At 47.2% G+C, this 57,671-nt stretch carries 54 protein-coding genes (1 of these 54 only partly in view); 23 read left to right on the forward strand and 31 right to left on the reverse strand.

What is annotated here, in order from left to right; genetic code table 11:
- Nucleotides 1–123: 123 nt before the first annotated feature.
- The 4 genes from B0181_RS03665 to B0181_RS03680 are packed head-to-tail and all read left to right on the forward strand — an operon-like array spanning nt 124 to nt 5,452.
- Nucleotides 124–765: a DNA methyltransferase gene (locus B0181_RS03665; protein WP_078276135.1), complete on the forward strand. Its 642-nt coding sequence runs from the start codon at nt 124–126 to the stop codon at nt 763–765.
- Nucleotides 746–2,293 (forward strand): Eco57I restriction-modification methylase domain-containing protein, encoded by a 1,548-nt coding sequence (locus tag B0181_RS03670; protein WP_207384372.1) that lies wholly within the window; start codon nt 746–748, stop codon nt 2,291–2,293. The genes B0181_RS03665 and B0181_RS03670 overlap by 20 nt, the downstream gene beginning before the upstream one ends.
- A 1-nt stretch (nt 2,294) precedes the next feature.
- Complete coding sequence (locus tag B0181_RS03675) at nt 2,295–2,957, forward strand: hypothetical protein (RefSeq protein ID WP_078276137.1); 663 nt, start codon at nt 2,295–2,297, stop codon at nt 2,955–2,957.
- Nucleotides 2,954–5,452 (forward strand): GIY-YIG nuclease family protein, encoded by a 2,499-nt coding sequence (locus tag B0181_RS03680; RefSeq protein ID WP_078276138.1) that lies wholly within the window; start codon nt 2,954–2,956, stop codon nt 5,450–5,452. Before B0181_RS03675 ends, B0181_RS03680 begins: the two co-directional genes overlap by 4 nt.
- A gap of 463 nt (nt 5,453–5,915) precedes the next feature.
- Here the strand turns inward: B0181_RS03680 and scpC are convergent, their stop codons facing one another.
- From scpC to tsaA, 5 genes are all read right to left on the reverse strand, one after another.
- Nucleotides 5,916–7,442, reverse strand: coding sequence for a succinyl-CoA:acetate CoA-transferase ScpC (scpC, locus tag B0181_RS03685; RefSeq protein ID WP_078276139.1), 1,527 nt, complete (start codon nt 7,440–7,442; stop codon nt 5,916–5,918).
- Nucleotides 7,443–7,645: 203 nt separating this feature from the next.
- On the reverse strand, nt 7,646–8,446 hold the full coding sequence (locus B0181_RS03690) for a putative hydro-lyase (protein WP_078276140.1): 801 nt from the start codon (nt 8,444–8,446) through the stop codon (nt 7,646–7,648).
- Between the two features lie 96 nt (nt 8,447–8,542).
- Nucleotides 8,543–9,638 (reverse strand): peptide chain release factor 2 gene (gene prfB, locus B0181_RS03695; RefSeq protein WP_207384373.1). Its coding sequence is split into 2 segments (ribosomal slippage): nt 8,543–9,565 and nt 9,567–9,638, totalling 1,095 coding nucleotides; the frame shifts between segments, so codons are not numbered across the junction.
- A gap of 181 nt (nt 9,639–9,819) precedes the next feature.
- A complete protein-coding gene (locus tag B0181_RS03700; RefSeq protein WP_078276142.1) occupies nt 9,820–10,656 on the reverse strand; it encodes a WG repeat-containing protein in 837 nt (278 codons plus the stop codon).
- 69 nt (nt 10,657–10,725) lie between these two features.
- Nucleotides 10,726–11,508 (reverse strand): tRNA (N6-threonylcarbamoyladenosine(37)-N6)-methyltransferase TrmO, encoded by a 783-nt coding sequence (gene tsaA / locus B0181_RS03705; protein WP_078276143.1) that lies wholly within the window; start codon nt 11,506–11,508, stop codon nt 10,726–10,728.
- Between the two features lie 172 nt (nt 11,509–11,680).
- Here tsaA and B0181_RS03710 point away from each other — a divergent pair, with 172 nt between their 5' ends.
- Nucleotides 11,681–12,454 (forward strand): ferredoxin--NADP reductase, encoded by a 774-nt coding sequence (locus B0181_RS03710; protein ID WP_078276144.1) that lies wholly within the window; start codon nt 11,681–11,683, stop codon nt 12,452–12,454.
- Between the two features lie 207 nt (nt 12,455–12,661).
- Here the strand turns inward: B0181_RS03710 and B0181_RS03715 are convergent, their stop codons facing one another.
- Nucleotides 12,662–13,084: an HIT family protein gene (locus B0181_RS03715; RefSeq protein WP_242620160.1), complete on the reverse strand. Its 423-nt coding sequence runs from the start codon at nt 13,082–13,084 to the stop codon at nt 12,662–12,664.
- A 297-nt stretch (nt 13,085–13,381) separates the two neighbouring features.
- On the opposite strand from B0181_RS03715, the gene B0181_RS03720 reads away from it, so the two are divergent.
- Nucleotides 13,382–14,029: a hypothetical protein gene (locus tag B0181_RS03720; protein WP_078276146.1), complete on the forward strand. Its 648-nt coding sequence runs from the start codon at nt 13,382–13,384 to the stop codon at nt 14,027–14,029.
- Between the two features lie 537 nt (nt 14,030–14,566).
- Here B0181_RS03720 and truC read toward each other — a convergent pair.
- The 9 genes from truC to rsmG form a co-directional block, all read right to left on the reverse strand.
- Nucleotides 14,567–15,331 (reverse strand): tRNA pseudouridine(65) synthase TruC, encoded by a 765-nt coding sequence (truC, locus tag B0181_RS03730; protein ID WP_078276148.1) that lies wholly within the window; start codon nt 15,329–15,331, stop codon nt 14,567–14,569.
- Between the two features lie 179 nt (nt 15,332–15,510).
- Nucleotides 15,511–16,644, reverse strand: coding sequence for a hypothetical protein (locus tag B0181_RS03735; protein WP_078276149.1), 1,134 nt, complete (start codon nt 16,642–16,644; stop codon nt 15,511–15,513).
- Nucleotides 16,645–16,717: 73 nt separating this feature from the next.
- Complete coding sequence (kdsB, locus tag B0181_RS03740; RefSeq protein WP_078276150.1) at nt 16,718–17,473, reverse strand: 3-deoxy-manno-octulosonate cytidylyltransferase; 756 nt, start codon at nt 17,471–17,473, stop codon at nt 16,718–16,720.
- 65 nt (nt 17,474–17,538) lie between these two features.
- Nucleotides 17,539–18,522: a bile acid:sodium symporter family protein gene (locus tag B0181_RS03745; RefSeq protein ID WP_207384380.1), complete on the reverse strand. Its 984-nt coding sequence runs from the start codon at nt 18,520–18,522 to the stop codon at nt 17,539–17,541.
- 83 nt (nt 18,523–18,605) lie between these two features.
- A complete protein-coding gene (gene lpxK / locus B0181_RS03750) occupies nt 18,606–19,640 on the reverse strand; it encodes a tetraacyldisaccharide 4'-kinase (protein WP_078276151.1) in 1,035 nt (344 codons plus the stop codon).
- 92 nt (nt 19,641–19,732) lie between these two features.
- Nucleotides 19,733–21,424, reverse strand: a complete 1,692-nt coding sequence (msbA, locus tag B0181_RS03755; RefSeq protein ID WP_242620161.1) for a lipid A export permease/ATP-binding protein MsbA — start codon at nt 21,422–21,424, stop codon at nt 19,733–19,735.
- A gap of 171 nt (nt 21,425–21,595) precedes the next feature.
- On the reverse strand, nt 21,596–22,678 hold the full coding sequence (locus B0181_RS03760; protein WP_078276153.1) for a ParB/RepB/Spo0J family partition protein: 1,083 nt from the start codon (nt 22,676–22,678) through the stop codon (nt 21,596–21,598).
- Between the two features lie 128 nt (nt 22,679–22,806).
- Complete coding sequence (locus tag B0181_RS03765) at nt 22,807–23,622, reverse strand: ParA family protein (protein ID WP_078276154.1); 816 nt, start codon at nt 23,620–23,622, stop codon at nt 22,807–22,809.
- An 87-nt stretch (nt 23,623–23,709) separates the two neighbouring features.
- Nucleotides 23,710–24,405 (reverse strand): 16S rRNA (guanine(527)-N(7))-methyltransferase RsmG, encoded by a 696-nt coding sequence (rsmG, locus tag B0181_RS03770; RefSeq protein ID WP_078276155.1) that lies wholly within the window; start codon nt 24,403–24,405, stop codon nt 23,710–23,712.
- 319 nt (nt 24,406–24,724) lie between these two features.
- Between rsmG and B0181_RS03775 the strand changes: the two genes are divergently transcribed.
- From B0181_RS03775 to B0181_RS03790, 4 genes are all read left to right on the forward strand, one after another.
- Nucleotides 24,725–27,127, forward strand: a complete 2,403-nt coding sequence (locus tag B0181_RS03775; RefSeq protein WP_078276156.1) for a Lon protease family protein — start codon at nt 24,725–24,727, stop codon at nt 27,125–27,127.
- A gap of 193 nt (nt 27,128–27,320) precedes the next feature.
- Complete coding sequence (nth, locus tag B0181_RS03780; protein ID WP_078276203.1) at nt 27,321–27,965, forward strand: endonuclease III; 645 nt, start codon at nt 27,321–27,323, stop codon at nt 27,963–27,965.
- Between the two features lie 181 nt (nt 27,966–28,146).
- On the forward strand, nt 28,147–29,340 hold the full coding sequence (locus tag B0181_RS03785) for an MFS transporter (protein WP_078276157.1): 1,194 nt from the start codon (nt 28,147–28,149) through the stop codon (nt 29,338–29,340).
- Nucleotides 29,337–30,563 carry an ATP-grasp domain-containing protein gene (locus tag B0181_RS03790; protein ID WP_078276158.1) on the forward strand — a complete coding sequence of 409 codons (1,227 nt, stop codon included), beginning with the start codon at nt 29,337–29,339 and terminating at the stop codon, nt 30,561–30,563. Before B0181_RS03785 ends, B0181_RS03790 begins: the two co-directional genes overlap by 4 nt.
- Before the next feature lie 166 nt (nt 30,564–30,729).
- Here the strand turns inward: B0181_RS03790 and adk are convergent, their stop codons facing one another.
- The 6 genes from adk to B0181_RS03825 all read right to left on the reverse strand — a co-directional run bounded on the left by adk (nt 30,730) and on the right by B0181_RS03825 (nt 37,954).
- Nucleotides 30,730–31,383, reverse strand: coding sequence for an adenylate kinase (gene adk, locus B0181_RS03795; protein WP_078276204.1), 654 nt, complete (start codon nt 31,381–31,383; stop codon nt 30,730–30,732).
- 339 nt (nt 31,384–31,722) lie between these two features.
- Entirely contained in the window at nt 31,723–32,985 is a 1,263-nt protein-coding gene (gene ccmI / locus B0181_RS03805; RefSeq protein ID WP_078276160.1) for a c-type cytochrome biogenesis protein CcmI, read from the reverse strand.
- The gene (locus B0181_RS03810; RefSeq protein ID WP_115338226.1) at nt 32,982–33,443 is read right to left on the reverse strand and encodes a cytochrome c-type biogenesis protein; all 462 of its coding nucleotides are present in this window, start codon (nt 33,441–33,443) and stop codon (nt 32,982–32,984) included. Before B0181_RS03810 ends, ccmI begins: the two co-directional genes overlap by 4 nt.
- Before the next feature lie 159 nt (nt 33,444–33,602).
- The gene (locus B0181_RS03815; protein ID WP_172462132.1) at nt 33,603–34,184 is read right to left on the reverse strand and encodes a DsbE family thiol:disulfide interchange protein; all 582 of its coding nucleotides are present in this window, start codon (nt 34,182–34,184) and stop codon (nt 33,603–33,605) included.
- Nucleotides 34,185–34,300: 116 nt separating this feature from the next.
- Nucleotides 34,301–36,283: a heme lyase CcmF/NrfE family subunit gene (locus tag B0181_RS03820; protein WP_078276163.1), complete on the reverse strand. Its 1,983-nt coding sequence runs from the start codon at nt 36,281–36,283 to the stop codon at nt 34,301–34,303.
- A 357-nt stretch (nt 36,284–36,640) separates the two neighbouring features.
- Nucleotides 36,641–37,954 (reverse strand): DUF445 domain-containing protein, encoded by a 1,314-nt coding sequence (locus B0181_RS03825; protein WP_078276164.1) that lies wholly within the window; start codon nt 37,952–37,954, stop codon nt 36,641–36,643.
- Nucleotides 37,955–38,146: 192 nt separating this feature from the next.
- Here B0181_RS03825 and rsmD point away from each other — a divergent pair, with 192 nt between their 5' ends.
- From rsmD to B0181_RS03895, 13 genes are all read left to right on the forward strand, one after another.
- A complete protein-coding gene (rsmD, locus tag B0181_RS03830) occupies nt 38,147–38,800 on the forward strand; it encodes a 16S rRNA (guanine(966)-N(2))-methyltransferase RsmD (protein WP_078276165.1) in 654 nt (217 codons plus the stop codon).
- A gap of 305 nt (nt 38,801–39,105) precedes the next feature.
- Nucleotides 39,106–39,537, forward strand: a complete 432-nt coding sequence (gene rplM / locus B0181_RS03835; protein ID WP_078276166.1) for a 50S ribosomal protein L13 — start codon at nt 39,106–39,108, stop codon at nt 39,535–39,537.
- A gap of 10 nt (nt 39,538–39,547) precedes the next feature.
- A complete protein-coding gene (rpsI, locus tag B0181_RS03840; protein ID WP_078276167.1) occupies nt 39,548–39,934 on the forward strand; it encodes a 30S ribosomal protein S9 in 387 nt (128 codons plus the stop codon).
- A 493-nt stretch (nt 39,935–40,427) separates the two neighbouring features.
- Nucleotides 40,428–41,012, forward strand: a complete 585-nt coding sequence (petA, locus tag B0181_RS03845) for a ubiquinol-cytochrome c reductase iron-sulfur subunit (RefSeq protein ID WP_078276168.1) — start codon at nt 40,428–40,430, stop codon at nt 41,010–41,012.
- A gap of 23 nt (nt 41,013–41,035) precedes the next feature.
- The gene (locus B0181_RS03850) at nt 41,036–42,253 is read left to right on the forward strand and encodes a cytochrome b (RefSeq protein WP_172462145.1); all 1,218 of its coding nucleotides are present in this window, start codon (nt 41,036–41,038) and stop codon (nt 42,251–42,253) included.
- A complete protein-coding gene (locus tag B0181_RS03855; RefSeq protein WP_078276170.1) occupies nt 42,253–42,987 on the forward strand; it encodes a cytochrome c1 in 735 nt (244 codons plus the stop codon). Before B0181_RS03850 ends, B0181_RS03855 begins: the two co-directional genes overlap by 1 nt.
- A 250-nt stretch (nt 42,988–43,237) precedes the next feature.
- Complete coding sequence (locus B0181_RS03865) at nt 43,238–43,879, forward strand: glutathione S-transferase N-terminal domain-containing protein (RefSeq protein WP_078276172.1); 642 nt, start codon at nt 43,238–43,240, stop codon at nt 43,877–43,879.
- Between the two features lie 84 nt (nt 43,880–43,963).
- Entirely contained in the window at nt 43,964–44,380 is a 417-nt protein-coding gene (locus B0181_RS03870; RefSeq protein WP_078276173.1) for a ClpXP protease specificity-enhancing factor, read from the forward strand.
- Nucleotides 44,381–44,737: 357 nt separating this feature from the next.
- Nucleotides 44,738–46,792 (forward strand): methionine--tRNA ligase, encoded by a 2,055-nt coding sequence (gene metG / locus B0181_RS03875; RefSeq protein WP_078276174.1) that lies wholly within the window; start codon nt 44,738–44,740, stop codon nt 46,790–46,792.
- Between the two features lie 18 nt (nt 46,793–46,810).
- Complete coding sequence (locus B0181_RS03880; RefSeq protein WP_078276175.1) at nt 46,811–47,695, forward strand: DMT family transporter; 885 nt, start codon at nt 46,811–46,813, stop codon at nt 47,693–47,695.
- A gap of 99 nt (nt 47,696–47,794) precedes the next feature.
- Nucleotides 47,795–48,562: a molybdate ABC transporter substrate-binding protein gene (modA, locus tag B0181_RS03885; protein WP_078276176.1), complete on the forward strand. Its 768-nt coding sequence runs from the start codon at nt 47,795–47,797 to the stop codon at nt 48,560–48,562.
- 59 nt (nt 48,563–48,621) lie between these two features.
- On the forward strand, nt 48,622–49,311 hold the full coding sequence (gene modB, locus B0181_RS03890) for a molybdate ABC transporter permease subunit (RefSeq protein ID WP_078276177.1): 690 nt from the start codon (nt 48,622–48,624) through the stop codon (nt 49,309–49,311).
- 30 nt (nt 49,312–49,341) lie between these two features.
- Nucleotides 49,342–49,965 (forward strand): ATP-binding cassette domain-containing protein, encoded by a 624-nt coding sequence (locus B0181_RS03895; RefSeq protein WP_078276205.1) that lies wholly within the window; start codon nt 49,342–49,344, stop codon nt 49,963–49,965.
- Nucleotides 49,966–50,047: 82 nt separating this feature from the next.
- On the opposite strand, the gene B0181_RS03900 is transcribed toward B0181_RS03895, so the two are convergent.
- The 10 genes from B0181_RS03900 to B0181_RS03945 all read right to left on the reverse strand — a co-directional run.
- Nucleotides 50,048–51,022, reverse strand: coding sequence for a porin (locus B0181_RS03900; protein WP_078276178.1), 975 nt, complete (start codon nt 51,020–51,022; stop codon nt 50,048–50,050).
- 285 nt (nt 51,023–51,307) lie between these two features.
- Nucleotides 51,308–51,805: a molybdenum cofactor biosynthesis protein MoaE gene (locus B0181_RS03905; RefSeq protein ID WP_078276179.1), complete on the reverse strand. Its 498-nt coding sequence runs from the start codon at nt 51,803–51,805 to the stop codon at nt 51,308–51,310.
- A gap of 9 nt (nt 51,806–51,814) precedes the next feature.
- Nucleotides 51,815–52,081 carry a molybdopterin converting factor subunit 1 gene (gene moaD, locus B0181_RS03910; RefSeq protein WP_078276180.1) on the reverse strand — a complete coding sequence of 89 codons (267 nt, stop codon included), beginning with the start codon at nt 52,079–52,081 and terminating at the stop codon, nt 51,815–51,817.
- Complete coding sequence (gene moaC / locus B0181_RS03915; RefSeq protein ID WP_078276181.1) at nt 52,071–52,544, reverse strand: cyclic pyranopterin monophosphate synthase MoaC; 474 nt, start codon at nt 52,542–52,544, stop codon at nt 52,071–52,073. The genes moaD and moaC overlap by 11 nt, the downstream gene beginning before the upstream one ends.
- Before the next feature lie 19 nt (nt 52,545–52,563).
- A complete protein-coding gene (gene mobA / locus B0181_RS03920; protein WP_078276182.1) occupies nt 52,564–53,232 on the reverse strand; it encodes a molybdenum cofactor guanylyltransferase in 669 nt (222 codons plus the stop codon).
- A gap of 5 nt (nt 53,233–53,237) precedes the next feature.
- Nucleotides 53,238–53,807, reverse strand: a complete 570-nt coding sequence (gene moaB, locus B0181_RS03925; protein ID WP_078276183.1) for a molybdenum cofactor biosynthesis protein B — start codon at nt 53,805–53,807, stop codon at nt 53,238–53,240.
- A 165-nt stretch (nt 53,808–53,972) separates the two neighbouring features.
- Nucleotides 53,973–54,734, reverse strand: a complete 762-nt coding sequence (locus tag B0181_RS03930) for an MOSC domain-containing protein (RefSeq protein WP_078276184.1) — start codon at nt 54,732–54,734, stop codon at nt 53,973–53,975.
- A 130-nt stretch (nt 54,735–54,864) separates the two neighbouring features.
- Entirely contained in the window at nt 54,865–55,905 is a 1,041-nt protein-coding gene (gene moaA, locus B0181_RS03935) for a GTP 3',8-cyclase MoaA (RefSeq protein ID WP_078276185.1), read from the reverse strand.
- Nucleotides 55,906–56,128: 223 nt separating this feature from the next.
- On the reverse strand, nt 56,129–57,406 hold the full coding sequence (locus B0181_RS03940; protein ID WP_078276186.1) for a molybdopterin molybdotransferase MoeA: 1,278 nt from the start codon (nt 57,404–57,406) through the stop codon (nt 56,129–56,131).
- A gap of 159 nt (nt 57,407–57,565) precedes the next feature.
- Nucleotides 57,566–57,671, reverse strand: the final stretch of a protein-coding gene (locus tag B0181_RS03945; protein ID WP_078276187.1) for a peptidylprolyl isomerase. It continues 959 nt past the right edge of the window; 106 of the gene's 1,065 nt are visible here — the last part of the coding sequence; the start codon falls outside the window, past its right edge; its stop codon occupies nt 57,566–57,568.

Below are 57,671 nucleotides of genomic sequence, written 5' to 3' on the forward strand. Positions count from 1 at the left end.
GCGTGCCTGCGTGCCTGCGTAGCATAGGCGCTTTTTTCAAATCCTGTCAAGCTCTACCACTCACCTTTTCCCCACCATCTCTCTCACCAATCACACACGGCTTAGCCAGCAAGGGGTGCGCCCATGCAGGTTAAATCTCGTGCGCGCGTCGCCGATCATGGCGAAGTTTACACCAATTTACGCGAAGTCAATGCCATGCTGGACTTGGTTGCCGATCAAGTTACAGACTTTGACAAAACCTTTCTTGAGCCAGCTTGCGGTACAGGCAATTTCCTAGCGGTCATCTTAGAGCGCCGCCTGCACGCACTGACCAAAAAGCACAAAAAGCTGCAATACGACTTTGAAAAATACGCCATCATCGCTGTAGGTACGATGTACGGCATTGAGCTTTTGCCTGACAATGTCGCTGAATGTCGTGAACGGCTACTGGGCATTTTTTCTGCACATTATAAAGCCACCTTCCCTAAGACTTATAAGCAAGCCTGCATTGACAGCATAGCTTATCTGCTTTCAAAAAATATCCTGTGCGGAGACGCACTCACTCTACAGACCCACGATGGCGCGCCGATTATCTTTAGCAAATGGCAGCTTATCGGCAGTCAAATCCAAAGAGACGATTACGTCTACCGCGACCTGCTGGACAAATCCAGCGAACGAGACCTACCGCTATTTTCCGACCTAGGCGAAGAAGCTCACATTCCTGACGCCATCGCCACCCACACTTACCCACATTTTTTGGAGCTGCATGATGACGGATCTGTCTAATCTCAACTACAACCCTGACGTACTCAGCTGTCTTGCCAATCTGTCAAACGATGAAGTATTCACGCCGCCTGACGTGGTGAATGCCATGCTAGACCGCCTACCCCAAGCGCTTTTTCGCAATAAAGACGCTAAGTTCTTAGACCCTGTGTGTAAGTCAGGCGTCTTTTTGCGTGAAATCGCCAAGCGCCTAAATGCTGGACTGGCAGAACAAATCCCAGACCTACAAGAACGGCTCAACCACATATTCAGCCAGCAGCTGTATGGCATTGCCATCACACAGCTGACCGCCCTGCTGTCCAGACGCAGCGTGTACTGCACCAAAAAAGCCGCCAGCGAATATTCCATCTGCACCGTGTTTGACAATGATGATGGCAATATCTTTTTTCCGCCCAGCGAACACACATGGCACAAGGGCAAATGTACAGAATGTGGCGCAAGCCAAGATGTCTACGACCGCAATAACGCCAGCATTAGCCGTGAGCATGAATTTGAGACTCATGCGTATGCGTTTATTCACCAATCTTTTTATAACATGGAAATCAGAAAAATGAAATTTGACGTAATTATTGGCAATCCGCCGTATCAGTTGAATACTGCTGGATTTGGTGCTCAAGCTACACCCCTTTATCATAAATTTATTGAGCAAGCCAAAAAACTCAATCCACATTATCTGATTATGATTACGCCAAGTCGTTGGTTTACTGGCGGCATGGGCTTGAATAGCTTTCGTGATGAAATGCTTAATGACAAAAGAATGAAAGAAATTCACGATTTTCCCAATTCATCAGATTGCTTTAATGGCGTGGAAATCAAAGGCGGCGTGAGTTATTTTCTTTGGGACAGAGAATATCAAGGTGAAAATGATTGCGGCATTTTTACCTATGAAAACGGTCAAGTAATTTCACAAATGCAGCGCCCATTAAAAGAAAAAGGACTGGATGTATTTATTCGCTACAATAAAGCTGTTTCCATTTTAAGAAAGGTGATTGCATTCAATGAACCAAAATTTTCAGATCTAATGAGTGCCCAAAGACCTTTTGGTTTGCCAACTAATTACAAAGGAAGTTCAAGCCCCTATAAGGATTGCGATGAAAATGTAATGTTGTATAAAAACGGCGGAACAGCCTATGCTAAACGTTCAGAAATTCCTATAAATACACAATGGATAAATGGACACAAAATTTTAACGCCAAAAGCTATCGGTTCTGGCGATGGCAAAACCGACCGAGTGAAACCAATTTATGCGGGAATGAATACAGCCTGCACCGAAACCTACATTGTAACAGGTTGTTTTGATAGCAAAGAAACTTGCGAAAATGTGATGTCTTATATTGGCACAAGATTTTTCCATTTTATGCTGACACTCAAAAAGAACACACAGGACGCTTTAAGAAGAGCTTATGAATTTATCCCGCAACAAGATTTTTCAAAACCTTGGACAGATAAAGAACTGTATGAAAAATACGGCTTATCCGATGATGAAATCGCTTATATTGAAACGATGGTTTTGCCAAATAAGGAGTTGTGAGATGTCAAGAGCTATTCCGCATTTTTTAAAAACAAGAAACCTTTATTTTCATACAAAAGGTGATTTTAGAACTCATCTAGATAATATTTACCAAAAAGCAAAATCACAAGGTAATCAAGCTATTACCAAAGATGACGAAGCAGATTTAAAAGATTTTATCCAAGATTATTGTGATAAATCTGAGCATTTGTTAGAAAAGTTTGACTTGGATAATTGTCATTTTATTGTAGCAATGTCAGAGTATGGCACAAAGTGTCTATTCATCGTGGATAATGACAGTCGGAAAAAAGAACAAATCTCCCTTAAGAATTTTGGCGCAGAACAAACGCCAGAGCAAAATTTCCGCTTATTTTGCACCGAGATTATTCGCGATATTAAATTGGAATATAGGAAAATTTTAGCTGAAGATAGTGATTTGCGATATGACGAAGTGGATTTGTGGCATGAAGAACCTAGTACGAAAGAATTGGTAGATGAATTTGTGCAAAAACATGAATTAAGCGATATTTTAGATAAGGTTATTTCTCCCAATGATCTAGGCAATAGTAAGCGATTCTTAATGCCTGATTATGAATATCTAAAACAAAAATTTTTGGATTTTTATCGAGAAAAAATGACAACCAATAAATTGCAAACCTTATTAAAAGAGAGAAAACCCCAATGAACACCCAACCTTCTGTCGATCTTACCAATACCCTACACCCACCACGCATTTATGCTTATATTGACAGCAGTTTTGCAGGGTGCTATAAAGTCGGCTACACCACCAAGACCGCCAAAGAGCGTGTCAAAGAGCAGTATCCCGTTGCCACGCCGCACCAGACTTGGGAAATTAAATTTAACGAGATTGCCATTCGTGATGACGGCACGACTTTTAGCGATCACGCCGTGCATAAAGCCCTAAGAAATGCAGGCATCAGGCAGGTGAATGGCGAGTGGTTTGAGTGCAGCCTAGATGACATCAAGGCGGCATTTTTAGCGGTCAAAACAGGCAAGACAAACGTACAAAAGCGCACGGCAGATTTCCCCATGCGCCCAGAGCAGGCGGCAGCAGTGGCTAAGACGCGTGCGTATTTTGAGAGCTTTCACCGTGATGCGTTTAATAAAGGCAAGACACCGCACTTTTTATGGAATGCCAAAATGCGCTTTGGTAAGACTTTTGCGTCCTACCAGCTGGCGCGTGCGATGGGCTGGCGTAAGATTTTGGTGCTGACCTTTAAGCCTGCCGTGCAGGACGCTTGGCAGGACGATTTAAAAACACACATCGATTTTACCGATTGGCAATTCGTCAGCAAAAACGGCGGCATCACCCCAGAGATGGCAGATATGTCAAAGCCGATTGTGTGTTTTGGTTCGTTCCAAGATTATCTGGGCAAAACCAAAGCTGGCGGCATTAAGTCAAAAAACGAATGGGTGCACGCCACGAATTGGGACTGCGTGATTTTTGATGAATATCACTATGGCGCATGGCGAGAAAATGCCAAAGATTTGTTTGATGGTGAAGTGGATAAGCATGAACGCGCCTTTGCCGAAAATGAATTTTTGACAAATTTTGATGAAGAGCTGCTGCCCATCACCACCAATCATTATTTGTATTTGTCTGGCACGCCATTTCGCGCGATTTCGTCAGGGGAATTTATCGAAGAGCAGATTTTCAACTGGACGTATTCAGACGAGCAGCAAGCCAAAACCAGCTGGGACGATGCCCAAGGTAAAAACCCTTATGCGTCCTTGCCAAAAATGGTGATGATGACGTATCAGCTTCCTGACTCTATCCGTGATGTGGCACGAAAAGGCGAGTTTAATGAATTTGATTTGAACGAGTTTTTCCGTGCCACAGGCGATGGCGAACACGCGCGCTTTACTCACGAAAACGAAGTGCAGCGTTGGCTGGAATTTATCCAAAACAAGCTGCCAGAGCTGACGGTAGACACCCTAAAAATGGGCGCAAAAAAACCGCCCATGCCGTTTAGTGATGCCGAGCTGAAGGGCAATCTTTTGCACACGTTTTGGTTTTTACCCACCGTGGCAAGCTGCCATGCGATGAATAATTTACTCACCCAAAGGCAAAATCAATTTTTCCATGAGTATAAAATCATCGTGGCGGCAGGCGCAGACGCTGGCATTGGCGTGGCAGCCCTACCGCCTGTCAAAGAGGCAATGAGCGATAATCCACTCACCACCAAGACCATCACCTTATCATGCGGCAAGCTGACTACAGGCGTGTCTGTTTCGCCTTGGACGGGGATTTTGATGCTGCGCAATTCATCAAGTCCTGAGACGTATTTTCAGGCGGCATTTCGTGTGCAGACGCCTTGGGTGCTGCGCAATCACGACCCAGCCGACCCAAATGCCGATGTCATTTTAAAGCAGCAGTGCTATGTGTTTGATTTTGCGCCTGACAGAGCTTTGCGCCAAATCGCCGAATACAGCTGCCGCCTAGACACCGTCAATAGTAACCCAGAACAAAAAGTGGCAGAGTTTATCAATTTCTTGCCTGTGCTGGCTTATAATGGCAGCAGCATGGTACAAGTAGACGCTGCTGGGATTTTGGACATCGCCATGAGTGGCACGACCGCCACGCTTTTGGCACGCCGCTGGGAAAGTGCGCTCTTAGTCAATGTGGATAACGACACACTAGAAAAGCTGATGAAGAACAAAGAAGCGATGGCGGCCTTGGAGAGCATTGAAGGGTTTAGAAGCCTAAATCAAGATATTGAGACGATTATCAATAAATCCGAAGCGGTCAAAAAAGCCAAGAAAGAAAAAGGCGATGACATGACGCCAAAAGAGAAAAAAGATCTCAGCGAACAAGAAAAAGAGTATCAATCCAAGCGCAAACAAATCCAAGAAAAGCTCATCAAATTTGCCACGCGCATACCTGTGTTTATGTATCTGACCGATCATCGTGAGCGTAGCTTGCGTGATGTGATTGAGCAGCTAGAGCCCCAATTATTCCGCAAGGTAACAGGGCTGAGCCAGAAAGATTTCGCCCTGCTGGCACGGCTCAATGTGTTTAATGAAGCCTTGATGAATGATGCGGTGTATAAATTTCGCCGCTATGAAGACAGCAGCTTAGAATACACAGGACTGGTCAAGAACAAAGAAGAAAAGTTGGGGCTTTGGAACGTGTCGATTGACCCCAGTCAAGTGAAATGATTGATTGTATCCAAACCATAGCCCTTCGGCAAGTTTGGAGTGAGCAGAAAATCATATCAAAAAACCGCAAATCCTTCGTGGTTTACAAAACCGTTCGTAGTGAACACAAAAAACCGATCGTGGTGAGCGCAAAAACCGTTCGTGGTGAGCTTGTCGAACCATGAGCGGTTTTTAAGTTTAAGCCTTACGCCACGTCCACCCTTCGACAAGCTCAGGGCGAGCGGACGGGTGTCAGTCGGGTTAATGAAGTGGTTCGTAAGTTGGGTTAGCGGCAGCGTAACCCAACATTCCATGAGATAAACTACACTTCAAACGTTGGGTTTTCGTTCCACTCAACCCAACTTACATATCGCCCCTTTGTCCAATTTACATATCGTTTCTTAACCCAACCCACACACCGCCCCAAAAACCAAAACCCCAAAAGCATACACTTTCAGGGTTTTGATTTGGCTGATTTGGCGTATTATTTGATGCGCATATCGCCAGTTTCCACAAAACGCTGGTGCCATGACAAGGCTTCAAGCAGAATGTGTGGCGTGTGGATACCGCCTGCTTTTTGGCTGGCAACAAGCGCGCGGTCGTAATAATCACGCAGCATATCACGATAATCAGGGTGTGAGCAGTTCTCGATGATGAGCTTGGCACGGTCTTTTGGTGCTTTACCACGCAAATCCGCCATGCCTTGCTCAGTTACGATGAACATCACGTCATGCTCGGTGTGGTCGTGATGGCTTACCATCGGTACGATTGCCGAGATTGCGCCGCCTTTTGCGGTAGATGGGCTGACGTAGAATGAGAAAAAGCCGTTACGCGTGAAGTCGCCAGAACCACCAATACCGTTCATCATGCGTGTACCCATGACGTGCGTTGAGTTTACGTTGCCGTAAATGTCCGCTTCAATCATTGAGTTCATGCCGATGACACCCAGACGGCGGATAATCTCTGGATTGTTGCTGATTTCCATCGGACGCAGGATAATCTTGTCTTTTAGGAATTCAATGTTTTCGTTGAAACGCTGCAACGCATCTGGGCTAAATGACAATGCGGTCGCTGACGCAGTTTTCATTTTCTTGGCAAGGATAAGATCCAGCATACCGTCTTGTAGCACTTCGGTATAGCCAGTCAAATCTTCAAACGGTGCATCAAGCAAGCCTGCCATCACCGCATTGGCAACGTTACCCACGCCTGATTGTAGTGGCAATAGGCTTTTTGGTAGGCGGCCAGCTTTCACTTCATGGTCAAGAAAATCAATCACTTGCGCTGCGATACGCTTAGACACATCGTCAGGCTCGGCAAATTTAGAGTTGCGGTCGCCGCCATTTGTCAGTACGATTGCCACGACTTTATTAGGGTCAAGCGCCAGTGCTGGCGTACCAATACGGTCAAACGCACCCACGATAGGAATCGGCTTGCGATGCGGTGGCAAGCCCACGTCCGCATAGATGTCGTGCATACCTTCTAGGCCTTCGGCAAGCGCTTCGTTAATCTCAATGATGACTTTATCAGCGTTTTTCACCGCTTCTGCGCCATGACCGATACCCATCGCAAACACAAGCTCGCCATTTTCAGTGATGGCGGTGGCTTCTACGATGGCGATGTCAAATTTACCATAAAAACCTTGGCGCATTTGCTGCTCAACGTGCGATAGGTGCATGTCTTGATAAGCGATGTTACCTGCGTTAATGCCGTTACGCAGCGTTGGGTCAGATTGGAATGGCGAGCGGAAATGTACAGCATTGGCTTCAGCAAGCACACCATCACACTCAGGGGCGGTAGACGCGCCTGTTACCATGCCGATGCTGAATTTTTCGCCTTGGGCGTGTAGGGCTTTGGCTTTATTGGCGATGGCGGTTGGTAGTGCTTTTGGGTAGCCTGCGCCTGTAAAGCCTGTGATGGCAAGGTTCATGCCATTTTTTACAAACTCAGCAGCAGCTTCAGCACTCATGACTTTTTCACGCAAACCTGCGTGGCGAATACGGTCGATTGACATAATCAATTCCTATATTATTGGTGAATTTCCAGTTTTCATTGCCATAATGGCTTTTAGCAAATCTAAAAATGCTGATGTGATTTTAGCACTAGACGCATGAAAAATAAAGTGCTTAGCAAAGGGTTTTTGCAAAGAATATCAAAACGCAAGCAAACTTTAAAAGCGCAGCTGCACCACAATAAATCTTAATCCGCCAAACACCCCTAAAACTTCAAATTAGCATTTTTTACGTCTGTAATCAGCATATGCCCCGGTGCGTGCGTGATACAAAAATCAGGCTTAGAATTCATCACGATGGACTGCGGTGTTACACCACACGCCCAAAATACAGGCGTTTCATGCTCATGAATGGTTACCATCTCGCCAAAATCAGGGCGCTGAATGTCTGTGATGCCGATGTATTCAGGGTTGCCGATATGTACAGGCGTGCCGTGTACGCGCGGCATGGCAGCGGTAATATTGACCGCAGTTACGATTTGCTCGGGCGGCAGCGGTCGCATACTCACCACCATGTTACCGCTAAATATGCCAGCAGGATTGCAGGCGATGTTGGTTTGATACATCGGCACATTGCGCCCTTCTTCAATATGGCGCACGCTCACGCCACTGTCCAAAAGCTCGCTTTCAAAAGAAAAGCTGCAACCAATCAAAAACGCCACCAAATCATCACGCCAATGCGCCTGCACATCGTCAAACTCGCCCACCAATTTCCCATGCTCATAAATGCGATATTTGGGCAAATCGCTCGCCACATTGCAGTCTTTGGCGATGCTTTGCAACCACGGAGAGCCAACATCACCAACTTCCAAAATCGGACAAGGCTTAGGATTTCTTTGGGCAAAGAGCAAAAAATCATAAGCGTATTTTTGGGGCAATACCACCATATTTGCCTGCGCATAGCCCAAACTCATGCCAGAAGTTTGACAATTTAAGCAGCCTTCACGGAATAATTGGCGCAAATCTTTTGGCGGCATCGTAGCATAATTGACGGCATTTTCTTGCATAATCTTTCCTTTTATTTATGTGTTTTGTGGCTAAATTCAAAATGACCTATCTAGGTACAAAAACACCGCCAATCTTAACGATCAGCGGTGCTAAAATCACAATCCCATCTTCAAACTTGCCACAATAAACTTATCCAAATCTCCATCTAGCACGGCTTGAGTGTTGGAGTTTTCAACGCCAGTGCGCAAATCCTTAATGCGTGAATCATCAAGCACATAAGAGCGAATTTGCGAGCCCCAGCCGATGTCAGATTTACTGTCTTCTAGGGCTTGCTGTTTTTCCATGCGTTTTTGCATTTCAAGCTCGTACAGCTTGGCACGCAGCATTTTCATCGCTGTGTCTTTGTTGGCGTGCTGACTGCGCTCATTTTGGCACGCCACCACCACACCCGTAGGCGCGTGGGTGATACGCACTGCAGAATCGGTGGTATTGACGTGCTGACCGCCTGCGCCGCTTGAGCGGTAAGTATCAATGCGCAAATCGGCAGGATTGATGTCAATTTCCACATTATCATCAATCTCAGGCGACACAAAAACAGCGGCAAATGACGTGTGGCGACCATTATTACTGTCAAATGGCGACTTACGCACAAGGCGGTGTACGCCAATCTCGGTGCGCAGCCAGCCAAAGGCATAATCGCCCTTAATCTCAACGGTTGCCGACTTAATCCCCGCCACGCCGCCTTCAGACACTTCCATCACCTGCGCCTTAAAGCCCTTGCTTTCTGCCCAGCGTAGATACATTCGTAGCAGCATTTGCGACCAATCTTGGGCTTCGGTGCCGCCAGAACCCGCCTGAATGTCCAGATAGCAGTTGTTTGCGTCCATCTCGCCACCAAACATACGCTTAAATTCCAAATCTTCCACTTTGGCTTTAGCGCTGTCAAGCTCGGCTTGCACATCGGTAAGCAGACTCTCGTCATCTTCTTCAACGGCAAGTTCTAGCATCGCCTCAGCATCTGCCAAACTTACGTCCAAGCCCTCAATCACACCGATGATACCATCTAGCACTGATTTTTCTTTAGAAATTTTGGTGGCAAGCTCAGGATTATTCCAGATTTCTGGGTTTTCCAGCTCCAAATTGACTTCTTCTAGACGTTCTTTTTTGCTATCAACGTCAAAGATACCTCCGAAGTTCATCGCCACGCGTGGCTAGGTCTTTGATTTGTTCTTGATAGATGGCAATTTCCATGATGATACCCTTACATTTACAAATTACGAAAACTTCCTATTATAGCAAATTTCTTTTTCTGATACATTTGCTTTATATTAAAATTAGCAATTTTTTATGAGTATAAACCCACTTTTAGATGGTCAATAAAAATCCCACTTATTTTAAGCAGGATTTTGCTAGGTTTAAGGTACGGTTATTTTTATTGAATTCGTCGCCCTTGTTTATCAATATAAAATTCTTGTCCGTTTTGTTCAACTCTTGCCAAACCTTCTGAAAAAGGCCAAGCATCATCATACCGCAATGGAATAACTACTTTTCCTGTTTTATCAATAAGACCATATTTGTCGTTTTGTTTAACTATTGCCAAACCTTCTGAAAAATACCCAGCATCATCATACCGCAATGGAATAACTACTTTTCCTGTTTTATCAATAAAACCATCTTTGTCGTTTTGTCCAACTCTTGCCAAACCTTCTGAAAAATCATCAGCATAATCATACCGCAATGGAATAACTACTTTTCCTGTTTTATCAATAAAACCATATTTGCCGTTTTGTTTAACTCTTGCCAAACCTTCTGAAAAAGGCCAAGCAAAATCATACCGGAATGGAATAACTACTTTTCCTGTTTTATTAATAAAACCATATTTGTCGTTTTGTCTAACTTGTGCCAAACCTTCTGAAAAAGGCCAAGCATCATCATACCGCAATGGAATAACTACTTTTCCTGTTTTATCAATAAAACCATATTTATCAATAAAACCATGTTTGTCGTTTTGTCCCACTAACGCCAAACCTTCTGACAAATCATGAGCATAATCATACTGCAATAGAATAATTACTTTACCTGTTTTATCAATAAAACCACGTTTGCCGTTTTGTTCTACCCTTGCCAAACCTTCTTCTAGGCAACCTACATACTCATACCCACTAACCTGCGGTTTTACACAGTCATCAGCCCATGCAGTCTGACCGACCAAAGCTAATCCTGCCACAGCGACCGCCATACCAAGTTTTTTGATGTTAAAAATTTTCATAAAATCTCCTTACCAATTATGTGAAAAGCATCGTTATTATATCTCAAAAAATGATGATGTAACGCCCTTTTATTTAACAACCCTAATATGCTCCACCACCATCTCCCCACATTTATTCATCATAAAATCCACGTCCACCGCCTTATATCGCATGGTAGAGACGATGTCGGTTTCGTGTTGGCGATAAGCAGGACGTGGGTCTTGGGCGATTAAATCAGCGATGATTTGTTGGGTGTTTTCATCAATGCCAAGCGTCTGGCAAGCGGTTTTTGCACGCTCATCAAAGCGCACCGATTTGACGGCAGGCGTGCTTATCTCACCGCTCACTGCCGCAGGTACGCTGTCAGCATAGGGCAAATACGGCTTAATATCAATGATGGGCGTACCGTCAATAAAATCTGCGCCTGTGATATTTAAAACCACTTTATTATCAATCACTTGCACGCCTTCAAGTGCTACCACCGACAAACCCAGCGCAGACGGACGATACATACTGCGCGTGGCAAAAACGCCCAATTTCTCGTTACCGCCTAAGCGTGGCGGACGCACTTGCGGACGAAAATTCGCCTGCGCTTTATTGTGATGAAATTGCCAAAATACCCACAAATGGCTGTAATTTTCAATGCCCACAAACGCATCTTTGGTGTCAAATGGCGGCACAAATTCAATGTGGCTTGGCAATGCCACAAGATTGGGCTGGCGCGGCGCACCAAATTTTTGCCCCAGTGGCGAGCGATGATAACCGATAATTGGCACGCTGATCTGCGTTTGCAAATTTTGCGGTGGGTTTGGTTCTTGCGTTTGGCTTAGCGAATTGTGGCTGGATTTTGAGCTAAAATCAGGATTGTTCATGGCGTTTTTGTGTTGTTTATGCTAAAATTTGCGGTCGTTATTCCAAAATTTTCCTAAAAGTTTTGGCGAAATGTCGTTATTATACCCAAAATTTGTTATTATACAATTTTAAGAACCATTATCATTACCGTGTTGCACGGCTTTTCTTATCATCGTTTTTAGTGGATTTGTCATGTCAAAATTCATCACCGAAACCGTAACTTACGTTCACCACTGGACGGACAGCCTTTTCACCATCAAAACCACACGAAGCGACAGCCTGCGCTTTCGCAACGGTGAATTTGCCATGATTGGTCTGATGGTGGACGGCAAACCTTTGGTGCGCGCCTACTCCATCGCCAGCCCAAACTATGCCGAAGAGCTGGAATTTTACTCCATCAAAGTGCAAGACGGCCCTTTGACTTCTCGCTTGCAGCACATTAAAGTTGGCGATGAACTACTGGTCAGCAAAAAACCGACAGGCACGCTGGTGCTGGACGACCTACTGCCCGGCAAGCACCTGTACATGCTGGCAACTGGTACAGGTCTTGCGCCATTTTTGGCATTGAGCCGCGACCCTGAAGTGTACGAGCGCTTTGATAAGGTGATTTTGGTGCATGGCGTGCGTCATGTGGAAGATTTGGCGTATCGTGAAATGTTTGAAAACGAGCTGCCAAACGATGAAATCTTTGGCGAATGGGTGCGCGAAAAATTCATCTACTACCCAACCGTTACTCGTGACGAATTTAAAAACACCGGCCGTGTAACCGACCTGCTAAAATCTGGCAAACTCTTTGAAGACATTGGCTTGCCGCCGATGAACAAAGACGATGACCGTGTGATGATTTGCGGCTCAATGGCGATGAATGCCGACACTTGTGCGATTTTGGACGAGTTTGGCTTGACGGTATCGCCACGCATGGGCGTACCTGCCGACTATGTGGTAGAGCGTGCGTTTGTGGGTTGATTTACCGCAAAATTCTGCCAAATGGATTGAGTTACTTTTTATCAATTTATCGGCAAATATACAAAACAAAACCGCTTATTCTTTTTAAGAGTAAGCGGTTTTTTGGTTTTGGCTTGAGTTTTAGTTGCGGTTGTAAAATCTTGGGCGGTTTTTGCAATTAAAATCGCAATTTTCAATCAATTTTCCACCGCAACTTACAAAGCACAATCACGCAATCGCTGCACGCAATTTTTGCGCCAGCTGTGCCAATTCGTCAGCGTCCGCCATGCCGTCAGCGTGTTTGCCAAGCTCGTGAATGTGCGTTGGGATTAGGTGCATATGGTAGTGAAACACGCTTTGCCCTGCATCTTGGTGGTTCAGCTGCATTTGCACCACGCCTTGCACACCCAGCACCGCACGCTGCGCCGCCATCACTTTTTGCGCCGTTTTAAACACCGCGCACGCATATTCGCACGGCAAATCGCTCAGCTCCACCGCTTCGCATTTTGGAATCACCAGCACATGACCGCTCGCTTGGGGCATCACGTCCATAAAAGCAAGCGTTTTTTCGTCCTCATAAACCTTATGGCTGCCAATCTCGCCACGCAAAATCTTGGCAAAAATGTTGTTATTGTCATAAGTCATCGTGATTTCCTTTTGGTTGATGATGAGTTTGAATAAAGGTTTGTTTTTAAATGAAAGTTAAACCGCCAATCATTTGAAATTTTAGCGCTTTACGGCTTAAAATTGGCTTAATTTTTGATATTTTAAGCATTTTCACACAATTTTTCTACACAATTTGCGCAAAAAATTTGGTATAGTAAAGCAAATTTATCAGCATGGTGATTTATGAGCTGTACAATTTATATCTATGTAATTTGTACCCACGACAAATTTCGCCAATGATAAATTCACACCCTTAAACCAAACACCACTCAAGACCATTTCATGACTGCCCGTACTTTTGTTTTACAAGATTTGCTTTGCGATGACAGCCTGCCTTGGCGTGTGCATAACGTCAAATTGGAAAAAATCATCTGCGAAAAAGATTTGCCGATGATGTTTTTGGCGCATTATGACCGCCTGCCAGACGACATCAAAGCGCAAAAACCGCTGGATTTGCCCATGCTTAAAATCATGAACGAAAAAGTCAGCGCAGCGCAAGCCTGTCAGATTTTGGGCTTACCACAAGGGGCGATTGCGCCTGCTTTGCACGTCAAAATCTCTGGCACGACCGTCATCGTCTGCGACAGCCTACCTTTGGCGCTGCATTTGCAATTCACCAACACCGCCAAAGACAGCCAAGCCTGCCACCAAGACGCACAAACCGCTCTAGAAAACGAAGCGCGCAGATTTTTATTCGCAGGCAACGTGCATGTGCTGCACAAAAACCCCAAAATTCGCCTGCACAGCACGGATTTATCCGAACACAGCTTCACCGTTGAGCCACAAGCTGGCTACACACGCCTGCCAAACAGCCATGCGCTCGCCACCACGCACACGCTAAACACCCTAAAAGACACCACGCCCAACGCCTTAAAATTCCTACAAGACGCCATCGTAGATAAGGTGATGGCGAGCTTTTTTGGGGAGTGAATGAATGATGTGAGAGTGTTGTTTTTAGGGTTTGTGGGTTGGGTTGGTAGTAATTTGTCGGTTGGATTGAGTATAAAAAACTAATAAATTCAAATAGTTGCCTTGAGTTGTGTTGGGCTGTCGCTAACCCAACTTACGAATGCCATTGCCAGACCAGCCTACACCCCTGCCTGAGCTGAACATACCCTGCCGTTCGCCCTGAGCTTGTCAAAGGGTGAACGTGGTAGCGATTTAGGTTTGGTAAAGGCTTAAACTAGCAAAGATTTAAACCAAAAAACCGTCCATGGTTCGACAGGCTCACCACGAACGGTTTTTATGTTCATCACAAACAAAATTTTTGATAAAATTTTTGTTCGCCTTGAGCTTGTTAAAGGGCTGCGGCTTAGCCTGCAAGTTGGGCTAAATGAAGCAAAGTTCAACGTTTTGGACTGTGTTTGTCTTATAAAATGCTGGATTGCGCCATCACCAATCCAACTTGTGCACTTAAAACCCAAACAATGACTTGAGCCATTTGGCGGCACTCTACATAAACACCCATCAAAGCAAACGCTGCAAATCCTGCGCCCACGCCTGCCAACCAAACGCCTTCATCACCGCCATAAAATCATCGTCCAGCGGCGCAAAAACTTGCACCGCACTTCCATCAATCAGCGACTCAAACCCAAGTGCGTGCGCATGAAGCAGCAGCCGACTTACGCCCGTATGCGCCAGCACTGCCTTATTTTGCGCAGTGTCGCCATGCGTGGTGTCGCCCACGATGGGGTGAAAAATGTGCGTCATGTGCCGCCTAAGCTGATGCTTACGCCCTGTGATTGGCGTAAGGCGCATGAGCGAATAGCGCGCAGTCGAATAACGTACCGCCGCCACAAACGGCATTTCCACCGTTGCCAAGCATTCATAATCGGTCAGCGCAGGTTTGGCAGCTTTATTTGGGTCGGCAAATTTATCGGCGATTTTATCCAATTTTGGCTTGAGCGCATAATCAATCCGCCTTTTGCCAAGCTGTTTTTGCGCATCCAGCACATAGCCACGCACCACCGCCACATAAGATTTTTGCACCTTGTGCGCTTCAAATTGCATGGAAAGCGCACGTGCAGAATCACTATCTTTGGCAAATAAGAGCGCCCCAGAAGTCGGACGATCCAGCCTGTGCACAGGATAAACGTGCTGACCGAGCTGATCGCGCAGCGTCTGCATGACAAATTGCGTCTCGTGTTTATCAAGCCACGAGCGATGCACAAGCATACCTGCTGGCTTATTTACCACCACGCAAGTTTCATCTTGGTATAAAATGGATAACATTTGGTTATGAATTGGTAAAGTTGAAAAGGTGTGAGAATAGGTGTAAAAATTGGTGCGAATTTACCGAAAATTTTTCATCAATTCAAATTTTTCGCAAATTCAACGCACATTCAAAATAAATGCGATGATAAATTTGGCAAACTTACGCTTGATAATCCCAGCCGATATAATTTGGCAACTTAACCCGCCTGCCCTGCCAGCACCGACATCAGCGCATCGTAGGCGAATTTTTCTTGTACGTTTTGAGTGGTGGCGATGGCGGTGTCGTTTAGCTGATTAAGCATGGCATCAAAATCGGCTGTCGCAAGCGATGGTACGCTCGCCAAGGTGTCCGCCACTGACAAATCTGTGTGCAAACTTGGCAAACCCAACCCCATACGCCACAAATCCAGCAGCATGACACGGCTAAGCATACAAAACTGCGCAAGCGTCAGCTCGCCTTGCCAATAATCGCTTGCCGCCATCACCGAACGCCTACCCGTACGCAATGCTGCCAAAGTCTTCAGCCAAGTGCCACGATGAGCAAACCACGCCTGCTGCGGTAAATCTGCCGCCACCAAAGGTGCGCCGTCCGCCAACGCCAAAAGCATTTTAGCACGCACCTGCCAATCATTAGCATTATTCAGGCTATCATTTACCAGAATATTTTTTAAAAATTCTAAAGAATATCGCTCGTCAATCTGCTCAAGTGGCAAGGCTTGCACACGGCTTTTGATGGTAGGTAAAAGCCTGCTGACATGGTCGGTGATGAGCAGCAAATGCACGCCTGAACGCGGCTCTTCTAAAGTTTTTAAGAGCGCATTTGCCGCAGCGATGGTGAGCGTATCCGCATAATCCAGCACGATAACACGCTCGCCCTTGCCTTTGCTGTGGCTATATTCTTGTACGTTGCGAATGTCGTCAATTTTAATGCTGCGCTCAAATTTTTGGGCGCTGTCATCATCAGATTTTGGCAATACCAACACATCTGGGTGCGTGCCAGCTTTTAGCCAAGTGCAGCTCTCGCAATGCCCACAGGCGAATTGTGCAGGTAAATTTGACTGAGTATCCAGCGAATCATCAGACGAATTATCAGCCGTCCCAGCAAACTTATTTTCACACAAAAGCCACGCCACAAACCGCCACACAAACGCACGCTTGCCAATACCAGCCATGCCAGCTGCCAGCATGGCGTGCGGCAATCTGCCCTGCTGATACTGCGTGATCAGCTGCGCCCATGCGTCATCTTGCCAAGCGTATTTGGTGGCAAACGCACTGTCATCAAAGACGGTTTGCGCTTTGATTTGCTCGCTTTGTTGGTCGGAATTTGGCATAACTTAACTTGACAATACAACCTAAACAAATGGCTGAATTTCACCTACTTAAAATTTTATCATTTAGAAAAACTTAAAAAGACAGCCACTCATCAAGCGGCATGGCGTTCAGTCTTGCTAAATCTTCTGGCGTGTCCACACCCAAAGGCAGCGTTGTGCTTGCCACATCAATCGCAATGCGCTCACCGTTTTCCAGCATTCTTAGCTGCTCTAGGCTTTCTAGTTGCTCAAGCGTGCCTTGTTGCCATGCGCTAAATGCCTTGAGCGCACGCACTCGGTAGGCGTACAGTCCCAAATGACGATAGGCATATTGATTGGGTGTGGATTGATTGTCTCGGTCGTGCGGAATGGGTGCACGGCTAAAATACAGCGCCTGCTGTCCTGCCTTGACGACTTTTACTACCGATGTTTTATGAAAATCTTCTGTATTATCAATGGCTTCGCACAAAGTTGCCATCGCACAGTCAGGGTTTGCCACCAGCAAATCACGCACTTGCAATAAAAGCTCAGGCGGTACAAGCGGCTCATCACCTTGCATATTTACCACGATGTCATCGTCCGCCAATGCTAAAATGTCTGCCGCCTGCGCCAATCTGTCCGTGCCAGATGGCTGCTCATCCGTCATCACGGTACGCACGCCTGCTTGCTCGCACACCTGTGCAATGCGTGCATCGTCTGTCGCCACGCACACGCTGTCGGCAAAAGTTGCGCGCGCCGCCTTCTCCGCCGTCCACAAAATCATCGGCTTGCCATGAATCTCAAGCAGCGGCTTGGCTGGCAAGCGAGTGGATTTATAGCGCGCTGGGATAATGATGTGGGTTTTGCTCATGGTGAATTCCTAAGTTAAGATAATTTTGTAAGATTTTGCTGATTTTTATCAAAATTACGATGAATTTATGACAGCTTTTTAGCAGCGTTTGACTCGCCCTTGCCTTGCTTGACATCCCACCAAGCAAAACCATTGCCCAAAATCGTCCCTGAAACAGAATGCCACACCACCGCCACAGCAGTAGCAATAGCAGATTCAGCATTGGCTGGGAAAAATTTTGCGCTCAAGCCTGTTGCCAAGCCAGCATTTTGCACGCCTGTTTCAATGGCGACAGTGCGTTTTTTGGCGGTACTCATGCCAACCACTTGCGCGGCATAAAATCCCAAAACATAGCCGCCAGCATTATGTAAAGCAATGGCAATCACCATGACAAGCGCCGATTCAGCAAAGCGATGTCCGTGTACAGCCGCCACACCGCCAACGATACAGGCAAAGGCAAGCACCGCCACCGCAGGCATGATGTCTTTGATTTTTTCAAACCAGCCTTTGCTGCCAAACGCCATATTTGAAAATGAACCTAATAGCACAGGAAATAAAGTCACCAGCAGCATGAATTTAAACATACCCCAAGCGTCCATATCTACCGTCTCGCCAAGCAGCACCATCAACCACAATGGCGTCATGACAGGCGCAAGCAAGGTTGATACCGTCGTCATGCCCACCGAAAATGCCACGTCGCCACGCGCCAGATACGTCATGATGTTTGACGACACGCCACCCGGACAAGAACCTACCAGCACCAAACCCAAAATCAAACCATCCGACAAATTAAGCATTCGTCCAATGCCAATGGCAAGTAGCGGCATGACGGTGTATTGAATGGTTGCACCAGCCAAAATATCCAGTGGTCTTTGTGCTAGGATTTTATAATCTTTTGTGCCAAGCGTAATTCCTATGCCCAGCATAATGACACCCAGCACCAGCATTTGTGCCGTGCCTGCCACCCAAGAAAAAGTCATCGGATTTATCATGCCGATAATGGCGGCTAAAATGATGATTGCGGCGGTGAATTTGGTGGCTTGCTGTCCAATGGTGGCGAAAATTGACACGCAACAACTCCTTATGTAAAACCAACTTAAAATAAAATTTTCTCAAACTAAAAACAGCAAATACCAGCCCGCCAAATCCCAACTTAGCTTAAGCCAAACCGCTGCAGCAACTTATCCATCTCCCCATACACGCTTTCGCTCAATGTCGCACTCACAGGCAGCACCCAAATATTCTCAAAAATTGGCGATTTAGCACGGCTGGCAAGCGTGCGCAGCTTCACCGCATCTTTACTTGTGGTGATGATTGGATGCTGGGTCAGTGGTGTGATGTCGTCCATTTCAAATTTATGATGGTCAGCAAACGGCTTTTTAATCACCCCAAAACCCAGCGTTTGCAAAGTGTCAAAAAACCGCTCAGGATAGCCAATACCACTTAGCGCATAGACGCTGGCAGGTGGTTTTGGCGCAGGATTTGTACTGGTGAACAGCGGCTCAAGCGGCGCAGGGTCAAGCTGCATTCTTAGCGCCTTTGCGTCATAACGCTCGCTGCGCTTATCATGATAAACCACGGTCGCACCATCAAGACGGCTGACAGGCTCACGCAAAAACCCCTGCGGCAACAGCTTACCATTGCCAAAACCACGCACGCCATCCACCACAATCCACTCAGCATCACGGTGCAGCGCATAATGCTGCAAGCCGTCATCACTAATGATAAGCTGGGTATCGCTAAACTGCGCAAGCAAAAGCTCAATCGCCTTACCACGATCAGCGCCCACCGCCATCGGCACGGCGGTACTTTGTACGATCAAGCATGGCTCATCACCCACATCGTCAGGCGTGCTGTCGGTACGCACCAGTTTTGGCGTGCTGCTACGCTCGCCTTTGGCAAGCACACGCCCATAACCACGGCTAATCACGCCCACACGCACATTTTTGGCTTGCAAATACTTCACTAAAGCGATGATGAGCGGTGTCTTACCACTGCCGCCCACGGTGATATTACCAATGACAAGTACAGGCACGGCGGCATGATATTTTTTTAAAAACGCTTTATCATACAATGACTTACGCGCGCCACTCACCGCACCATACACCGCTGACAAAGGCGCAAGCGCTTGCAAATAAGGCGACTGATTTTGCCACGCTTTGGTGATGGCAAGCTCAAATTTTTTCATAAAATCTCGGTTTGCTTAATTTGACAAATTTGACGGATTTGGCAAGTTTATATTTAATGACAAGGTTTTACATTCAAAATCACAGCCACCCATCACTCATCAAAAGTGCGCTCGTACATCGCCTTATACATGCCGCCTTTTGCCATCAACTCAGCATGGCTACCCACTTCCACAATCTCACCTTGATCCATCACCACAATGCGATCAGCATTTTCAATGGTGGATAAACGGTGCGCAATCACAAGCGTGGTGCGCCCTTGCATGACGGTTTCTAGCGCCTTTTGGATATAAAATTCTGATTCATTATCCAGCGCAGAAGTCGCTTCGTCCAGCACCAAAATCGGTGCGTCTTTAAGCAGCGCGCGGGCAATGGACAGCCGCTGACGCTGACCGCCAGACAATGACAAACCTTCTGCGCCAATCACGCTGTCGTAGCCCTTTGGCAGCTTGCTGATAAAATCGTGCGCATATGCTGCTTTTGCCGCCTGCATGATTTCATCACGGCTTTTTTGTGCCAGCGCGCCATAAGCGATGTTATGCGCCACCGTGTCTAAAAATAGCGTAACTTGTTGATTTACCATAGCAATTTGCGCACGCAGACTGGCAAGTTTAATGTCGTCAATCGCTTGATTGTCAATATAAATCTTGCCTGTACTTGGCGCAAGCTGGCGTGTGAGCAGATTGACAAGCGTGGTCTTGCCAGAACCTGAACGCCCCACCACTGCGATGGTTTCACCTGCTTTGATGTTAAGGTTGAAATTTTTAATCGCCTGTACGCCACTGTCGTAAGTCAGGCTCACGTTTTCAAAACGAATGTCGCCATGAATGTCTGGTGTCAGCGTGCCGTTGTCCTTTTCTTCGGCTTTATCCAAAAGCTCAAAAATCGACACACCAGCAGCAATGCCACGTTGTAAGCGCTGATTGACATCGGTCAAAGCCTTGACAGGACGTGCCAGCAGCCCTGCTGCCACCAAATAAGACGCAAATTCGCCTGCGCTGGTATTGCCCAAAATTTCAGGGCGCAAAGACAGCCAAATCACAAAGCACATGCCCGTCGCCATCAAAAGCTGAATCACTGGCGAGTTGATTGCCGCAAGCACGGTCATTTTCATGCCTTTGACAAGATTGTCCTTTGATGCTTTATTAAAACGTGCGGCTTCGTAGCTTTGTCCGCCGTAATTTTTCACCACGCTATAGCCAGTTATCGCTTCATTGGTGATGTGGCTGATGGCGCTCATGGTGTCTTGAATATCCATAGACAGCGCAGCAAAACGCTTTGACACACGCTTAATCAGCCAAAACACAGGCGGTACGACAATCATCAACACCAAAGTCAGCCGCCAGTTAATATAAAAAAGATAGCCAAACAGCGCAATCACCGTCAAGCCTTCTTTTAATAAAGTCATGATAGAATCGGTGGTCGCAGCGGTAACTTGCTCGACATTAAAAATCAGCTTTGATGAAATCGTGCCGGCAGGGTTATTTAGGAAAAATTCGCTCGGTAATCTGAGCAATTTTTCAAACACTTCAATGCGCAGCACATACACCAAGCTACGCGCCATCAATGCCGAATAATAACTGCCTAAAAATGCACCCACACCACGAAACACAAACAGCAAAATCACCAAAAACGGAAACCAAAATTTACGATGGCGGTCGTCTTCGTTGATGGCGTCAATGATGAATTCAAACAGCTTGGCACTGCCCACTTCTGCGCCTGCGCTGATGGCAAAGCCGATAATCACAAAGATAAACGCCCACCAATACGGCTTTAAATAGCGCATTAGGCGTAAAAAGGTCGCCAATTTATCAACGTCTTGGCTGTTTGTTTGATTATCCGCCTGACTGTCTGTTTGATTGCCTGTTTGCTCGTCTTGCAGATTGGGCTTTTGCTGCGAATCTGGCGTTTGTGGCGAAAATTGTGTCGTCATGTGCTTATCGTCATTTTGCCGCCATTACAGCGAAACATTAAGCTGCGATAACAGCTGATTAAGCTCATCATCGCCATAAAAGAAAATCTCAAGACTGCCCTTGCCAGACTTGCTTTGCTTGAGTTTGACCGTTGCGCCCAGTGCGTCTGACAGCTTTTGCGACAGCGCAGCCACTTCATGCGAATCAGCTTTGGCAGGTTTTGCTTCAGGATTTAAAATGGATTTTACCAGTTTTTCGGCATCACGCACCGTCATCTGCCCATCGATGATTTTTTTGGCGATGACTGGCTGCTGACCGTCTGATAAAGACAGCAAAGCACGCGCGTGTCCCATGTCCAAAAGCCCTTCATTCATGTAGCCTTTGACGGTGTCGTGCAGATTGTTTAGACGCAAAAGATTGGTAACCGTGGCGCGCGCCTTGCCCACCACATCAGCAATCATCGCATGGCTCATGCCAAATTCGGTATGAAAACGCTGCAACGCCGCCGCCTGCTCCAGCACATTCAAATCTTCACGCTGAATATTTTCAATGAGCGCGAGCGCAATGGCAATCTCATCAGACAGCACACGCTCAATCGCAGGAATTTGCGTTAAGCCTGCCATTTTTGCCGCACGCCAGCGGCGCTCACCTGCAATGATTTCGTGCGTAACGCCATCATTCACCTTATCTTCATTAGATAACAGCGGACGAATGACGATGGGCTGCATCACGCCATGCTGACCGATGGAGCTGGCAAGCTCGCTCAATGCTGCTTCGTCCATCACACGGCGTGGCTGGTATTTGCCAGACTGCAAGCGATTTGGGTCAATTTGCATGAGCGTTACTTGCTCGCCATCATCAGACGTGGTGGTTTCGCTCGGCTTGGCGGCATCTTTTTTGGTTTTGGCTTTTTTATCAGCCTTATCGGCTTTATCCGCCTTCACGTCCGCTTTCGACTTGGCAGACTTATCCTTGCTGCCGCCAGCAAGCTCGGCAATTTTCTCGGCACTGGCAGGCAAGCCGTCCGCTGTCGCCACCAATGCTTCCGCCGTCAGCGCTCGCTCTTTTTTGACGCCGCTAATCAGCGCACCAAGACCACGACTGTTGCCAAGCCCACGTTTTTTCATGAATGATTACCTTTATAAATGACCGCTGTGTTGCTTTTTGTACTTACTTTTATGCTACTTTTGGCTGTGTATCGCCTTTACAGTCTCGCAATGTGAAAATGTCGCAATGTGAAATTAAGGCACGCCCATCACCACTGAAACTGCTCGCTGATTTTCGCTTGCGACACCGCAGGCTCGTCCACACGATTTAAAATCTCGTTCATCAGCTGATGATACGCACGCGCGCCTTTGCTCGATTTTTCATAATCAAAAATTGAGCAGCCAAAACTTGGTGCTTCAGCAAGACGCACATTTCTAGGAATCAGCGTCTGATACATCAGCTCGCCAAAGTGATTTTCCAGCTCAGCAGACACGTCCTGCGCCAGCGTGTTACGGCTGTCAAACATCGTGCGCACCACGCCACGCACATACAGCTTGCCGTTCAGCTCACTCAGGCGTTTGATGGTATCAATCAAATCCACCACCCCTTCTAGCGCATAATATTCGCACTGCATTGGGATAATCACGCCTTGCGTGGCGCAAAAGGCATTTACCGTCAATAAAGACAAACTTGGCGCACAGTCAATGATGATGAAATCATAGTCAATTTTGCCAGATTTTTTCGCCTTTTTGATGGCTTTTTTGAGCAAAAATGGCGCATCTTCCACGTCGCTTAGCACCACGTCAATGCCCGCCAAGTCTTTATTTGCACCAATCACATCAAGCCCAGATGGCGATGTTACCACCGCCTTTTGAAACGCCAAGCCATCAATCAAAATGTCCGCCGCCGTGTATTCAAGCGCATTTTTATCAAGCCCCATGCCTGTGGTGGCGTTGCCTTGTGAGTCAAGGTCAATCAGCAGCACTTTTTTCTTGGCAATGCGATGCAACGCTGCCGCCAAATTCACCGCTGTCGTGGTTTTACCCACGCCGCCTTTTTGGTTGGCGATTGCAATAATTTCCATACACACCTATCAATTTTTCGTCACGGTTTTTGTAAAATTTTCGTCAATTTTTTGTAAATTTTCAAATACTTATTCAATTTGGCGTCATCAATCTGCCAAATCCAGCTCAACTAGGCAGCGCGTGTCGGCAAGCTCTGGCACATTAAGCGCAATCACGCTGCATTGCCAAGCCTTATCAGCAAACATCACAGGCTGCGATAAATCTTTATCGTCAAGTTCTGGCGCTTTGGCTTTCATGGCAGACAGCTTACCGCCTGCCGCCAAGTACGGCGCGCCCAACGCCACAAAATCGTCCAAAGATGCAAAAGCGCGCGAAGTAATCACATCAAACTCGCCAGTAAAATTTTCAATACGGCTGGCAACTGGCGTTAAGTTTTCAAGCGCTAATTCACCGACAATCTGGCGGATAAAGCGGATTTTCTTTTGATTGCTGTCAAGTGCGGTAATCTGCCAGTCAGGGCGCAAAATTGCCACCAACACCGCAGGCAAACCCGCCCCTGTGCCAATGTCCAGCACGCTCACGCCAGATTTATCGGCAAAAGGCAGCTTTGGCACAATCGCCATGCAATCAAAAATGTGCTTAATCAAGGCTTCGTTTGGGTCGGTGATGGCGGTCAAATTATACGCCTTGCCCCACAAAAGCAAGCCGTCCAAATAACGCAAAATCGCCACGCACTGCGCATCACTCATCGCCAAGCCAAGCGCATTTGCCGCCTGCTGTAGACGCACGGCAAACTTATCGGCATGATTACCAATTTTAAAAAATCCTGCCTGCGATACCATCGTTTGTAAATCCACTGTGCAATCCGCCCAAATTTATTTAAATTTACCCAAACTTGACCAAAACAAACCAGCATTTGTCATCTTTGCTGTGATTTGACCGCCAAGATAACAAAACACCCAAAATTGCCTATTTTATCACGGTTTAATCTGCTAAAATAGGGGCAATTTGCACAAGCGTAAAAATCTGCACTTTTATTAAGGTTTTTGCGCAGTTTTGGGCGGTTTTTTGGTTTGAAAAACCGTTTTAGCACTCTTAATCATTAAACAAAATAACTTTTAGACAATTATCAAACAAGTATCACACAATTAAAAAGCATTCATGACAACTTTAGATAAATATCGCCTGTCGCCCACCGACCTAAAACGCTACACGGACGCTGACAGCTTGCCAGACCCCAGCAATCTGACCGACATCAATGCGCTGCCAAACCAAGACGGCGTACTTGGCACGCTCGGATTTGGGCAAGAGCGTGCCATCAAAGCCATCAACACCGCACTTGACATCAAAGCGAACGGCTATCATGTGTTTGCCGTGGGCGATAACGGACTTGGCAAACGCACGCTCATCACACGCCTGCTTGCCGCACGCGCCAAGCACGAACCCACACCGCCTGATTTGGTGTATGTGCATAATTTTGACACTCCACGCAGCCCGATTGCGCTTAGCCTGCCGACCGCCACAGGTGCAGCTTTTGCCAAGGATATGCACAAATTATGGCACAGTTTATATAAGAAAATATTGGCAAAATTTGCCAGCTTAAGCTATCAAAATCAGCTCACGCACATCAAGCAAAACGCCCAAAAACAAGAACACAAACTCATCAATGCGCTCAACGCAGACGCCAAAACGCACAATCTCACGCTTTTACAAACCACTGAAAATAAAGCGATTTTTGCGCCGATTGATGAAAATTTACCGATTGACGATGCCGCCTTACAAAAACTGCAAAAACGCTTGACCAAAATTAACGTTACGCTTGATGAGCTTGAAGAGACGGTAAACAGCCAAATCAACGAGCTGCACGACACCTTGACCCAAAAAATCATCGAGCCACTCATCAAACCTTTGCTTAATAAATACAGCGACAAAGCGATTCGTCACCATCTGGCGCAATACCAAAAAGACGTGATAGAAAACGTGCTTTTTATTGTGGATAATGACGAAGAATTCATGAGCAAAACCTTTCATGGCGTGCCTAGCCGCTATGATGTCAATGTCATCGTCAGTCACGAAAAAGACAGCGGTGCGCCCATTGTCTTTGAAGATATGCCCACGCACCCAAATTTGCTTGGGCATATTGAATACGTTACGCAGCTTGGTACGATTTTGACCGATGCCAGCATGATTCGCGCTGGCGCACTGCACAAGGCAAATGGCGGCTATCTGCTGCTAGAAGCGTCATCACTGCTTGAGCATCCTTATGCGTGGCAAGGGCTTAAGCGCGCCTTACAATCCAAACAAATCAAAATCTCAAGCCTTGAGCAAATGCTGACGCTTACAGGCTCTTTATCGCTTGCGCCTGATGGCGTGCCGCTGTCGGTAAAGGTGATTTTGCTTGGCGAGCCTGATTTGTATTATGAATTGCTGGAATTTGAGCCTGAATTTAATTCGCTGTTTAAAATTCGTGCCGATTTTCATGACGATGTGCCACGCCACGCCGCCAGTGAAGCTGCCTTGATGGTAAAAATGCTGGATATGATTGCCAAGCAAAATTTGCCAGACTTTGAAAAATCCGCCTTTGCGGCGATTTTAGACGAATTATCGGTGCTGGCAGACGATCAGCACAAGCTCAACCTACACAGCGATAAGCTGCTGCAGCTTTTGGTGGAATCGGCTCGCCAAGCCACGCTAGATGGCGCATTGCCTGTCAATAAAAGCCACGTCGCCAAAGCCTTACAAGACATGCACGAACGCAAAAGCTACCTGCAAGAGCTGTACTGGCAAGAAATCAAAACAGGCACACAAATCATCAACACCAAAGGCCGTGCCACAGGGCAAATCAACGCCTTGACGGTGCTGATGTATGCCGACAGCGAATTTGGTATGCCTGCACGCCTAACCGCACTGATTGCGCCAAAATTTGGCTCAGGCGAGATTTTGGATATTGAGCGTGATGTGGATTTGGGCGGCAGTCTGCACGCCAAAGGTATGCTGATTATGACAAGCTATTTGCGCTCGCTGTTTAGTGAATTTGTGGAGCTTAATTTTAGTGCATCGCTCGCCTTTGAGCAAAGTTATGCGCACATTGATGGCGACAGTGCCACGCTTGCTGAAGCCTGCGCCCTACTGTCAGCATTGGCGGACGTGCCTGTGCGCCAAGAGCTTGCCATCACAGGCAGCATGAATCAGCTTGGGCAAGCGCAAGCGGTGGGCGGCGTGAATGCCAAAATCGCAGGATTTTTTGACGCTTGCTGTGAGCAAGGCTTAAGCGGCAGCCAAGGCGTGATTTTACCGCGCACCAACCTTAGCCAGCTGATGCTGCGTGATGACATCGTGCAAGCGGTGGCGGACGGCAAATTCCACATTTACGCCATTGACCATATTCACCAAGCGCTCGCCCTACTCACTGGCATTGCCATTGATGAGAAAACCAAGCATGGCGAATATAAAAAATCATCGCTGTTTGGCAGAATTTTAACACGTCTGGCAAGCTGGGACGAAGCCGAAGAAGACGAAAAATCTGGCAAAAAAGCCGATAAAAAATCTGGCAAGCGCCATTAACTTTATAAAAATCCATCAATAAATCAGTTACTTAACTCATTTTAAATTAAAAACCACAAAACCAATCATGAAAAGCAAAGCCATCGCCCAAGCCAAAGCCCTTGATGACGCTAATGACACCAAGAGTGCTAAAGCCGTCAAAAAACGTGCGCCAAAAGTCGCCAAAACTGCCGACACACCGCCTTCTCGCAAGATGAGCCGTGAAAAAGTGCAGCACTTTTTTGAAAAACTTGCCGCCACCATTGATGAGCCAGTAACCGAGCTGCAATATTCCACGACTTTTGAGCTTTTGATTGCCGTCATGCTGTCTGCGCAGTCCACCGACAAAGGCGTGAACATCGCCACTGCCAAGCTGTTTCCTGTGGCGAACACTCCGCAGGCGATTTTGGATTTGGGGCTTGATGGGCTAAAAAGTTACATCAACACCATCGGACTTTATAATTCTAAAGCCGCCAACGTGATGAAAACCTGCGCCGATTTAATCGCCAAGCACGGCGGCGAAGTGCCACGCACACGCAGTGAGCTTGAGGCCTTGGCTGGCGTGGGACGCAAAACCGCCAATGTCGTGCTAAATACCGCTTTTGGCGAGCCTGTGATGGCGGTGGATACGCACATTTTTCGTGTGGGCAATCGCACAGGACTTGCTACCGGTAAAAACGTGCGTGAAGTGGAAGATAAGCTGATGAAAGCCATTCCCAAAGAATTTTTGGTGGATGCGCACCATTATCTGATTTTGCACGGTCGCTACACCTGCATGGCACGCAGCCCAAAATGCGGCAAATGCCCTGTGTATGATGAGTGTATGTTTAAAGACAAAGCCAAGTGGGTAGATGTATAATCCGCCGATTTGGCTTTAAGCCAACTCAAAGCATACCACGCCAGATTGACGAATCATCGCCTTTATGCTACCTTTTAAAACGCCCAAACCAGTGCAGCCATTCACAGCCCACCAAAAGGAAAACGCTTTATTTTTATGAAATTTTCATTAAAATAAAGCTAAAAACAAGGACAGCCCCATCATGAACCTAAAGAAATTCTACGGCAGTCTCATCGTCTTTTATTTTAGCGATATGTCGTTGCTGATTATGGTCATGTGGCTGTCTTATCAACTCACCAAAAATCCGCTGATTTTAGGCACGCTGATTTTTATCAGCACCATCACGCCTTTTCTTATCAAACGACTGTCTCGGCTCAATTTACTGTCTTTGCCCATCACGCATTTGATGGTGGTTCGGATTGCGCTGTATGTGCTGGCGTTGGCATTGGCGTTTTTACCGCCCACTCTTTACACCTTTATTGGTCTTGCACTCATTTCTGGCATTTTGGGTGTCAGCATTTTAAGCAACTACGAATCTTATAATAATTATCTGGTGCTAAAGCGCCTAATCAGTGCCGACAAAGGCTCTCGGTATATGCAAACCGTCATACAAATTGGTGCTTTTGCAGGCGCGATGATTGGCGGATTTTTGCTGGAGCGTTTTGCGTTTTTTCACGCCATGACCATCATCACCGCTGTGGACGTGCTGTTTTGCGTGCTGTGTTTGTTTTGGGCGAAAAATCATCAGCTTGGACAATTAGGACAACTCACTCACGAAAACTCGCACGCACAGTCGCACACATCAAGCACGCCCACCACTCACAAAAGCCCCATTATGGATAAACGCACGCTGTACCTGCTGTGCGCTTTGCTTGGTTTTCTTGGCGTACACGTCATCAGTTTTAACATCACCACACCCATCATTTTTCAAGAAATCAAACATTGGTCAGCGCAAGATTTCGGACTTGCCAGCGCCTTTGCGGGTGCAGGTGCGTTTTTGGCGGTGTTTTTAAAAAGCGGCTTAAAACGCTGCCTTGTCATGGCTGCCCTGCTCATCATTGCTGATTTGTTATTCGTATTTTTACACATCAAAGCACTTAGCCTTGCCGCCTGCTTTTTTATTGGCATCTTCATGAACAGCGTGCGCATTTTTGCCAGAGCAAGACTGTCGCTTTTGGCAAAAGACACCGCTCAAGCCTTTAGCATCGGGCAATACAGCGCGGTCAGTTATACGCTGTTTCAGGCAGCAGCAAGTCTTGTGCTGGGTTTGTTACTCGCCAATCCTGCAAGCACAACCAACATCACCTTGCTGTTTTTGCCAGCGGTTGCCTGCGTTGTGCTGATTTTATACGTCTGCTGGCTGATTAGCCCAGCCCAAAAGGAAGTTTATTCATGACAAAAAGCGTCATCATTGTTGATCCTTTTTCCACAGGCGCACTGTACGCCAAAGCCTTTGCCGACTTGGGCTATCGCTGCCATGCGGTGATTGCCAATGACAACATCAACAAAGACTATTTTCGCTTTGATGATACGCACTTTGTCAATAAAACGCCCTACAGCATCCAAGATGCCAAAGACAAGCTGAACCCCAGCGATGTCGCAGCGGTGGTTATCGGTGCAGAAAGCGGCGTCATCGCTGGCGAGACTTTGGCGCATTATTTTGGCGTGCTGGGCAATAATCCTGCCACCAGCCAGCTGCGCCGCGATAAATTCGCCATGCAAGACGCACTAAAAGCGCGCGGATTAAACCACATCAAAAGCCAAATTATCCACAAAGACAGCCAAGAATTTTTTGACAGCGAAAGCTACATCATCAAGCCCATCAACTCGGCAGGCAGTGATGGCGTGATATTCATCAAGGATAAAACTGCGCTACTAAGCCACTTGCAAACGCTAAAATTTGATGGCGTGAACGCACTTGGCGAACCAAACACCGCCTATCTGTTACAATCATTCATCACAGGCGATGAGTTTGTGGTGGATATGGTGGTGCAAGGCGACCATGTGTTTGTTGCCAGCTTGTGCAAGTACGAAAAGGGGCTGTATAACGGCAGTCCTTTTGTGTATAAAAATATGCAAATGCTTGATATTACTGATAAAAAATACCAAGCCATCATTAAATACGCCAAGCAATGCGTCCGTGCTTTAGATGTCAGCGTTGGCGCGGTGCATATGGAGCTGTTCGCCACTTGGGGTACGGACAGCTACATCAATCCTGTGATGATTGAAATGGGCGCACGCTTGCATGGCGGTGTCGCACCCATCATTTTTCAGGCGTGCTATGAGCCAAATCTGCTCACGCTAAGCATGGCTGCGCATTTAAATCAAGACCTAAAGCACGCAAATATGTACGAGTGCGCCACCCAAACCCAGCCTGCCAAAGTGGTGTTTTTAATCAACGAAACGCCCAACGCACACCTAGATGCGGACAAATTTTTAGAACAAATTAAGCAAGTTGATGGTTTTTATCACGTCAAAATTCTTGACGATAAAACCCTGCCTTTGACGGTGGATTTATTAAGCTGCCCTGCTTTGGTGTGTTTGGTTGGCGGTGCGATTGATGACGATGAAAAGCGTGTTCGTGCGATTTTTAATTCGTGCTTATTCACTCAAACTTAATCAAAACAGCCATACAAAACCACCCAAACAAAAAGCGAGCCGAAGCCCGCTTTTTTATTTGCTGATGTTTTGTCAATTTGGTTTGTTGATCCAATCAAATTGACAATTCAGTTGAGTTTTCAATCAAACCCAACCGACAAATCCCATCAACAATTCACACGTCAAATTACGCTTTTAGCACCGCAAAGATTTCATCACGCACGGTGTTAATCTCTTTTGTGCCGTCAAAATCGTGATACGCTGGCGCATTTTCGCCCTGCTTTGCCACTTCTTGATAATGCCCCACCAAAGCAGCCGTTTGCTTGTGATACACCGCCAAACGATCACGAATGGTGTCTTCTTTGTCGTCATCACGCTGTACCAGTGGCTCGCCTGTTTCATCGTCCACGCCTTCTACTTTTGGCGGATTGTACACAATGTGATACACACGGCCAGACGCTGGGTGGCTGCGGCGACCTGACAAGCGGCTCACGATTTCATCGTCTGGCACGCTGATTTCAATCACATGATTGATGTCCACGCCTGCTGCTGCCAAGGCTTCAGCTTGTGGAATGGTGCGTGGAAAGCCATCAAAAATGCAGCCGTTGGCACAATCTGGCTGGCTGATACGCTCTTTAACAAGATTGATGATTAAGTCATCTGACACCAACTGACCTGCGTCCATCACGCTTTTGGCTTGCTTGCCAAGCTCTGTGCCAGCCTTAATCGCCGCGCGCAGCATATCGCCTGTAGAAATTTGCGGAATGCCAAATTCCTTAGAAATCAGCTGTGCTTGCGTGCCTTTGCCAGCACCCGGTGGGCCTAAAAGAATGATACGCATCATAAGAATATCCTATCGTTACTGTATGAGATGAATTTATGAGTGCGATGATTGGCTGTCAAACCAATCCATCACTACAAACAAAATACTTAGTGGGCGGCTTTGATAAGCAGATTGGATTTAATCGTCCATCGCACCCATCATAAGCAAATTTTACCGCCATCACCGCTTTGCTACTATAAACCACCGCACTTAATTGTTCAAGTGCTTTTTGTGGTTTTGGCAAGTTTTCATTTGGCTTGCGTTTGGCTTTTTGCAAAATAAAAGCAAAAGCAATCAGCACACAAGCCAAAACCTTTGTAAAAACTTACACCAAGCCAATTTCAATGCAAAGTAAAATCACGGCACAACTTGCGAAATCGTTAGGTTTGCTGACGTTTGCACATCGCCCAAAATTACAGGGTTTGCCGCCAAATCACCCGATTCGCTCATCGCCGAACCTGAATGGCTGATGCGTGCGTTCAAAGCCAGCTGCACCCCTGCCGCACGGCCGACAGACAGCGTACGCTCTGGCAGCATGGCGTCCAAATCGCTTAGGGTAAGCGTAGCGGTGCCGCCAGACATTTGCGATACAGGCAAGCGCTTGACCGCATAAGGCGCGCCGCCAGCAGTATCGCTGATGGACACAAAAAGCACGTCCGTTTCGCCAATTTGCGGCATTAAATTCGGTGCGATATTGATAGACACCGCCACGCCTTGTACCGCTTTTTTGGCTTGCTCTTCAATATTTGCCGCAAGCGTGTCTAGGCTTGCCAAGGCTTCACTGCGATCGCCAGACTTAGCGGCAATGCTTGAGCGCAATTTAGAAAGCCACGCCTTGGCAATCTCAAAACGCCCTGCACGAGTTTCGCCCATCACCATCAGCATTTGTGCGCCTTCGTGATTTGGTTCGGCTTTTAGCACGTTTGTTACCACATCGCGCGCCACGCCATCTAGCACGCCATTATTGGCAAAAAAGCTCGCCTGCGCATAAGTCATGGCGATGTCGTGATTGTCAGGCTCAAGTCGGTGCGCACGCGCCAAGGCTTCTAGCATTTGCGGCTGGGCTTGCAAGGCGGAAAACAGCTCCGATAAACGCATCCAGCGATTTGCGTCATAAGCATGGGCGTAGACGTTGGTTTGCATAGCGGTAATCAGTGCTGCACTGTCTTTGGCTGCCCATTCTGGCGGCGTATCAATCTTGCCAGTCAATAAATCGTCCGCCACTTGCCCCACGTTTGCCTGCGCTTGCCACAGTTTATAGACGCTTGTGCGATCGCCCACCAACAAATACGCCAATGCCGCAAGCAGTAAAATCCACACAATCACAATCAAGCGCGGCACTCTGCCCACGACTTGGTGCGTCTCGGCATGGGTTTGCGCCGCCAAAAGCTGGCGTTTTAGTGAAGCGGTTTGTGCTTGATAAGATTGCTCATCAATCACGCCAGCCGCTTTATCTTCATCAAGCTCAGCAATGCGCTCACGAAAAACCGCCACGTTCACCGACATCAGGCGGTTGTCCACCACCGCACGCCCTTTTAGCCAAGGAAAAATCACCACCCAAGCCAAAAGCACGCACAGCAGCACGCACAGCGTAAAAAATAACATCAAAGTCGGTGTCATGATTGATCCTTAGTTGATTGATGATGCGACAAAATTTGCTCAAGTTTCGCTTCTTCACTGCGGCTTAAGTTATCGCTGTGTGGCATGGCTGGCGCAGGTTTACGCCCACGTTTGGCTTTTAGCACCCAGCCCAAAATCAGCACCACCAGCAAAAGCGGCGGAAAAAACCACAAAATCCACGTTGATGGGCGCACAGGCGGCTTATAGCTGATGAAATCGCCATAACGGTCAAACATATATTGACGAATTTCACCGTCCGAACGCCCATCTTTAATCATCTCGTAGGTTTTTTGTTTTAAATCTTGGGCGATGGGCGCATCAGAACCTGCCAGATTTTGGTTTTGGCATTTAGGGCAGCGCAGCTCGTCAATCAGCGCACGATAGCGAGTTTCTTCTTCGTCCGTGTTAAACTGATACACATCAATGCTGCTGGCATGGGCAAGCGGTACGACACTCATCGCAATGCTTGCGCCAAGTACGCCTGCCGTCAGCACGCCCAAGGTTTGTTTTTTCATAATTACCACTCAGATTTTAAGCCGTTGATTTTAAAGCCTTGTTTTTAAATCATTTTTTAAAACAGTGATTTTAAAATTAGTGATTTATTAAAAATCCACAAATCAGCTGCACGCCAGCGTCTTATCTTCTTCGCTCAGCGCATCATCACCAAGCGCCGTCAAGCATAGCTCAATGTCATCGGCATAATTTTGTGCATTCACTTCGCCCAAAATGTGCTTATACACCACGCCTTTACCGTCCACCACAAAAGTCTCTGGCGCGCCCGTCAAGCCCAAATCCAGCGCATATTCGCCTGACAAATCTTGGATAGAATACACAAAGGGGTCTTGAAATTCGTTCAAATACGCCAAAGCGTCAGGCAGCTCATCTTTATAATTCACGCCCACCATTGGCACGCCTTTGGCATGAAGCTCCATCAAAAACGGATGCTCCACACGGCAAGTTGGACACCAAGAACCCCACACATTAAGCAAAAATGGCGTTTTTGGCAAATCAGCATTGGTCATCGTACGGCTGGTGTCAGACAGCAGCGGCAAGCTAAATTCTGGCAACGGCTTATTCATGGACGTGTTGATTTTTACGTCTGTTTCATCACCCAGACGGAAAAAGAACATCACAATAAGCAGCGCAAAAATCACCAAAGGCACGATAAAAATCAGCGCACGACGAGCAGGATTTGCCATGTTGTTCTCCATGATTTCAGTGAATGGACGACAATCCATCGGTCGGATTGTCGTTTTATAGGTTAAAATTTATGATTTGGCTTGCTGTTATTACAGCATTTGCCTGTTTTTTTGCGTTATTCTTTGTGTGTTTTGGCAAGGCGATAACGCTTATCCAGCATGGCAATCAAACCGCCCAGCGCCATGATGATAGAGCCAAGCCACAGCCAGCGCACCATCGGCTTGACATACACACGCACCGCCCAAGTGTTTTGATCCATCTTGCCTTGTTCATCAATGATTGGCTCGCCCAGTGCCACATACACTTCGTTGAGCAAACTTGCGCGAATACCCACTTCGGTCATCGGCATCATAGACACGACATAGTTGCGCTTTTCTGGATATAAAGTAGCAACCAAACGCTCATCTTTACTCACTTGTACGGTTGCGCGCGTGGCGTCATAGTTGCTGCCATGCACCAAATCAAAATCCTGCAAGACAAAATCATAACCTTGAACGTGTGTGCTGTCGCCAATGGTCATCGCCACATCACGCTCCACGCTCATCGCCGACACGCCAGCCACACCCAACGCCGTTACCAGCACGCCAATGTGCGCAAGCTGCATACCGTAGTAGCTTGGCGTGAGTTTTTTTAGTCCAGCCATCAGGCTTGGCGCATGGCGAACTTTATCTTTAATATCCAGCGCAATAAAGGCAAGCACCCACGCCGACAGCAGCGCAGTCAGTACCACACCCCAATCAAAACTTGGATTTTCCGCCAAATTACTCATGGCAAAGGCGATTGCCGCACCCAGCACCAGCGCACTGACCAAAGCCGTACCTAGCATGGCAGCCAGCGGACGGCTGTCAAATTTATAGCGCAGATTTGCACCCACACCCATAAAGGCAAGCAGCACCCAAGTCGCTGGCACAAACAGCGCATTAAAATACGGAGGGCCTACGGATACTTGACCCAGCGCAAAGGCATCAGCGATGATTGGATACAGCGTACCAAGAAACACCACCAAAGTTGCCACCAGCAAAATGATGTTATTCACCACCAGCACGGTTTCACGAGATTTAAGCTGATAACTGCTCTCCACCGTCAAACGCCAGCCACGCAGCGCAAACATCAAAAGCCCTGCGCCAATCACCAACGCCAAAATCGCCAAAATCGCAATACCGCGCGTTGGGTCGGCAGCAAAAGAATGCACCGAAGTAATCACGCCTGAGCGCACCAAAAACGTGCCTAGCAATGACAAAGCAAAAGCAAAAATCGCAAGCATGATACTCCATGCTTTAAATACGCCACGTTTTTCGGTTACAGCCAGCGAGTGCAAAAGCGCAGTCGCCGCAAGCCACGGCATCAAAGACGCATTTTCCACAGGGTCCCAGAACCACCAGCCGCCCCAGCCAAGCTCGTAATACGCCCACCAAGAACCAATGGCGATGCCCAGCGTCAAAAAGCCCCACGCCGCCACCGTCCAAGGACGAGACCAGCGTGTCCACACCGCATCCAAACGCCCTGCCCACAAAGCCGCCATGCAAAACGCAAACGGCACCGCCAGCCCCACATAGCCCATGTACAGCATTGGCGGATGGAAAATCAAACCGGGGTCTTGCAGCAGCGGGTTAAGGTCTGCACCGTCCACAGGCAAATTTGGCAAGCTGCGATCAAACGGACTGGACGTAAAAATCAACATGACAAGCATCATCACCTGAATGCCGCCCAGCACCGCCAGCACACGCGCACGCATATCCAGCGGCAAACCACGACTAAATACCGCCACCAAAAAACACCACGCCGCCAAAATCGTCAGCCAAAGCAGCAGCGAGCCCTCATGACCGCCCCACGTTGCCGACAGCTTATAATACCAAGGCAGCAGCGAATTAGAATGGCTTGCGACATACACCAAGCTAAAATCATTATACAAAAACCCGTACATCAGCGCAGCAAAAGACACCGACATCGCCAAAAACTGCGCCACTGCAAGGCTTGGGGCAAGACGCTGCCACTGCACTTGATTGCGTAGCACGCCAAGAGTTGGCAGTACCGCTTGTAAAATCGCCAGCACCAGTGCCAAAAGTAGAGCAAAATAGCCCAATTCTGTGATTAGCATAAAAATTACCTTGTTTGCGCTTGCTTTTAGGGTTTATGAATGTGATTTTCGCTATAATAAAGTATTTATTCAAAGAATGAATTGCTAAATTATTGATAAGAACGATAAGTTTTATCAATCGTTTTTATTGTTTATGACAATTTTATTATAAATTGATTTTAAAATCGGCAACTTTACTTATTTTATCGGTTTTTTATCATGGATAAGCTGGCTTTTGTCAGATTGATGAGCTTGATTGCACAGCTCAACAATCATCAAAAGCAAAATTTTCACCGCACAGCCCATCTTGATACAAACTGCATACAATCTGCCTTAAAGCAGCTCGCCTTAAAACAGTTTGCCTTAAAACAGTTTGCCTTAAAAAAACACCGCCACCAAATGCAGCCAGCCTGCCAACAGCCCTGTAATCGCCCCCAAAACCACAAGCGTCATCTCATCTTCTTTAAAGGCGGGGCGCAAAAGGTTTTGAAATTCTTTTGGCGTCAGGCTGCGAATACGGCTTTCAAACAAACCAAAAATCTTATCGGCGCGTGATGTATTCAGCTCAGGGTCGCGAATCGGTACCATCGTTGCGTCAATAGATTTATCAATAATCGCTTCTTCAAAACGATGAATCTCGCCTTCGCCGCCAAGCCCTACTTTTAGTGTGGTCGCCACCACAGGTGATTCTAGCATGGCGTGCATGTGCGATTTCATGAGCGCGCGCGTTTGCTTGGCTCTTGCGCCGTACATCATTTCGTGCATGATGTTTTCAAGTGTTACAAGTTCTTTGACGACAATCTCAGCAAACACGCTAGACACTTCGTCTTGGCGTTTCATAAAGCCGCCTTGCCAGTTGTAGCGGTGAATGTGCGGCAGCATAAAATGAATGCCGTCATCGTCTTTACGAAACACGCGCAAAAAGCGCACATAATGCGGCTCAACAGGGTTAAACACCATCCAAATGGCAATCCAGTTGGTCAGTGCGCCCCAAATCGCCGCAAAAAACGGCACCGTCCAATGCTGCGGCACAAAATAAAAAATCGCCATCTGAATGATACCAAAACCAAAGCCGATTAAGGCACTGATTTTCCAGATGAAATTGATTTCTTTTTTGCCCACGCGTAGGAACATATCTACCATCAGCTTACGGTCAGATTCCATCTTACGCACAATCATCTGGCGCATATCCACCAGCTCTTCTACATGGTAGGTCAAATCCAGCACCAGATTTTTCATCACGCTTGGCAGCTCGCTGTGGGCGTGCGCATAAATGCGGCGCTTGATGGCATAAGGCGTGTGCGTCCACAGCGTATAAGAACGCTCCAGCATGATTTCATCAATCAGCTCTTCTAGATTGCTATCCACCGCAGACGTTACAAAATCCGCCATTTCAGCAGGTTCCATCGCTTCTAGAAACTCTTTGATGTTGCCAAGTTTGGCAAGCGTCTGATCGACGATGACGCCAGAAATCTTACCTGCTTTGGCAGGCACAATCCCTTGCCAGCCCAAGCCTTTTAAGCCAAATGGCATACCTGCAACACGCACACCCCAAAACTTAATGGGGTAAAAGAGCATCTCCAAAGCCATCCAAACGTGCGCCCAAGTAACAAAAGCCGTTACAGGCGGAATGGTCAGCATGGCGATAAATTCAGGGTGTTCTTTAAGCAGTTGCCAAACAGATGAAAACATGAAATACACCAAAGGCTAAAAGACAGCCTAGCCAACACGGCAAAATAACAAGCAAATTACGACAATTCTAGCATAATTTTGGCACAAAGTGGATAAAATCACGCAAACATCGCCAAAACAAACCCATCAAAACGTGCTATAATAAGCAAATCTTTTTACCACATCATCAAAAAACAAACCCAAAGCCTTTTCATGTCTAGCAAACGCCAAAGTAAAGCAAACGCCAAACCCACCAAACTCGGCAACAAATCCACGCAGCCATCAGGGCAAGTGCGTATCATTGGCGGTGCGTTTAAAAGACGGCTGATTTCTTTTATTGATGCTGACGGTCTGCGCCCCACGCCTGACAGATTGCGTGAGACGCTGTTTAACTGGCTGACTGCCGATTTGCATGACGCTGCGGTGCTTGATGTGTGCGCAGGCAGTGGCGTGCTTGGCTTTGAAGCGATTTCTCGTGGCGCAAAATCTGCCGTGATGATTGAAGCGAATGCCGCCCAAGCACGCACACTGACACAGAGTGCCGCCACCCTAAAAATTCACGCCCCAAACCTACAAGCCTTACAAAACGGTGGTGCGCACATCATTCACAGCACCGCCCAAAACGCCCTGCCCTTACTAGATGCGCCTTTTGATGTGATTTTTCTTGACCCGCCTTATGCGCTGAATTTATGGCACGAACTCATCACGCTCATCATCACGCACGGCTTATACCACCAAGACACGCTGATTTACCTAGAAAGCGATCAGCCGCTGACAGACATCATTGCACCTTTTGATAAGCTAGAACTCATCAAATCCGCCAAAGTTGGGCAAGTATTTGCAGGTTTGGCGGTTTTTAACGATTAACTTTTTATTGTTTAGCATGCGTGCTTAAAGTTTGGGCAAATTGCCGCACTTGATTTGCTCTTTTTGCATTTGTCTTATATCAACCGCCCTACTTTATCAATCCCAAGCAAACTCAAACCATAAATTTGCCAACCCAAGCGCAAACTTTATGTTAAATTTTACTTGCAAAGACTGAATTTTTTAGGTAAAATACGAACCGTTTTTTGAGAGCCCTTCGTTTCCCCAACTCTTAAAACAAGTAAAATCAAGCCTTTGTGCTTGAGTTTTTTGTTTTTTACTCTCAAACTCAACTAAATAGGTTTTATATGACTACTACTATCAGTGCCAAACCCGCTGAAGTTGTACATGACTGGTATGTCGTGGACGCTGAAGGCAAAACGCTAGGTCGTCTAGCGAGTGAAATCGCTTCTCGTCTTCGTGGCAAGCACAAGCCATCGTACACTCCACACGTTGATACTGGCGATTACATCGTTGTTATCAATGCTGACAAAATTGCTGTAACTGGCAAGAAAGCTCAGGACAAAAAATATTATCGCCACACTGGTTATCCGGGCGGCATCAAAGAGACCAACTTCACTAAATTGCTAGCGCACAAACCTGAAGACGTGCTACACAAAGCAGTGAAAGGTATGCTACCAAAAGGTCCTTTGGGCTATGCGATGATTAAAAAACTGAAGTTGTACGCTGGTAGCGAGCATCCGCACGCAGCACAGCAGCCACAAGTACTAGACATCTAAGGAGATACACATGGAACGCAATTACGGCACTGGTCGCCGCAAGACTTCTACTGCTCGTGTCTTCTTGTCTAAAGGCACTGGCAACATCGTAATCAATGGCAAATCACTAGACGAATACTTCGGTCGTGAAACTTCACGCATGGTTGTACGTCAGCCACTTGAACTACTAGACGCAGTGAACAACTACGATCTATACATCACCGTTACTGGTGGTGGTGCAAGCGGTCAAGCAGGTGCGATTCGCCACGGCATCACTCGCGCGCTAATCGAATCTGACGAAAGCCTAAAACCTGCTCTAAAAGCAGCTGGCTTCGTTACTCGTGACGCTCGTGAAGTTGAACGTAAGAAATTGGGTCTGCGCAAAGCACGTCGCCGTCCACAATTCTCAAAACGTTAATTTTACGTTTGCCAAAAAAAACTCTCGATATTTTATCGGGAGTTTTTTACGTTTTGCCGTTTTTTCAATTTGTCAATTTGCCCTATCGGCAGCGGCAACCATCAGCGCTATTTTTATTATAAAATTACAAAACAGCCATTGCATGAAAGCTGAAAATATTCAATAAATTTTAAATAAATAATGTAAAATATTAGCGTTAATTTCCCACTGCTTCACTGGGAATTTTTGCCATTTTTTGGCAAAAATCACACTTTTTTATCAATTCATTAAAAATTTTGCGGTTTTTTTGCACAAGTTAGCACCTTAGGAATTTATTTTATTGCAAAAATAGCTTAAAATAGTTACGTTTGGTAAACCAAAATTTTTAATTTGTAATCTTACCGATTTTGTAATAGGCACAGCAACGGTGGCGAACGGAGCGAAGTTTTAAAAACCGTTTTTCGCCACGCACCCAGTATGGGGCTATCCCATTCTTTTTCTGGAGGAAGTTTTAATGAGCCATGCCGAAGGCGTGAATGTAAAACGCCGTAGAGTCCTGATTGCTTCAACCGCTGCCATCGGCGCAGTTGGTGTTGGTGCAATCGCCACCCCATTTGTGCGTTCTTGGTATCCAAGCGCCAAGGCGGAAGCTGCTGGTGCAGCGGTCGTAACTGACATCGCTGGCGTTGAAACTGGACAAATGATCACCCTAAAATATCGTGGCAAACCTATCTTTGTCGTCAAGCGTACAGAGGAAATGGTTGCAAATCTAGCAGAAGTTGCTTCTAGACTTGCCGACCCTAATTCTGACGCTTCTGTACAGCCTGAAAACTGCAAAAACGACACCCGCTCAGTACAGCCTGAAATCTTGGTTGTAGAAGGCGTGTGTACGCATTTAGGCTGCGCACCGCTATTCCGTCCAGAAGTGGGCGCAGCGGATTTGGGCGGTAGTGATTGGTTTGGTGGATTTTTCTGCCCTTGCCACGGTTCAAAATATGACCTAGCAGGTCGTGTGTACAGTGGACAGCCTGCGCCTGCAAACCTACCAGTACCTATCTACAAGATTGAAGGCTCTATCTTGACAGTTGGGGAGGCGTAATCATGAGCATTGCTAAGAAATTTATGAGCTGGGTGGACGCACGCTACCCTGCAACCGAGACGTATGAATACCATATGTCAAAGTACTATGCGCCAAAAAACTTTAACTTTTGGTATTTCTTTGGCGTACTATCTATGGTGGTGCTAGTAAACCAGCTCGTAACTGGTATCTGGCTGACCATGATGTTCAACCCAAGCGCAGAAGGTGCGTTTGCTTCACTAGAATACATCATGCGTGATGTCAAAGGCGGCTGGCTGATTCGCTATATGCACTCAACGGGTGCGTCAGCTTTCTTCGTGGTGGTGTACCTGCATATGTTCCGTGGCTTGATGTATGGCTCATACCAAAAACCGCGTGAGCTTGTGTGGATCATCGGTATGCTGATTTACCTATGCTTGATGGCAGAAGGCTTCTTTGGTTACTTGCTGCCTTGGGGTAATATGTCATTCTGGGGTGCGCAAGTTATTCTAAACCTGCCTGCAGCAATTCCATTCATTGGTGATGCTTTGGGCGAGTGGGTGAAAGGCGACTACATCATCTCAGGCATCACACTAAACCGCTTCTTTGCGCTACACGTTGTTGCCATTCCGTTGATTTTGGTTGGCTTGGTATTCATGCACCTAGTGGCATTGCACCATGTTGGCTCGAACAACCCAGACGGCGTAGACATCAAAAAACTAAAAGACAAAAACGGCGTACCGCTTGACGGCGTACCGTTCCACCCATACTACACCGTGCATGACATGGTAGGTATCGTGGTATTCTTTATCTGCTTCTTTGCGGTTGTGTTCTTCTTCCCAGAAGGCGGCGGTTATTTCCTAGAAAAACCAAACTTTGAAGCAGCGAACGCCCTAAAAACACCTGAGCATATCGCCCCTGTTTGGTATTATATGCCATTCTACGCCATGCTGCGTGCGACACCATCTATGTTCGGCTCTGCCCTACCGGGTGTTATCGTAATGTTCGGTGCAATTCTTATCATGTTTGCATTGCCTTGGCTTGACCGCTCACCTGTGAAATCTATCCGCTACAAAGGCGCTTTGTCAAAAATCGCTTTGGCAATTTTCGTGGTTAGCTTCATTATCCTAGGCTATCTTGGTGGTGTTGCATCAACACCGACAGGTACTATCGTTGGTCGTATTTGCACAATTTTGTACTTCTTGTACTTCCTATTGATGCCGTTCTACACTTCAATTGAGAAATGCAAACAACCACCTGAGCGTGTTACTGGAGGCCACTGATGAGCGCATTTAATCTAAAAAGCAGTCTGTCAAAAATCGGTGCAGGCATTCTATTGGCAGCAACCGCTGTCATCGCAAGCCCAAGCGCAATGGCAGCAGGTGGCGGTGGCTGTGGTACTTACACCAATGCCGATGGCGAAAACGTTACGCTAGAATGCAGCCACGCTCCCATTGATTTGACAAACAAAGGCTCGCTACAACGTGGCGCGGCAATGTTCATGAACTACTGCGTGGGCTGTCATAGCGCACAATATGTACGCCATTCTCGCATTGCACAAGACCTAGACATTCCGCCAGAGTTGGTTGAAAAATACCTACTGGTAACCAGCGATCAAATCGGCGATCACATTACTGCGCAAATCGATCCTGATACTCAAGCGGCTTGGTTTGGTGCTGCACCGCCTGACTTGTCGCTAGTGAACCGCTTGCGTGGCGATGACTGGGTTTATACTTACCTACTGTCATTCTACGAAGACCCAAGCCGTCCTTGGGGTGCGAACAACCTTGTCCTAGCAAACGCAGCAATGCCGCACGTTTTGCATAACTTGCAAAAAGAGCTGGGTCAAGAAGAGTACGAAGCTCGCGTGGGCGATTTGGTGAACTTCATGGCGTGGATGGCTGAGCCTGTACGTCATGAGCGCAAAATCTACGGCGCATTTGTTCTGTTGTTCTTGTTGGCACTGCTAATCCCTGTGTACCTGCTGAACAAAGAATTCTGGAAAGACGTGAAATAATTCACACACCAGCCAAAAAGCCAATCTGTCATGGATTGGCTTTTTTGGTTTGGCGGTTTGAACAAGCCATCAAATTTATTGCCGCATTTTCCAAAATCAACCCATCAATCCCCAACTCACTTCGCTATTTTAAAGATTATTTACCAATCATCTTGCCAAATGATGTACAATTTTGGTAAATTTACCAATCCAAACACACAATCACGCAAATTTCTGCTACACTATGGGCATTATTCACTGATATTGTTTTATGCTGCACTCTAGCCTACCACCGACCCAATTTGTGCTGTATGCCGATGACGGCTATGACAGCCATGTCGTGCGGCTATTGCTTGAAGAAAAGCGCCTTGCTTATCAAATGCGCCTGCTGCATGATGACAGACCCGAAGAGCTTGCCGAGCTTAATCCTTATTTGAGCTTGCCTGTGCTGGTGAATCGTGATGTGTCGCTGTACGAAACCAACATCATCTTTGAATACCTAGAAGAGCGCCACCAAGCCTACAAGCTGCTGCCCACCACCCCAAAAGAGCGTGCCAATGTGCGGCTTTTGGCGTGGCGATTACAGCGTGATTGGCTCGCACTTGGCAAGACACTGTGGACGCACCCAGACAGCTTTGATGAAAAAAAGGCAGCGCACGCCAAAAAAACACTCAGCGATTCACTTACCACGCTTGCGCCATTATTTGCACGGCATGAATATTTTATGTCCGATGAATTTGGCTGGTGCGATGTGCTGCTCTTGCCACTGCTGTGGCGTTTACCAAAACTTGGTGTAACACTGCCTGCCACGCTGTGCCGACCGCTTTTAGAATACCAAGAGCGTGGCTTTGCAAGACAAGCCTTCAAAAACAGCCTTGCGCCTGCGCCTATGCTGGACGATGATGAGATTTAACTTGCCGCTTTGGCAAGGCAAAGCCTTAAAAGCCAGCTTTATTGACAAACCATAAACACAAAACAACACACGAAAAGGAAAACTATGACGCCCACTCGCCCTTATTTTATCCGCGCCTTGCACGAATGGCTTGAAGATAACGATTTGACCGCCTATTTGATGGTGGACGCCACTCACCCTGATTTGCACGCACCCACCGAATACGCCCAAGACGGACGCTTGGTGCTGGCGGCTTCTTATCAAGCCACCAAAGACTTGCACATTGACAATGACGCCATTTCATTTGCTGCACGTTTTAATGGCGTATCGCAAGACATCTGGATTCCGATGGCTGCCGTGCTGGGCATTTATGCCAAAGAAGACCCATCGCGCGCGCTGTTTTTTGACCCAAGCGAATACGCTGACGTAGACGCAGCCAGCGAGCCACAAACTGACAGTAGCGATGAGCCACAAGACGATAAGGACGACAAACCAAAACGCAGCCATCTAAAATTTGTTTGATTGCAGCTATTTGAATTGGTGGCGATGGCTTGATAAACATAAACCACGCCAAAACAAAAACCCTTGCAATGATTTGCAAGGGTTTTTTATTGTGGGCTAGCAGGTTCTATAAGCTTGACAAAAAATCTGGTTTTTAAACAAAAAACATCAACTTTTTAGCTGGCATACAACCATCAACTCAATTCAAATCAACTCTACCAATAATTAAAATTCACATCGCTTTTAAAAAACCACCCATTGATTTTTTCGTGATTTTTGTGCGGTTTTGCGGTAAAATTAGAGCAATTTTTTATCTTAATTCACGCTTATGCGCTTGACTTGGCGTAAGCGACACCACAAATTAACACAAGGCACGTTATGACCACCGAACGCAAAATTCTTGTTACTTCCGCCCTGCCTTATGCCAACGGCCCGATTCACCTTGGGCATTTGGTAGAATATATCCAAACGGACATCTGGGTGCGCGCCATGAAAGCGCAAGGACACACCGTTACTTACGTCTGTGCGGACGATGCGCACGGCACCGCCATCATGCTAAAAGCCGAAGCCAATGGCGTAACGCCAGAAGCGCAGATTGCTGAAGTCAAGGCAAGCCATGAAGCGGATTTTGCGGGTTTTCACATCGGTTTTGACAATTACCATTCCACACACAGCCCAGAAAACGAAGCCTTTTCCACCGACATTTACCGCAAGCTCAAAGAAGGCGGCTACATCTTTACCAAAGACGTAGAGCAGCTTTTTGACACCGAAAAAGGCTTGTTTCTTGCCGACCGCTTCGTCAAAGGCGAATGCCCAGAATGCGGCGCAAAAGACCAATACGGCGACAACTGCGAAGTTTGCTCAAGTACCTACAACGCCACTGAGCTAAAAAATCCATACTCAACGCTCAGCCAATCCACGCCTATCATCAAATCAAGCAAGCATTACTTTTTTGATTTGCCAAAATTTGCCGAATTTTTGCAAAATTGGACACGCGCGGACGGACGCTTGCAATCGTCCATCGCCAACAAACTTGCCGAATGGTTTGACGCAGGACTTGCGCCGTGGGACATCAGCCGTGATGCGCCTTATTTTGGCTTTAAAATTCCTGACACGCCAGCGGGCGAGCCTGACAAATATTTTTATGTGTGGCTGGACGCACCTGTGGGCTACATGGCAAGTTTTAAAAACTTGTGCGAGCGTGCTGGGATTGATTTTGACGAATACTGGAAAAAAGATTCCACCACCGAGCTGTATCATTTTATCGGCAAGGACATCGTGTATTTTCACGCGCTGTTTTGGCCTGCCATGCTAGAAGGCGCAGGGCTGCGCACACCGACTGCCGTCAATGCGCACGGATTTTTGATGGTTAATGGCGAGAAAATGAGCAAATCGCGCGGCACTTTCATTCAAGCCAAAACCTACCTTGAGCATCTAAATCCAGAATATTTGCGCTATTATTTTGCCAGCAAACTCTCCGCAAGCGTAGAAGACATCAACCTTGACCTTGACGATTTTATGCAAAAAGTCAATTCTGACTTGGTGGGCAAAGTGGTGAACATCGCCAGTCGTTCGGCTGGATTTATCCACAAAAACAACGCTGGCAAACTGTCTGACACCTGTGCCGAACCTGCGCTTGTCCAAGAAATCATTGACGCTGGCGATGAGATTGCCGCCGCCTATGAAGCGCGCGAATTTGCCAAAGCCATGCGCCTAATCATGGCGTGCGCAGATAAAGCCAACGAATACATTGACGACAAAAAACCGTGGGCGCTTAATAAAATCGCTGGCAACGAAGCCGAAGTGCAAGCGGTATGCAGCGTGGCGCTGAATATTTTCCGCCAGCTTGTTGTGTATCTTGCGCCTGTGTTGCCAGTGCTTGCTGAACAAGCGCGCGAGTTTTTGAACATTGAGCGCATTGATTTTGCCAGCCGTAAAAACGTGCTGCTTGGACACACCATCAACCCATTTAAACCGCTACTAAGCCGTGTGGAAAAAGATAAAATTGACACCATGGTGAGTGCTTCTAAAGAAGATTTGGTAAAAACTGACGGCAAAACCGCCAAAACTGACAAAAAGTCTGACAAAGCCAGCCAAAACAATGGCGAATTTATCGGCATTGATGATTTTGCCAAAGTAGAAATGACGGTGGCACACGTCTTAGAATGCAATAAAGTAGAAGGCGCAGACAAACTTCTGCAATTCACCCTAGACGTGGGCGAAGACACCCCACGCAATGTGTTTAGCGGCATTGCTAAGTTTTATGCACCTGAAGAATTGGCTGGCAAAAAAGTGATTTGCGTTACCAATCTTGCGCCGCGCAAAATGAAATTTGGCGTGTCTAAAGGCATGATTTTGTCTGCCGAAAAAGACGGTAAATTGCAAGTGGTGATTTTGCCAGACGCCATGAGCGTGGGCGCAAAACTGGCATAAAACAAGCGCAGGGAAGCCATGTCAAACACCACAAACAAATTTTACCAACGCGCTGAATTTCTCGCCTTGGGCGCAGCCATCATCAACGGCTCCATCGGTATCATTACCCGCTTTGGCTTTGATGACGGCGCAAGCCCAAGTGCGCTGGCGTTTTGGAAATGCTTTGTGGCGTTTTTGCTGGTGAGTGCGTGTTGCGCTTGGCGTGCGCCACTACGGCAGCAGACCATCGCTCTTGGCAAACAAGCCCCCAAATTCGCTTTGCTGGCGTTTTTGGGGATTTTTTGTCTGTACTTTTTTGAAACGCAGGCGTTTTTTGCCGCGTCCATTCCTTTGGTGGCGTTTTTAGGCTATGCGGCAGGCGGTTTTACCATTTTGCTTGCGGCAATCTTTTTGGGCGAGCGGCTCAATTTATACAAAATCCTTGCCTTCATCACCATCATCATCGGCGTGGGCGTGATGTTTTTGTTTGAAAAAGACGTGTCAGGCAGCACGACAGGCATTATTTTTGCGCTGACGGCTGGGCTGGGTTATGCCTTATTCATCTTTTTGGCAAAGTGGTTTGGCATTGGCAGTGGCTTACCGCAGTTGTTATGGTTGTTTGGTTTTGGCAGTATTTATCTTGCCTTTCCCATGCTGGCAGAAGGTTTTTCATACCCAACGGGCGTATCTTTGCTCGTGGTACTGACCTTGGTGCTGCTGCCCACCATTGGCGGATTTTTACTCACCACGAAGGCACTTGCCACAGGTGAAGCCAGCAAAGTGCAAATCATTGAAACCAGCGACCCTTTATTTGCAACCTTATTCGCCTTTTTGGTTTTTGGTGATAAATTAGGCGCAGTCGGCACGCTTGGCGCAGCGCTGATTATGGCAGGTCTTTTGCTGTCTTTAAAGCGCAAGGCATAAATCCTAACAATCCAAGCACAATTACCCCTTTAGCAGTATGGCGGCGCGTGGCAGCTTCACCTACACTTAGCATTTATTCCACTTTTTGCCGCTGTTTTCATGAATAAATTCACCGTCATCGCCGCTTTTGTCATCGCCGCTTTATTTGGCTGCACTCACACCAAAACCGACAAACCCAGCGTTACCGTCTATGCCGCCGCAAGCCTGACGGATGTAATGAATGAACTTCACAGCATTTATGAAAGCAAGCATGGCACCGCCATCAAAACCAACTTTGCCGCTTCTGGCACGCTCGCCAAGCAAATCACCCAAGGCGGCAAGGCGGACGTGTTTTTATCAGCCGACACCGCTTGGGCGCAGTATCTACACACCCAAGGCAAAATCGCACAAAACCACAGTAAAGCCCTACTTGGCAACCGCCTAGTACTCATCACGCCTGCCAAAAACCCCATCAAAACACCCATCGTGATGGATAAAACTTTTGACATCAGCTCGGCATTTACTGGCAAACTCTGCACAGGCAACACCCAAAGCGTACCTGCGGGCAAATACGCCAAAGAAGCACTCACCCATTTAGGCTGGTGGTCTGTCGTCAGCGCGCACTTGGTGGAAACCGAAGATGTGCGCAGTGCGGTAAATTTTGTGTCGCGCGGCGAATGTGCGCTTGGCATCGTCTACGCCACAGACGCGCAGGCATTTGCTGGCGTGCAAATCGTGGCAACTTTCCCAAAAGACAGCCACACACCCATCGTCTATCCAATTAGCCTAATCAATCCAGACAGCCAAGACGCAGCGCACTTTTATCAGTTTTTACAATCCGCTCAAGCCCAAGCCGTATTTAGAAAATATGGCTTTGACGTGCTATAATATCGGTTTTATCCATCAAAGCCAATCAAAGCCAAACCCAGCCGCCAAACCCTTTTGCCATGTTCACCGCCACGCCAGCAGAATTAGAAATCATCGCCTTATCCATCAAGATTGCTTGCTGGTGCTTGCTCATCAATTTAATCCCAGCGACACTCACGGCATACTTTTTGGCACGCAAAGAATTTTGGGGCAAGACATTGGTTGAGACCTTAATTTATCTGCCTTTGGTGCTGCCGCCTGTGGTGCCGGGCTATGTGCTGCTCATGCTGTTTGGCAATCAAGGCGTGCTTGGGCAGCACTTGGCACGCTTTGGTGTGGAATTGGCGTTTAACTGGAAAGGCGCGGTACTGGCTTCAGCAGTGATGGGTTTTCCTTTGATGGTGCAATCTGCCAGACTCGCCTTTGAAATGGTGGATCAGCGCCTAGAATGGGTCGCCAAAAGCCTTGGCGCAAGCACGCTTGCCACCTTTTTTAAAATCACCCTACCACTGTCTGCAAGCGGAATTTTCATCGGGGCGATTTTAGGATTTTGCCGCAGCTTAGGCGAATTTGGCGCAACCATCACCTTTGTGGGTAATGTCGCTGGCGAAACACGAACCTTGCCGCTTGCCATGTACAGCCTACTCCAGCAAGCAGACAGCGACACCGCCATCATGCGCCTGATGAGCTTTTCTGTCGTGGTCGCATTCATCGCCCTATTCATTTCGCAGCGTCATCACCGCAAGCAAAAACGCAAACTTGGAGCTTAAATGTCAGCCAGCCAATCCGCCAACTCGCCGATTTTTGATTGCGTTTTTCGCCTAAAACTTGGCAAACTCATCCTATCGCCCGCCTTGTGCTTTGATGCGCCTGTGGTGGGGCTGTTTGGTGTAAGTGGCGCCGGCAAAACCAGCATTTTACACGCCATCGCAGGCATTCACCGCCCAAGCGCTGGGCGCATTTGCATCAATGGCGATGTGTGGTTTGACAAAGAAAGCGGCGTTGATTTACCCATTCAAAAAAGACGTGTGGGGCTGGTGTTTCAAGACGCACAGTTATTCAGCCACAAAACCGTGCTGCAAAATTTGCGCTTCGGCTATGACAACATCACAGCCTGTGAAAGACGCTTTGAAGTGGACGATATTATTAAGCTACTTAAACTTGAACATCTGACCGAGCGCATGCCTGCCAAGCTGTCTGGCGGTGAAAAGCAGCGTGTAGCGCTTGGTAGAGCCTTGTTGTATTCGCCCAATCTTTTGCTGCTGGACGAGCCGCTGTCCGCCTTAGACAGTGAGCATAAGGCGCAGATTTTGCCGTTTTTTGCCGAAATTAAAAAGATGGGCATTCCCATGCTGTACGTCAGCCACGACAAAAGCGAAATACAGTTTTTGACAGACAGCATTTATCATTTGCCAAAGCTGTAAATAGATTTTAAGTCGCCAAAAAACAAACACAAAAAAACAAAAGCCCACCCATTGGTGAGCTTTTTTAAAGCAACAAACACAATTAGAATTTATACTCAATGCCTGCGCCCACGCCATAGCTGTCAGCATCAGCTTTAGCCGATTCGTCTTTCATGTATGCGCCATACACATGAGCTGTGGTGTTTTTGTTAAATGCGTACTTGCCGCCAACAGTAGCACGCAAACGCTCTGCGTCTTTAACGCCTTTGCGATTATCAACATAATCCAGCTGACCGTATGCTGTCCATGGCGTTTGTGCGATTTTATGCTGGGCAGATACGGTAAATGCGTTTTCTTTTTCATCGCCACTAAAGTCTGTCAGCTGGTACAGCGCGCCCAAAGTAGTGGCGTTATTAAGCGCATAAGCACCGCTTACACGAATTGCCTGCATGTCTGTTGAGTCGGCATTATAATTGGCAGCACGCAGATAGCTGACACCCGCTTTAAATGGCTGATTTGCTGGCTCGTATTTCACGCCTACGCCAAACGCATCACCACCTAGATTATCAGTGTTATCGTTTTCATCAAGAGTGTACATACCCATGAATTGCACGCCATTGTACTCTGGCGAGAAATACGCAAAAGTGTTATTTGTGCGCGGGCCATTCACGCTGGCTTGCACTTTATCACCGCCAATCACACCGCCTTTGGTTACGTTTGCGTAGTCAATATAATCATCAATCGCTTTTAGGCGGCCAGCCAACAAAGTACCGTATTGCTTATTAGAAAGACCAAGATAAGTATCACGAGACTTAAATTGCTGGGTGTCTGCATCAACGTCAATGCCGTATTCTAGCTTGTACACCAAATCCGTATTTGTTGTCAGACTTTCTGAGCCTTTTAAGCCAATGCGTGAGCCTTTTGAGGTCAGCTGACTGCGAGAGTCTTTAAATGAGCTGTTGTCATCGCCATCTTGTAAATCCACGGTCAAAAACGCCTTACCGTACACGGTGGGCGCAGCTTGTACAGCGCTTACAGATAAAGCGGCGATGGCTGAGGCTAAAAGTAATTTTTTCATGAGTTTCTCCACATTACATTTTTGGTTTTGGCTGTGTGCGCCACTGTCCAGTGTAATGCTTGTGAGCGCACATCAAGTTTCATCACTTCATTGCCACAAGACAGTCTGCTTTACATCACAGACACAGTTTACGTCCCATTCATGACATTTGCATGACAAATTCGTAACATTTTGATGAACTCAAACCACCTAAAAATCCCACAATTGACCAAATGGTCAGACTGATAAAATTGTACATAACTTTTTGAATTTATGAAATTTTCCAGCCAAACCAAAAGCAATCAATCAGCCATTATTTGACAGCCACAAAGAACCACCTTCGTCATCGGCATAAAATTCCTGCTTCCATACAGGGATTTTTTCTTTGATGGCATCAAGCAGCCAGCGGCACGCCTCAAATGCCGCATCTCGGTGCGCCGAGCAAACGCCCACCCACACCGCCATATCGCCAATCTCAAGCGCGCCCACACGATGCACCGCCAGCGCATGAGTTACGCCAAATTTGGCTTTGGCTTCATTGGCAAGCTGCGCGCCTTGGTTCAGCGCAAGCTGTTCATAGCCATAATAAGTCAGATTTTTGACCGCGCGTTTGTTGTTGTGATTACGCACCCAACCTTCAAATACCACCATCGCACCTGCCGTCTCATCGCCCAGCATACGCTTTAGGCGTGTTTCATCAATGGCACAATCGGTCAAAGCAAAGCCATGCGTCAAGGCGTGCTGATACGCTTCGTCCGCAGGCAGGCTCACCGTCAAAGATTTGTCATGCACAGTTTTCATCATTCACCCCTTTTAGCCGCCTGCCACTGGCGGAATGAATGCCACCACATCATTAGCCTGCACCTTGGTTTGCCACGTTACAAAATGATGGTTAATCGCCACCGCAAGTTTATCTTTTGGCAAATCAAAGCCATATTTGGCGCTTAGCACATCATAAATCTCACCCAAATCATCGCTTGGCACCGTCAAAACTTCTTCATCAGTTTGCGCCGCTTGGGCAAGGCTTGCAAAATACAGCACGCTGATACGCAGCTCGTTTGCTTGCTCATTATTTGGCATAATCGGACTTCCCACCTGTTTTTTGTACCAAGCAAATATCGCCAATCGTGATGTCATGCGATAACGCCTTGGTCATGTCATAAATCGTCAAACACGCCACCGACACCGCCGTCAGCGCTTCCATTTCCACGCCTGTTTTGTGCGTAACTTTGGCGGTGGCGTGTACATGAATGGCGCACTCATCGTCCGCATAATCAAACGCCATCTTAATGGTATCCAGCGGCAACGCATGGCAAAGCGGAATCAGCTCGTGGGTTTTTTTGCCTGCCATAATGCCTGCAATGTGCGCCGTCTGCGTGATGCTGCCCTTTTTGGTCATGCCGTCTGCGTCTTTGATGGCGTGATAAATCGCACTTGGGAAAATCACCTTGCCTTGTGCGCTGGCGGTGCGCTGCGTGGCGGTTTTGTCGCCCACGTCCACCATGCTGATGTCGCCATTTTTATCCAAATGGGTTAAATTCATGCCGTTTCTCTTGGTTGTTTTATTTTTGGTTGTCTTGTTCTATTAAAGCAAAATCTTGCAACGCCTGCGCAAATTCTTGCGGTGTGTTAAAATTCGCACAGCTCACCCACGCTTTAGGCATGAGAATTTTTTGGCAGCGTTTGTCTTTTAAAAATTTCATCACCGCACGCTCGCCTTGCGCCAAATACGCCTGCAATTCGCTCATCAAAGACAAGCGATACGCACCAAGCAGCGGATAATCTTTATCAGCGATGGTATCAAACAAATAATACACGTCTTGATTGGTCTGGCTGCAAATCGCCCGCTCAAACCGCACATACAACTTGTCAATGTCTATTAAGCTATCACAGCTGACCGCCAAAATATAGCCGTCTGGCACTTGCTTTGACAACTGCGCATAATGATTCATCGCCCCAAGCAAGCACGACAACGCCCCAGCGTCTTTGATGTAATCTTTGATGAAAGCCACGTTATTAGCACAATCATCACAATTTTTATCATTTTCACGGATAAGCGCATGGGCAAATTTATCGTTATCACCCACCAAAATCGGCAGGTTTAGACGCTTGGCGCAATCCACATGGTGTGAAAGCAGCGTCTTACCGCTGGGTAAAGTCAGCAATGCCTTGGGCTGACCCATGCGCCGAGAATGCCCACCTGCGATGATTAAGATGGCGGCAATCGTCATGGCGTTTAGCCGTGCGTTGGGTTTTCACGCAGCAAATGCGGCACAAAATTACAAGGACGTGTGCGATTATCCAGCTGCTCTAGCAAAATGCCTTCCCAGCCTGTACGGCACGCACCTGTTGAACCCGGCAAGCAAAAAATCGCTGTGCTGTTCGCCATGCCAGCCACCGCACGTGATTGCAGCGTAGACATACCGATGTCGTCTTTTGATAACAGGCGGAACATCTCGCCAAAGCCGTCCACCGTCTTATCAAACAGCACGCCCACCGCTTCTGGCATATTATCACGGTGATAAAACCCTGTGCCGCCTGTCGTGATGATGGCGTTCACCGCAGGGTCGGCAATCCAGCCGCTGATGACGGCACGGATTTGGTAAATGTCATCTGTGGTGATTTTGCGGTCAATGTTCTTATGCCCTGCCTTGATTATGCTATCCACCAAATACTGCCCTGACGTGTCGTTTTCCAGCGTGCGTGTGTCTGACACCGTCAAAACGGCAATGTTCAAAGGAATGAACGGCTTGTCGCTTTTTGGTGAGCTTAGGACGTGATTAGGATTGTTACAAAGTTCGCACATGACGCACTCCAAAATAAAATTTTATATTTAAATCAATGGTTTGTTAGATGGTCTGGCTTGCCAACTTATCAAATCGTTAAATTCAATCAGCAAGCCATCAAATTGTTTAATTGCCAAATCAAACCAGCAAACTAAATTTATCAATCTGACAAACAGCAAAGCCGCTTAATTTCTGCGCTTATTGGCAATTTTTTGTTTCCAGCTCGTCTCAAGACAATCAATCGCTAGCCAACGCTCGGCAACTGCTGTGTCAATGGGCGATTTTTGATTGATAAGCGCCCACAAATCGCTCAGCTTAGCAAAAGAATAAGGGCGCGCCAGCAAATACACAGGTAAATTCGCACGCAGTCTGCCTGTGCGCACCACTTGATAATACCAGCCAGCAATGCCTTCGCGCGCCACAAAATACGACACGTTGGCATTGCCTAATCGGTCGTTGATTTTATAGCACGGACGGCGCGGCTGCACCACCCTCACCTGCACGCTGTCATCGCCATCGCCAAATTGATACACATCGCCAATGCACACATTGCGCTCGCACATCGGCTCGCCATCAGTGATGACGGTCAAATTCTCACCCAAAGAACCAATCTGTGCATTGAGCCCAAACTGCTCATTGATGGCGTGGTAAGTGGTGATGGGCATTTGGTGCAACGCCTTTAAATGGCCGCCATGAAATTTATGCTCAGCCTGCTCATCATCGGCAAGCCCCAATAAATTCACCGCCATGCTTTCTGCGATGGGAATTTTATTGATGGCACTCACGCCACGCACAAACGGCTCAACCTTGCCTGCACGCACCACGCTTAATGTGCCGATGGCTTTTGGTAAGTCGTTTTGTAATGAATTGTCTTTTAACAAGCCATCTTTTGGCAGCTCGTCTTTTGGCAAGTTGTTTTGCACTGCGTCTACTGAAAAATTTTTCATATCTTGGCACGCCTTGTGTTAGCAAACTTAAATCAAGCGATTAACTACCAACATCATAACAAAGCTGTAGGCTGCACACAAGGCGCATTAACTGGCTCATCGCTTGGCTAATCGCTTGGCTAATCACCAACTAACCGCCCACCAAAGACAAATTATTCATCAAACCGCTGTGCGCATCCAGATAGTGATGTTCAGGTTTTTTTGGCATTAACGCCTTGATTTGGCTGATGGTTTGCGCCACATCGCCTGCCATCAGTGCTGGGCGAATGTCATAATTTTCGCTGTCAAATAAGCACAAATGCACCTTGCCAAGACTGCTGACACGCAAACGATTACAACTTTCACAAAAATCCTTGGCATAAGGCTCAATGATACCAATGCTGCCCACATAATCTGGGTGCTGGTATTCAATGGCAGGCCCGCCATCGCTTTGGCGCACTTTGGCTTGCCAGCCATGTTCGCTTAGGTAGGTTTTAATCAGTCGCCCTGTTTGATTTTGGGCATAGAATAAATCGCTGTTATCGCTGGTTTGCATAAACTCAATAAAGCGATAAGTGATGGGTCGCTGCTTGACAAATTCAAGCGCGGCAAGCAAGTTGTCATAAGCGGTATCCGCCATCAAAATGCCGTTCATTTTCACGCGAATGTCCGTGGTCTCAAGCAGCGTATCCACGTCTTTTAGCAGCGTAGGCAGCATATCAAAGCCTGTCATCTTATGAAAAACTTGGCGATTAAAGCTATCCACGCTCAAATTCAGCTGATTGAGCCCTGCACTGTGCCATGCGGATAAATGCTTGCCAAGTTTGTAGCCGTTTGATGACACCGCCACCGTGCGCACGCCTGATTTTTGCTTGGCAAGGGCAATAATATCCGCCAAATCACGGCGCACCGATGGCTCACCGCCCGTCAGGCGCACTTTTTGCGTACCCAGCGCAGCAAAAGCACTCAGCAAAGTATCAATTTCAGACAAGGTAAGTTCGTTGTCAGGGCGTTTGCCTTGATAGCCATTAGGCAGGCAGTATTCGCAGCGAAAATTACAAAAATCAGTAACGGACAAACGCAGATAGGTAAGGCGGCGGTGAAATCCGTCCATCAGGACTGGCGATGAAGATGACGCACCTGATTCAAAAGGCGTCTTGGCGTGAATGCGGGGGACGGACAAGCTGTTCATGACGTACTCGATACGGTTGCCTCGGCAATAAATGTAAGCACATCATAGCAAATTTTAGCAAAGAAAACTTGCCCCAAAAGGGCGTGCAACTACTCCCTTAGTAGTAGTTGCACGGTTTGGTAGATGGGTTGAATTGATGGTCAAATTGGCGTTTAAACCGTCTAATCAAAATACCTATTTAACACGATGGCGCAATTTACCACCGCAAGTTTTACGCCAATCTTTACAATAATCCCCACACAAAAGGCTCAATACTCACCATGTCGCCTTTTTGTAAGTGGCTATCGTCTTTGTCAATGGCGATAAGACAGTTGGCATACGCCAGCTGCTTGATGCGGTGCGAATCTTGTGCGCCCAAAAACGTTACATGAAATTCGCCCTGCTCGTCTTGATGGTACACGCCGCGTGCGTATTCTTTACGCCCTGCTTTTTTACTAAAATCCGCCATCAGCTTGGCTTTTAGCACCAGACGCTTTGGCAAATCATCATCGCTCACTTTCGCCAAACGCCACAGCGCTGGCTTGATAAACTGCAAACAGCCCACCACGCACGACAAAGGATTGCCCGGCAAACCAAAATACAGCACCGTACGCGCGTCATCATACAGCTCACCAAACACAAAAGGCTTGCCCGGCTTCATGGCGACTTTATAATGCGTAATCTTACCCAAAGCGTCAATGGCGTGCGTCAAATAGTCATAATCGCCCACCGACACACCAGCACTAGAAATCAGCACATCGCACTCTTTAACCGCCTGCGCCACCGCATCGCAAGTCGCTTGTAAATCATCAGCGATGATGCCGTAATCTTTGATGACGATGGGCAAATCTTTTAATAGAGTTTTCAGCGTGGGCGTGTTTGAATTATAAATACTGGCAAGATTTGGCAACTCATGACCCAAAGCCACCAGCTCATCACCTGTGGCAATCAGCCCCACCGTCAAAGGCGCGTACACCGCCACTTGCGCCACGCCCAGATTGGCAAGCAAGCTGACATCCGCTGGATTTAGGCGCTTACCTGCCGCCAGCACACGCTCGCCTGCCGCCACTTCTTCGCCTTGTTTGCGAATGTTTGCGCCAATCTCAGCCGCTTTACTTAAGGTGATGGCGTAATTTTGCGATTTATCTACCGTGCTTGCGATGGCTTGCCAGTCGGTGTTTTCTTGCATCACCACACAATCACACGCCGCTGGTACGACCGCGCCTGTAAAAATGCGCACACCCTGCCCACAAGACAGCTCGCCTTCAAAAGGTCTGCCAGCGCAAGACTCGCCTACGATGTCAATCTGATTGCCAGCGGATAACTCACTGCCCACTGCAAAAGCAAAACCGTCCATCGCCGATAAATTCTGGCGTGGAATGTCAAAATCTGCCACGATGTTTTCTGCCAGCACATATCCCACCGCTGACAGCAGCGGCAAATGCTCCACAGGACGTGGCGTGCTGGCGTGCGTGTGCGCCACTTCGTTAATGGCAGCTTGTAATTGTTCTACGCTGATCATGAATTATCCTTGGGTGTTGATGCGTTAGCGAAAAAGCGTTTAGCGAAAAAGCGTTTAGCGAAAAAGCGTTTGATAAAAATGCGTGGCAACTTTAGCTAAAAGCGATGGCGGCTCGTTGCTTGCTTAATTAACTAGCAAATAACAAATCAAGCCGCAAAATCAGCCACGATACACGTTTTCTTGATTGACGTTAATGTCAATGCCTTCAATGTTGGCGGCTTGCTTGAGTGCAAACAAATAATCCACCAGCGCATGATGAAAACTT

Source organism: Moraxella caviae, from assembly GCF_002014985.1.
Lineage (GTDB): Bacteria > Pseudomonadota > Gammaproteobacteria > Pseudomonadales > Moraxellaceae > Moraxella > Moraxella caviae.

Coding starts and splice junctions, on each gene's coding strand:
- rsmG (WP_078276155.1), bottom strand. CDS start 24,405: ATGGTATCGCAGGCAGGATTTTTTAAAATTGGTAATCATGCCGATAAG.
- B0181_RS03665 (WP_078276135.1), top strand. CDS start 124: ATGCAGGTTAAATCTCGTGCGCGCGTCGCCGATCATGGCGAAGTTTAC.
- B0181_RS03775 (WP_078276156.1), top strand. CDS start 24,725: ATGACAACTTTAGATAAATATCGCCTGTCGCCCACCGACCTAAAACGC.
- B0181_RS03700 (WP_078276142.1), bottom strand. CDS start 10,656: ATGAAAATTTTTAACATCAAAAAACTTGGTATGGCGGTCGCTGTGGCA.
- mobA (WP_078276182.1), bottom strand. CDS start 53,232: ATGACGATTGCCGCCATCTTAATCATCGCAGGTGGGCATTCTCGGCGC.
- B0181_RS03900 (WP_078276178.1), bottom strand. CDS start 51,022: ATGAAAAAATTACTTTTAGCCTCAGCCATCGCCGCTTTATCTGTAAGC.
- B0181_RS03790 (WP_078276158.1), top strand. CDS start 29,337: ATGACAAAAAGCGTCATCATTGTTGATCCTTTTTCCACAGGCGCACTG.
- B0181_RS03760 (WP_078276153.1), bottom strand. CDS start 22,678: ATGAAAAAACGTGGGCTTGGCAACAGTCGTGGTCTTGGTGCGCTGATT.
- B0181_RS03720 (WP_078276146.1), top strand. CDS start 13,382: ATGACTGCCCGTACTTTTGTTTTACAAGATTTGCTTTGCGATGACAGC.
- msbA (WP_242620161.1), bottom strand. CDS start 21,424: ATGCGCTATTTAAAGCCGTATTGGTGGGCGTTTATCTTTGTGATTATC.
- B0181_RS03870 (WP_078276173.1), top strand. CDS start 43,964: ATGACGCCCACTCGCCCTTATTTTATCCGCGCCTTGCACGAATGGCTT.
- moaB (WP_078276183.1), bottom strand. CDS start 53,807: ATGTGCGAACTTTGTAACAATCCTAATCACGTCCTAAGCTCACCAAAA.
- modB (WP_078276177.1), top strand. CDS start 48,622: ATGTTCACCGCCACGCCAGCAGAATTAGAAATCATCGCCTTATCCATC.
- tsaA (WP_078276143.1), bottom strand. CDS start 11,508: ATGAACAATCCTGATTTTAGCTCAAAATCCAGCCACAATTCGCTAAGC.
- B0181_RS03670 (WP_207384372.1), top strand. CDS start 746: ATGATGACGGATCTGTCTAATCTCAACTACAACCCTGACGTACTCAGC.
- ccmI (WP_078276160.1), bottom strand. CDS start 32,985: ATGACACCGACTTTGATGTTATTTTTTACGCTGTGCGTGCTGCTGTGC.
- adk (WP_078276204.1), bottom strand. CDS start 31,383: ATGCGTATCATTCTTTTAGGCCCACCGGGTGCTGGCAAAGGCACGCAA.
- B0181_RS03815 (WP_172462132.1), bottom strand. CDS start 34,184: ATGGCAAATCCTGCTCGTCGTGCGCTGATTTTTATCGTGCCTTTGGTG.
- B0181_RS03905 (WP_078276179.1), bottom strand. CDS start 51,805: ATGATGAAAACTGTGCATGACAAATCTTTGACGGTGAGCCTGCCTGCG.
- metG (WP_078276174.1), top strand. CDS start 44,738: ATGACCACCGAACGCAAAATTCTTGTTACTTCCGCCCTGCCTTATGCC.
- rpsI (WP_078276167.1), top strand. CDS start 39,548: ATGGAACGCAATTACGGCACTGGTCGCCGCAAGACTTCTACTGCTCGT.
- B0181_RS03710 (WP_078276144.1), top strand. CDS start 11,681: ATGTCAAAATTCATCACCGAAACCGTAACTTACGTTCACCACTGGACG.
- rsmD (WP_078276165.1), top strand. CDS start 38,147: ATGTCTAGCAAACGCCAAAGTAAAGCAAACGCCAAACCCACCAAACTC.
- lpxK (WP_078276151.1), bottom strand. CDS start 19,640: ATGAAAAAATTTGAGCTTGCCATCACCAAAGCGTGGCAAAATCAGTCG.
- B0181_RS03850 (WP_172462145.1), top strand. CDS start 41,036: ATGAGCTGGGTGGACGCACGCTACCCTGCAACCGAGACGTATGAATAC.
- B0181_RS03820 (WP_078276163.1), bottom strand. CDS start 36,283: ATGCTAATCACAGAATTGGGCTATTTTGCTCTACTTTTGGCACTGGTG.
- kdsB (WP_078276150.1), bottom strand. CDS start 17,473: ATGAGCAAAACCCACATCATTATCCCAGCGCGCTATAAATCCACTCGC.
- moaC (WP_078276181.1), bottom strand. CDS start 52,544: ATGAATTTAACCCATTTGGATAAAAATGGCGACATCAGCATGGTGGAC.
- nth (WP_078276203.1), top strand. CDS start 27,321: ATGAGCCGTGAAAAAGTGCAGCACTTTTTTGAAAAACTTGCCGCCACC.
- scpC (WP_078276139.1), bottom strand. CDS start 7,442: ATGTCAATCGACCGTATTCGCCACGCAGGTTTGCGTGAAAAAGTCATG.
- petA (WP_078276168.1), top strand. CDS start 40,428: ATGAGCCATGCCGAAGGCGTGAATGTAAAACGCCGTAGAGTCCTGATT.
- moaD (WP_078276180.1), bottom strand. CDS start 52,081: ATGCCAAATAATGAGCAAGCAAACGAGCTGCGTATCAGCGTGCTGTAT.
- B0181_RS03680 (WP_078276138.1), top strand. CDS start 2,954: ATGAACACCCAACCTTCTGTCGATCTTACCAATACCCTACACCCACCA.
- B0181_RS03930 (WP_078276184.1), bottom strand. CDS start 54,734: ATGAAAAATTTTTCAGTAGACGCAGTGCAAAACAACTTGCCAAAAGAC.
- modA (WP_078276176.1), top strand. CDS start 47,795: ATGAATAAATTCACCGTCATCGCCGCTTTTGTCATCGCCGCTTTATTT.
- B0181_RS03735 (WP_078276149.1), bottom strand. CDS start 16,644: ATGCCAAATTCCGACCAACAAAGCGAGCAAATCAAAGCGCAAACCGTC.
- truC (WP_078276148.1), bottom strand. CDS start 15,331: ATGTTATCCATTTTATACCAAGATGAAACTTGCGTGGTGGTAAATAAG.
- B0181_RS03675 (WP_078276137.1), top strand. CDS start 2,295: ATGTCAAGAGCTATTCCGCATTTTTTAAAAACAAGAAACCTTTATTTT.
- B0181_RS03765 (WP_078276154.1), bottom strand. CDS start 23,622: ATGGAAATTATTGCAATCGCCAACCAAAAAGGCGGCGTGGGTAAAACC.
- B0181_RS03825 (WP_078276164.1), bottom strand. CDS start 37,954: ATGTTTTCATCTGTTTGGCAACTGCTTAAAGAACACCCTGAATTTATC.
- moaA (WP_078276185.1), bottom strand. CDS start 55,905: ATGAACAGCTTGTCCGTCCCCCGCATTCACGCCAAGACGCCTTTTGAA.
- B0181_RS03940 (WP_078276186.1), bottom strand. CDS start 57,406: ATGATCAGCGTAGAACAATTACAAGCTGCCATTAACGAAGTGGCGCAC.
- B0181_RS03785 (WP_078276157.1), top strand. CDS start 28,147: ATGAACCTAAAGAAATTCTACGGCAGTCTCATCGTCTTTTATTTTAGC.
- B0181_RS03810 (WP_115338226.1), bottom strand. CDS start 33,443: ATGAGTGTCGTACCGCTTGCCCATGCCAGCAGCATTGATGTGTATCAG.
- rplM (WP_078276166.1), top strand. CDS start 39,106: ATGACTACTACTATCAGTGCCAAACCCGCTGAAGTTGTACATGACTGG.
- B0181_RS03880 (WP_078276175.1), top strand. CDS start 46,811: ATGTCAAACACCACAAACAAATTTTACCAACGCGCTGAATTTCTCGCC.
- B0181_RS03690 (WP_078276140.1), bottom strand. CDS start 8,446: ATGCAAGAAAATGCCGTCAATTATGCTACGATGCCGCCAAAAGATTTG.
- B0181_RS03865 (WP_078276172.1), top strand. CDS start 43,238: ATGCTGCACTCTAGCCTACCACCGACCCAATTTGTGCTGTATGCCGAT.
- B0181_RS03855 (WP_078276170.1), top strand. CDS start 42,253: ATGAGCGCATTTAATCTAAAAAGCAGTCTGTCAAAAATCGGTGCAGGC.